The sequence below is a fragment of the Vibrio sp. B183 genome (assembly GCF_000740665.1).
Taxonomy (GTDB): Bacteria; Pseudomonadota; Gammaproteobacteria; order Enterobacterales; family Vibrionaceae; genus Vibrio; species Vibrio coralliilyticus.
On record NZ_JPQB01000018.1, the window covers coordinates 115,343 to 173,013 of the forward strand.

A 57,671-nucleotide genomic window follows, 5' to 3' on the forward strand; every position below is an offset into this window, starting at 1 on the left:
CGGTTGCACCGTACAAGCAGGTGTTGCCAATGATGGTGGCTTCATTACAGCGGAATGCTGTTCCCTGATGCGGTTTGATGACCAACTTGCCCCCAGCCATGCCTTTACCAACATAGTCATTGGCATCACCAGTGAGATACTGCTCTACGCCACCAGCATTCCAGACACCAAATGATTGCCCAGCGGTGCCATCAAGATGTAGCTTAATGGGTGTTGCTGCCAAGCCTTGGTTTCCATAACGTTTCGCAATTTCACCGGATAGGCGCGCACCAATCGAGCGATCGGTATTAATGACGTTGTAGAAGAAGCTAGCGGACTCGCGTGCCTCGACGGCTGAAAGGGCATCATCGATGATCTTCTGGTTCAACTCGGCCTTATCAAACGGTGTGTTAGGTTCTGTCCAAAATAGTGGATGACCTTCCGGTGATACAGGCGCTTCAAGAATATTGCTTAAGTCGAGCTTGGTTTGCTTGGCGGTCATGCCCTCTACTGTCTCAAGCAGTTCAGTACGACCGATGAGATCGGTGAGTTTTTCCACTTCCAGCTCTGCTAGCAAGGCGCGCACTTCATCAGCCAAACCTACAAAGTAATTCATCACTTGCTCAGGTAGACCTTTAAAGAATTCTTTGCGTAGCATTTCGTCTTGAGTGGCGACGCCAGTTGCGCAGTTATTGAGGTGACAAATGCGCAGGAACTTACAGCCCATCGCTACCATAGGGGCTGTTCCAAAGCCGAAGCTTTCAGCGCCGAGTATCGCGGCTTTTACAACGTCTAAACCTGTTTTTAGACCGCCATCCACTTGAAGGCGAATCTTGTGACGAAGCCCGTTAGCCACAAGTGCTTGTTGAGTTTCGGCAAGGCCTAGCTCCCAAGGGCAACCTGCGTATTTTACCGATGTCAGTGGGCTGGCAGCAGTCCCCCCGTCATAGCCTGAGATGGTGATCAGGTCTGCATACGCTTTTGCCACACCAGTGGCAATAGTGCCAACACCAGGTTCAGAAACCAGTTTGACTGATACTAAGGCGTTTGGGTTGACCTGTTTTAGGTCGAAGATCAGCTGAGCTAAATCTTCAATCGAATAGATATCGTGGTGCGGCGGCGGAGAGATCAGCGTGACGCCTTGTACCGAATAACGTAGCTTAGCGATTTCCGCTGTAACCTTATGCCCTGGAAGCTGACCACCTTCACCCGGTTTTGCACCCTGCGCGACCTTGATTTGCAGTACGTCGGCATTGGTTAGGTAATGCGGGGTCACACCAAATCGACCCGAGGCAATCTGTTTAATACGAGAGTTACGCTCTGTACCGAAGCGACGTGGATCTTCGCCACCTTCACCTGAATTTGAATAGCCACCGAGGCGGTTCATTGCAGTTGCCAAAGCTTCATGAGCTTCTGGGCTCAGAGCGCCAATGGACATTGCGGCAGAGTCAAAGCGTTTAAATAGTTCAGTGCTTGGTTCGACCTGTTCTAGTGGTAGCGGCTTCGCAGATTTTTTCAGCGTCATCAAGTCTCGCAACATCGCAACCGGACGTTGGTTTACTTGTTTGGCAAAACTTTGATAATCACCACTCTCACCGGATTTGACGGCCTGTTGCAATGTGCCAACGACATCCGGGTTATAGGCATGATACTCGCCGCCATGGACATATTTCAGTAAACCACCATGTTCAATGGCTTTACGTTTAGCCCAAGCTTTACGTGAAAGGTTAAACAAGTCTTGCTGGAAGTCGTCGAAGCTGGCGCCTTGGATACGAGTCGTGACCCCGCGGAAGCAAAGTTCGACGACATCTTCACTCAGACCCACCGCTTCAAACAGTTGTGAACAACGGTAAGAGGCAACAGTGGATATGCCCATTTTGGACATGATCTTGTAGAGGCCTTTGTTGATGCCATATTGATAGTTTTGCATCACATCGCGGTAGCTTTTTTCAAGCGCACCATCATCAATCAGTTTACCTAAGGCTTCATAAGCCAAATATGGGTAAACCGCTGTTGCACCAAATCCAAGTAGGACAGCAAACTGATGTGGATCGCGAGCAGTGGCTGTCTCGACAATAATGTTGGCATCACAACGAAGATTCTCTTCAATCAAACGTGTTTGCACCGCGCCTACTGCCATCGCCGCAGGAATCGGCAGCTTGCCTTTCACTAACGCGCGATCAGATAAAACCACCAATACAGTCCCTTCACGCACAACATCGACTGCTTGGTCACATAAGTCGTTGATCGCTTGTTTTAGGTCTTTTCTCTCAGGATCGTAATTGATATCTAAGATGGTGTTACGGTAGTGCGCATCAGCCAGTTCGAGCAGTTGCTGCATGTCTGAATAAAGCAGTACCGGCGAATCAAAAGTTACGCGATGAGCGTGCCCGTCGGTTTCGCAGAACACGTTCATTTCTTGGCCAACACTGGTCGCTAATGACATGACGTGTTTTTCACGCAACGGGTCAATCGGTGGGTTGGTGACCTGAGCAAATTTCTGACGGAAGTAGTCGGTAACTAGGCGCTCTTTAGAAGAAAGAACGGCCATCGGGGTATCATCTCCCATAGAGCCAACGGCTTCTTGACCCATATCACCAAGCACTCTAAGGACTTGATCGACTTCTTCGTTTGTCATAGCGAATTGCTTCTGATAGGTCTTGAGCAAATCGCTGTCAAAATTGCGCTCACCTACCTGATCTTCAGGCAATTGAGCAAATGGTGTGAGCTTATGGACGTTGTTGTCCATCCACTCTTTATATGGGTGGCGACCTTTTAGATCGTTATCAATTTCACTTGATTGCCACAATTTCCCGCGGCGTGTGTCAACGACCAACAATTCGCCCGGTCCAACACGGCCTTTTTCTGCCACTTCGTCGGGGGCGTAATCCCAGATACCCACTTCTGACGCCAGCGTGATGAGCTGATCTTTGGTGATCACATAACGAGCTGGGCGCAGGCCATTACGATCTAGGTTACACGCTGCATAACGACCATCAGACAATACGATGCCGGCAGGGCCATCCCATGGCTCCATGTGTTTAGAGTTGAAGTCATAGAACGCACGCAAGTCCGGATCCATATCCGGGTGGTTCTGCCATGCAGGCGGCACCAGCATTCTCATCGCGCGGAAGACGTCCATCCCCCCCGCGAGGAAAAGATCGAGCATATTGTCAAGACTGGAAGAATCAGAGCCCGTTTCGTTAACAAATGGAGCTGCCGTTTGCAGATCAGGCAGTAGTGGCGAAGCGAATTTGTATGCACGAGCGCGTGCCCACTGGCGGTTGCCTTCAATGGTGTTGATTTCACCATTGTGTGCCAGATAGCGAAACGGTTGAGCAAGCGGCCAACGTGGTTGGGTATTTGTTGAAAAACGCTGGTGGAACAAGCAAATAGCCGATTCCATGCGTAAATCTGCAAGATCGAGGTAAAAGCGTGGTAAGTCTGCAGGCATACACAGACCTTTATATACAATCACCTGTGTGGACAGGCTGCAGATATAAAAATCACTGTCTTGTGTGATTTGCTTTTCTATGCGACGGCGTGCGATATACAAACGACGCTCAATGTCGCGCTCACGCCAGCCTGCTGGAGCTGAAATGAACACTTGTTGAATGTTAGGTAACGAATCCAGTGCGATCGGGCCTAAAACATCTGAGTTGGTCGGCACGTCACGCCAACCCGAAACGGTTAGTGTTTCCTGAGCTAACTCTTTATTGATGATGTCTTTAGCGGATTGTGCTTTGACTGGGTCTTGGCTGAAAAACATCATACCTACAGCGTATTGCTTACCGAGGTTGAAGCCGTTTTCTTCAGCGATGAGGCGTAAATATGAGTCGGGCTTTTGTAATAGAAGACCACAACCATCACCGGTTTTACCATCAGCGGCGATACCGCCTCGGTGGGTCATGCGATCCAATGCCGAAATTGCTGTACGAACCAGTTTGTGACTTGGTTGTCCTTCCATGTGGGCGATCAAACCAAATCCACAGTTGTCTTTTTCAAGACTAGGATCATATAAAGCCATTGCAATTCTCCCTTTGCTTCTCTGTCTTCCAGACAGAACTACCAACATTAAAAGGGTTGGTATTTATGACTAACTATGCTTTCAAATTGTTAAATTCTGCATAAATATACACAAAATCTTTTGTTATTATTTTACAAAATAAGACGAAATCATTTTCATCGACTTCACAACGTATAGCTTATGATAGAAAAGGTCAAGTTTTTGGTGAAATATCACGTCAATGTTCGATTTACCAAGCAATAACCTAGAAAAGTACTTATATATCATATGTATAGGTTTTTGATTGTTACATTTTTGCAACAATTGAATTCGGTGGATATAAAAAAGACCAGCACAATGTGCTGGTCAAGATGGAAAGTTTGGAAGGATTGATTAGTTATTCGTTTGATACCCAGAATCATTCATTGTTGCCTGATTCTGGGGTTCATTCGGTTTACGCTGATAGCATCAATGAATCGGCTTTAGCTTCAAGATGAGTTCCACCCATTAGGTAAGCATCGATCGCACGCGCGCACTCTCGACCTTCATTGATACAGCGTACGACTAATGATTGGCCTGTACGCATATCACCAGCAGCAAATACGCCTTTTTGGTTAGTAGCAAAACCTTGAGTTGCTACGTTACCGCGATCATCCAGCGAGATATCCAGTTGTGCAAGCACACCAGTTGGTTCTGGGTGAAGGAAGCCCATCGCTAGAAATGCCATATCACACGGGATTACACGCTCGCTGCCTTCTACTTCATTGAAGTTTGGACGCTCACCTGGCTTCGCTTCTTGCCATACGATGTCTGCAATACGTAGACCCGTTACCTGACCTTGGTCGTTGCCGATGAATTCTTTGGTTAAGATATTCCAATGGCGATCGACACCTTCCTCGTGTGACGTCGAGGTGCGCATAATCATTGGGTATTGTGGCCAAGGCATGTTTGCTGGGCGCTTCTCCGGTGGAATCGGCATGATTTCAACTTGAGTGATGCTTGCTGCGCCATGACGGTTAGAAGTACCCACACAGTCAGAACCAGTATCACCGCCACCAATGACGACAACGTGTTTGCCTTTCGCGTGGATCTCTTCGGTCTTAAGATCCATGTCGTTGGCGCGACGGTTGTTTTGACCCAGGAATTCCATCGCGAAGTGAACACCTTTTAGATCACGGCCTGGAACAGGTAAATCACGTGGCACTGTCGAGCCACCTGTCAGTAGAACTACATCAAACTCTTGACGTAGTTGCTGGGCATTCACATCAACACCAACATGTTGGTTGACTTTGAATTCGATGCCAGCGTCTGCCATCAAGTTGATCTTACGATCAATCACGTCCATGCCCAGTTTGAAATCTGGGATACCAAAACGTAGCAGGCCACCGACTTTTTCATCACGTTCGAATACCGTCACGGAATGGCCAGCGCTGTTTAGCTGCTCAGCAGCGGCTAGACCAGAAGGACCTGAGCCGATGATTGCCACTGTTTTTCCAGTTCGAGAACGCGGTGTTTTTGGTTTAGCGTATCCTTCACGATACGCCGTTTCTACGATGGTTTTCTCGATATTACAGATAGTGATTGGGTCTTGGTTGATGCCAAGTACACAAGCACTTTCACATGGAGCAGGGCAAACACGACCAGTAAACTCTGGGAAGTTATTCGTCGAGCTTAGAATGTTCCATGCTTCTTCCCAGCTATCACGATAAACCGCGTCGTTAAACTCAGGGATGATGTTACCGATAGGGCAGCCGTTATGACAAAACGGCACACCACAATCCATACAACGAGAAGCTTGAGTATTGATCTTGTCACCAAACTCTTCGTTCAGAACAAACTCTTTGTTGTTCTTGATACGTTCCGCTGGGTCGATCTTCTGTGGCAGTTCACGACCATGCTCTAAAAATCCAGTAGGCTTACCCATTATACGGCCTCCACTTGAGTTTCGTTTCCTTGAGACTGTGCTTCAGCTTTACGCTTTTGAAGAACCGCTTTGTAGTCACGCGGCATTACCTTAACCATAGAGGCTAGGCTTGCTTCAAAGTTGTCTAGGAAAGACTGAGCGACTTCACTTCCTGTGAATTGAACATGCTTAGTTAGCATGTCGAGTAAGAGATCTCTGTCTTCTTGCTCGATTGGATCTAGGTCTACTAGCTCTGGGTTCAGCTTTGACTCAAAGTCACCTGATTTATCCCATACGTAAGCCACGCCGCCACTCATACCTGCGGCAAAGTTACGACCTGTTGAACCAAGGATAATTGCTGCACCGCCAGTCATGTATTCACAACCGTGGTCACCGACGCCTTCTACTACTACTTTCGCGCCTGAGTTACGAACACAGAAACGTTCACCAGCCATACCGCGAATGAAAGACTCACCCGAAGTTGCACCGTAGAAACACACGTTACCAACCACGATGTTGTCTTCCGCGACAATGCTTGATTTCGCATCTGGGTAAAGTACTAACGTACCGCCAGATAAGCCTTTACCCCAGTAGTCGTTCGCGTCGCCTTCTACTTCGAACTTCACGCCCTTAGCTAGGAATGCACCAAATGACTGACCCGCAGAACCTTTGAACTTCACGTTCATTGGCTGAGGTAGACCTGCATCTTTGTACACTTTCGAGATTTCGTTCGACAACATGGTACCTGCAGAGCGGTCTGTGTTGACGATAGGGAACTCGGCCTTCACCGCTTCGCCTTTCTCGAGTGCAGGAATCGCTGCGTGAATCAGCTTACGGTCTAGCACTTCTTCTAGGTTGTGGTTCTGTTGAGCTTGGTTGAATATACCATCAGCTTCACGTGGTCGCTCAACGTGGAGAACAGGAGACAGATCTAGGTTCTTGTATTTCCAGTGAGAAACGTCTTGGCGAATCTTCAGCTTCTGACCTTGACCGACCATCTCATCGATAGTGCGGAAACCAAGTTCAGCCATGATTTCACGCAGACCTTGTGCCATGTATTGGAAGAAGGTTACGACGTCTTCTACGCGACCATCAAAGCGCTCACGAAGCGTCTTGTTTTGAGTCGCGATACCGACAGGACAGGTGTTCTTATGACACTTACGCATCATGATACAACCTTCAACCACCAATGCTGCGGTTGCCACGCCCCATTCTTCTGCACCAAGTAGTGTTGCCACTGCAAGGTCGCGAGGTGTCTTCATCTGACCATCCGCTTGAACCACGATACGGTTACGCAGACCGTTCTTCAGTAGCGTTTGATGTGTTTCTGCCAAACCAAGTTCCCAAGGTAGACCTGTATGACGGATTGAAGACATTGGTGATGCACCAGTACCACCGTCGAAACCTGCGATTAGTACAACGTCCGCTTTCGCTTTCGCTACACCAGAAGCGATCGTACCTACGCCTGCTTCCGATACCAGTTTCACGTTTACGCGGCCAGCGCGGTTCGCGTTCTTCAAGTCGTAGATAAGCTGAGCCAAATCTTCGATTGAGTAGATATCGTGGTGTGGCGGTGGAGAGATAAGACCGACGCCCGGAGTTGAGTGACGCGTTGCACCGATCCAGTCGTCTACTTTATCGCCTGGTAGCTGACCACCTTCACCTGGTTTCGCACCTTGAGCCATCTTGATTTGTAGCTCATCAGCGTTGGTTAGGTAGTAAGAGGTTACGCCGAAACGACCTGAAGCCACCTGCTTGATTGCAGAGCGTTCCCAATCGCCGTTGTCTTTGCGCTCGAAACGCATTGGGTCTTCACCACCTTCACCAGAGTTCGATTTCGCGCCAAGGCGGTTCATCGCAACAGCCAGTGTGGAGTGTGCTTCGTAAGAAATAGAACCGAATGACATTGCACCCGTCGCGAAGCGTTTCACGATGCTTTCAATTGGCTCGACTTCGTCGATAGAGATAGAACCGGCTGGGTTCTTAATGAACTCAAGTTGGCTACGAAGGGTTACCGCGTTGTCGCCTTGCTTATCTACTGCTGTCGCGTACTGTTTGAACTGATCGTAGTTCTTGTTGCGCGTAGACTCTTGCAGTAGAGAAATGGTTTCTGGGTTGAATAGGTGCTTCTCACCACGCTGTTTCCATTGGTAAACACCACCAACATCCAGCATTTGAATTGGGATTTCACGTTGTGGGTAACCGATGCGGTGACGGATCAGCACTTCTTTGGCGATATCATCAAGGGTGAGACCTTGGATACGAGAAACCGTACCTGTGAAGTATTTGTCTACAACAGACTTATGGATACCCAAGGCTTCGAAGATTTGCGCACCATGGTACGACTGTAGCGTAGAAATACCCATCTTCGAGAAGATCTTCAGAAGACCGCCATTGATCGCTTTACGGTAGTTGTTGAACAGATCGCGAGGGTTCGCTTCTGGATCCAACTTCTTCGTACGTTGAAGTTCAATGATGGTTTCAATCACTAGGTAAGGGTTAACCGCATTCGCACCGTAACCAAGTAGCGTTGCAAAGTGGTGCGTTTCACGCGCGTCACCGGTTTCAACCACGATGTCACACTTCGCACGTAGGCCTTTACGGATCAAGTGATGGTGCACTGCACCAACTGCCAGCATTGCTGGGATCGCCGCATGGTTTGAGTTCACTGCACGGTCAGTTAGTAGGATGATTGAGTAACCATCGATAACCGCGTCTTCTGCGTATTGGCAGATACGTTTTAGTGCGCGCTCAAGCTTGCCTTGATCTTCATTGGCTTGGAACACGATATCCAGTGTCTTCGCTTGTAGGTGCTCGTTATCGATCGCACGCAATTTCTCAAGCTCAGAGTTCGCCAGAACAGGCGATTCCAATTCAACTTTCTGACAGTGAAGTGGTGTTTCAGTCAGAAGGTTTTGGTCTTTACCCAAGTAAGTGTTCAGCGACATAACCATGCGCTCACGGATCGGGTCGATCGGTGGGTTGGTTACCTGTGCGAACAGTTGCTTGAAGTAGTTTGAAAGGTGCTGAGACTGATGAGATAGAACCGCAAGAGGCCAGTCGGCACCCATTGCTGATAATGGTTCTTTCGCGTCATTCGCCATTGGAACGATGATTTCGTTCACTTCTTCAGTGCTCACACCGAAAGCTTGCTGACGATGCAGCAAACGCTCTGGAGAAGGTTGGCTGAACTGGTTGCTCGCATCTGGCAGCTTCTTCAAGCTCAGTAGGTTTTCTTCTACCCACTTCTCGTAAGGCTGTGCCGTTGCAATGGTGTCTTTCACTTCTTCATCAGAGATGATGCGACCTTGCTCTAGGTCTGCAACGAAGATACGACCTGGTTGTAGACGACCACGGAACTCTACGTTCTCTGGTTCAATATCTACAACACCAGATTCAGATGCCATCACTAGGAAGTTATCTTTGGTCACTGTGTAGCGAGAAGGGCGCAGACCGTTACGGTCTAGTGTCGCACCAACTTGAACACCATCAGTAAAACATACTGAAGCAGGACCATCCCATGGTTCCATGATGTTCGCGTGGTACTGATAGAACGCGCGACGTTTAGGATCCATGTTTTTGTTTTCTTTCCATGCTTCCGGGATCATCATCATCAATGCGTGTGGCAGGCTACGACCAGAAAGAACTAGGAGCTCAAGTGCCATGTCAAAGTTAGATGAATCCGAGCTGCCTTCCTGACAGATTGGAAGAAGCATGTCGATTTCAGCCTGAGTAAACAGGTCTGATTCTAGGATTGCTTCACGAGCTTTCATCCAGTTCAAGTTTCCGCGAACTGTATTGATTTCACCGTTGTGTGCGATGTAACGGAAAGGCTGTGCAAGACGCCATTTCGGGAAGGTGTTGGTGGAGAAACGAGAGTGCACAAGTGCTAGTGCAGTCACCATGGTCGGGTTTTGCAGATCAAGGAAGTACTGAGGTACTTGCTCGGTCGTTAACTGACCTTTGTACACCAATGTCTTGTAAGACATGGAGTTAATGTAGAAGTCGTCACCAATGTTCGAAACGCTTTCTAGGCAAACACGCACAGTGTAGTTACGAAGCACGTACAGTTTACGTTCAAGCTCTTCAGGTGTGATGCCAGGGCCACCAGAGATAAACACATGCTCAAACTGAGGTTCTGTGCTTAGTGGGTCTGCACCGATCATAGAGTTATCGGTTGGCAATACGCGGTAGCCGATAACTTCAAGATCTAGACGTTGTGCGTTACGTTCTAGAATGTCACGGCATTGTTCGCGTTTGTACTCGTCTTTCGGGAAAAGAACGACACCAACACCATACTTTTCAAACGAAGGCAGTTTAATGCCTAACTTAACGGCTTCTTCTAATAGGAATTCATGAGGTTTTTGTAGCAAGATACCCGCACCATCACCGCTGCATGGGTCACAACCTTGACCACCACGGTGTTCCATTCGTGCCAGCATATCCAATGCTTGAGTTACTACTTCGTGCGATTTACGGTTTTTGAGGTGAGCAACAAAACCGATACCACAAGCGTCATGCTCCAGTTCAGGAGTATACAGACCCTGTGAACTTTGCTCTCTATCTACCATAGATACATCCTTCCAGTTCAGTAGACGCAAATGTACTAGCCGATACTAGTTTTGCGTCCAGTCCTTTATTTTTATGATTCGCAGCCTGCCTAGGTTGGCGACTTTGATTCCATTCCGTATCTCGCAGGAAAAATATTGCGAGAAAAACAATCCTTGGTGAAATCCATGTTTTTTGTATCACAATCTAGTGATTTATATAGGTGGGAGCTGGAAAACACCGATGTTTTAGCAACTAAATATGTAATTTATTACACAAATAAAACTAAAATCTGAAATTATCCTACAATTTTGTCAGGATGAATTGCAATCAAAATTCGAGTTAGCAGAGTACTTTTTTAGCCGTTGTTATAGGTATTATGTTTAACTTTTGCTTAACAATTGAGTTTTGTTCTCCATTTTGTGCATGTTTATTGACTTTGAATAACTTCCTTTCTGTTTTAAATCGCTAGATTTTCACCTCCAAATTTTTCATTGCTGTAATTTAATTACATTAATGGAAATGATATTCATTATTGTTTGTGTTGTGAAAAAACTATGCAGTTACATGAGCTGGTTAATACGATTGGACAAGATCTTCAGCGTCGTTATGGCGAGAGAGTCCACAAACTGACGTTACATGGCGGTTTTAGCTGCCCAAATAGAGATGGCACCATAGGTCGAGGGGGATGTACTTTCTGTAATGTTGCATCGTTTGCAGACGAAGAAACTCAGACAAAGAGTATTCTTGAACAACTTAAAGATCGTGCAGGGGAAGTACATAGGGCTAAGAAGTATTTAGCTTACTTTCAAGCATATACCAGTACGTATGCTGAAGTTCAGACTCTGAAGAGTATGTACGAGCAGGCAATAAAAACGGCCGATATTGTGGGCCTGTGTGTTGGTACACGGCCAGATTGTGTGCCTGATGCTGTATTGGAGTTGCTGTCTGGTTATGTACGAGAAGGTTTCGAGATCTGGCTAGAGCTCGGTCTTCAGACTGCGAACAATGATACCCTGAAGCGTATAAATCGCGGCCATGATTTTAATTGTTATGCTAGCATCGCCAAACGAGCGAGAGCTTTAGGTATTAAAGTCTGTACCCACTTGATAGTTGGCCTACCGAAAGAAACTCACCAAGATAACATTGATACGATGCGTAAAGTTATTGATGTTGGAACTGATGGGATCAAACTTCACAGTTTGCACATTGTTGAAGGTAGTACCATGGCTAAAGCTTGGAAGGCAGGCAAGCTTAATGCTCCCTCTCTGCAGCAATATGTGGATACTGCTAGCGCAATGATCCGCATGACACCACCCGAGATTGTGTTTCATCGGGTTTCATCGGCAGCCCGGCGCCCAACTCTGCTTGCCCCTTTATGGTGTGAAAATCGTTGGTTAGCAATGACGAAAATTGGCGATGCGCTTAAGCATGAAGGTGCACAAGGTTCATCCATTGGTCATCCTTTTGTGTATGTAAAACCAACAATAAATACAGAAAACTCATCAATAAGCTGATATCTTTTGTAACCTTAGTATTAGGTTAATAGATATAGAGCATTAGAATGGAGCAGGTGTTTTACTGGTTATGGGATACATCCCATGGACATGGTTTTGACCTTGTAGTCATTTTACTCTTTGTCGTGCTGTCTGCGCTTGTTTACTCACAATTGCAAAAACACATAGAGTTGTTGGTTCAAGATGCACCTACAGCTTTGATTCTGGTTGAAGCGCAGTCCGGGAAACTCCTTCTTTCTAACAAGAACGCAATGCAGTTGTTGGCTATCCGACGAGTAGGTAAGTCCTTTCTTTTGCCAGATACGGTTTCGCGAGAGTTTTTGTTGTCCACTATTAGTCAGTTTGCAGGGGAAGGGTTCAATCGTTTCCCGATAGAGTGGAGCATCTCTAAAAATACCCGAATAAAAGTGGATATTAGTGGGCGTAAAACCGTTTATCGAGGGCGCATTTCCTGGCTACTGTATGTTTCCTCTCACCAAGCATCTCACGATGAAATGGTACGTGAAATTCAATCACTCTCTGTAGTTCGCAGTGCTTTGGATAACTTAGCTGAGCTGGTTTTCATCAAAAATAATGAAGGTGAACTGATTTCGACAAACCGAGCCTTCGAACGCTTTTGGGGGGAGCGTGCGCAAGAGGGGAGTGCCGATATCAAAGGTGTTGTGAAAGGACGGGCAAACAAACGCCGTTGGACAACGGATGCCGATGGCCGTAGCTGCTTACTTGAAACCTATCAGAATATATTGATTTCCTCTACCGGGGAAACTATGGGTAGTATCGGCATCAGTCATGATGTGACGGATTGGCACAACATGCAGCAAAACTTGCGCGATGAAATGGAAAAGCGCCGTGATACTGAAGTCGCTTTGGCTCAGCGTGATACTATTTTGCAGAATATCCTCGAGTCGAGCCCTGATTCTATCGGTATCTTCAATGAAAACATGGTGTATCAAGCGTGTAATCAGCCTTTTGTCCGAGCGCTCGGTATTTCCGATGTTGATGAGCTTATTGGTAAACGACTGCAAGATGTCATCCCCGATGATGTATATAGCCGTTTGTCGGAAACGGATCAAAAGGTGCTATACGAAGGAAAGTCATTGCGCTATATCGATAAAGCAATTAACAGCAATGGCGAATTTACTTGGTATGACGTTGTTAAATCTCCTTTCCGCGATCCTGCTTCAGGAACTAATGGTGTGTTAATTATGGCGAGGGATGTCTCTGAACGTTATCTTGCCGCACAAAAACTGGAAGAGGCAAACCTAGAGCTAGAGCGCCTGAGCTTTATTGACAGCTTGACACAAATTTCTAATCGGCGCCGTTTTGACGAACAACTCTCTACTCTGTGGCCTTTGCATGTCCGTGAACGTCAGCCTCTGAGTATTATGCTCTGCGATATCGATTACTTTAAAGGTTTCAATGACTTCTATGGTCATCAGGAGGGTGATGAAGCGTTGATGAAAGTCGCAGGTGTCTTTAAAGCGGTCTTATCACGCACCAGTGACTGCGTCGCTCGGTATGGCGGCGAAGAGTTTGGTTTTATTTTGCCGAACACAACGGCAGAAGGCGCACAGCAAGTGGCGGATAAGATTCATGATGAAATCGCTAGTTTGGCTCTGGAGCACAAAGCTTCTGAAGTCTCAACGGTGTTAACCGTGAGTATTGGTCTAGTGACCATGATCCCGCAGCCTTATGACAATAGTGAGAGTCTCATTGCTCTAGCCGACAGTGCGTTGTATCAAGCTAAGGCCAATGGGCGCAATCAGACTTGTGTTCATCACACATCCGAGAATTAACCCGCCAAGACTTTCGGTTCTCTTAGCCGCGCGTATCGAAAACAGGTAATATTTACCTATTCTTATCGCACGGAGCGCCTAATGAAACCTATAAAAAACCTCGCTCAGTATTATGTCGATCTTTTGGTCAAGCTTGGCATTTTGCGTTTCTCTATTCTTCTTGCTTTGGCTCTTGTCGCATTGGCCGTTGTAGTTCAGGTTGGCATTACCTTGGTGCTAAGTGGACATGTCGATGACATAGACATTGTTCGCTCAGTGTTTTTCGGTCTATTGATTACGCCATGGGCTGTTTACTTCCTTTCTGTCGTGGTTGATCAGCTTGAGGAATCCCGCCAGCGATTATCCAAGTTAGTCTCTAAGCTCAAAGATATGCGCTCACGAGATCAAGAGCTGAACCATAAACTGCAGCAGAACATCTCAAAGCTGAACCAAGAGATTGAAGAAAGGATTAAGGCAGAAGAAGCCCGTGAAGAAGCGATGAAAGATCTCGAGAATGAGGTTTATCAGCGTGAGCGAACTCAGCTAGAGTTAGCTGAGCGAACGGCTTTACTACGATCTTTCATTGATGCCTCTCCGGATCTTATTTATTACCGTAACGCAGATGGCGTTTTCTCAGGCTGTAACCGCGCAATGGAAGAGTTGACTGGTAAAAAAGAGAACCAGCTTGTCGGTCTGACACCATGGGATGTTTACAGTAAAGAAGTCGCTCAACAGATTGTCGATACGGATGAAAAAGTCTTTGCCGATAATCAAGCATTAACATACGAACAGTGGCTTGAATATCCAGATGGGCACAAAAATTATTTTGAGTTACGCAAAGTGCCTTTCTATAGCAAAGATGGCCGCCACCTTGGACTGGTGGGCTTCGGCCGCGATATCACTGAGCGCAAACGCCACGAAGAATCGTTGAAAAAAGCCAGTCGCGATAAGACCACCTTTATTTCAACCATTAGCCACGAACTGCGCACACCGCTTAATGGAATTGTCGGATTGAGCCGCATGCTGTTGGATACTCAGATGACGGATGAGCAGCGCAATCACATGCAAACTATTAATGTCAGCGCGATTACCCTAGGTAATATCTTCAACGATATTATTGATATGGATAAGTTTGATCGCCGCAAACTGGAGCTGTTCCCTTCTTCGCTGAATTTTGAAGAGTTTGTAGCGGAAATGGAAAGTATCTCTGCCTTGATGGCTTCTCAGAAGGGGCTGCGATTTGATCTGGAGCGATTAAGCGATCTGCCTACTGCTATCGATGTCGATGCAACAAGGCTACGTCAGGTGTTGTGGAATCTGATCAGTAATGCGATGAAGTTCACCAAAGAAGGTGGCGTCGTAATGACCGTAGAAGCTGAAGTCGACGAAGAGTATGCCAACATCACGATGGAAATCGAAGACAGTGGTATTGGGATCCCTGAAGCGGAATTAGACAAGATCTTTGCGATGTATTATCAGGTCAAATCGGGTAAAGATAATCTACATGCCGTTGGTACTGGGATTGGTCTTGCGGTGTCTAAGCAGTTGATCAAGATGATGGATGGGGATATTACGGTCAGTAGTGAAGAAGGCTTTGGTAGTACCTTTACGGTGACCATTCATGTCCCACTCTCTGTGGTCGAAGAAGAGCCTGAAGTGTTTCCGGCTGAGCGTAAGGAACTCAATATCTTCATGGTTGAAGATATTGAGCTGAATATTACTGTCGCTCGCTCGTTACTTGAGAGTATGGGGCATGAAGTTAGCGTGGCAATGACGGGGCAAGATGCTATCGAAATGTTTGATCCGGAGATCTATGATCTGGCTTTCCTCGATATACAGCTTCCGGATATGACAGGTTTTGATGTTGCTGAATTTTATCGTAAAACTTATAAAGATTTGCCGCCTTTGGTCGCCCTTACAGCCAATGTACTGAAGAATAAAAATGAGTATCTTGAAAAAGGCATGGACGATGCGATTAGCAAACCACTATCGGTGACCGCGGTTCAGGAAGTGATTGCCAAGTTTACTTCGGATGAAGATTATCAACAGCCAGAGCCTGTCACTGTGGTGGAAAGTTCAGAAGGCAATGACTTGTTTAGTCGAGTTCTAGATCTGGATATGTTGGAGTCCTACGTAGGGATCGTCGGCTCACAGCCTGTGCTGGATAGCATTGAAATGTTTGAAAATATGATGCCTGAATACGTCGAAGTGCTGAATTCCAATATGACGGCAAAACATCAAGAAGGCATTGTTTCTGAAGCGCACAAGATTAAAGGTGCAGCGGGTTCTATTGGCCTTAAGCACATTCAGAAAGTTGCTCAGAAAGCACAGTCACCGGATTTACCCGCTTGGTGGGAAAACATCGATGACTGGGTTGAAGAAATAAAGAATGAATATCAGAATGATATTCAGACTCTGAAAGAGTGGTTGGCTCAAAGGTGATAACAATGAAAAAAATAGCATTAGTAGCGCTGGGCGCAGCGCTTTTAGCTGGGTGTTCAACCGCGCCAGTCGGTTGGGAGCAAGACAACCAGACCGAGGTTGAAGACGCGACGGTTAGTTTAAAGAGTAATCTTTGGCTGAATAAAATGCCGACCTTAGGTGAAGTGCAAGATCAAACGCTTCATGGTGCCCTGTATCTGCAGTCAGACAAAGTGTTGCCAGCGACTCTGGAAGTGGAGAGCATCTCAATTAAGCAGGGAGAAGATAGCTGGATTATTGATGGTGATTTACTCGACTTACGCACTCATAATCAAAGCCATTGGGAAGTTGCCTTTGTGTGGCAATTCGCGGTGGATGCAGACAAGCCAGTCGATGTCGCATTGATGCTTAAGAACGGCGACAAAGTAGAGTGGCTAGTAGAAAAAGATGTGGTGATAGACACCGTATACTAGTTACTGAGTTAGCCAAGAATGAAAAAAGGTTGATGCGAAAGCATCAACCTTTTTACTTTTCAGTGTTAGCTGTTAGCTGTTAGCTGTTAGCTGGGGCTTCTTTGAGGCCTGCGTTGATATCTAGGATATCTTGCTCACTCAACGTGCCGACAGCTTGACGAAGCTGCAACACACTTAGGATGTAATCGTAACGTGCGTTAGATAGGTTCTTGTTTGCATCGTACAAGTTACGAGTAGAGTCAAGAACGTCGACGATAGTACGGGTACCTACATCGAAGCCTGCTTCTGTTGCTTCTAAAGCAGATTTAGCCGAAACCACAGTTTGCTCATAAGCGCGTAGTGCACCAATCGAAGCACTGATGTTGTTGTTAAAGGCGCGCACGTCTTTAACGACACTACGGTAAGTAGCTTCTAAATCTTGGCTTGCAGCAACATAGTCAAACTCTGCTTGTTTAGTCAGGGAGGTTGTTGAACCACCTGTGTAAAGAGGCACCGAAAGGTTTAGGCCGACATTGAAGCCGTCTGAATCAAAATCCCCAGAGCTAGGTGTACTATTCATTTGCTCTGCGAGCGTATAGTTGCCATCTAAGGTCAATGAAGGTAGGTGCCCTGAGCTCTGCAGAGAAATATTATCTTTAGCAATATCCTGCGCGATGCGTGATGAAAGTAAGCTTAAGTTCTTCTGTTGTGCTTCTTCCACCAAAGCGTCAACAGGGGCATCTGTCTTGCTCGCTGAGAAACGTGCAATATCTAATATATTCAGATTCGTGTGCTCTAAGCCTGTAATTTCACGCAAGCCTTCGTAGCTGTTGATCAAATCATTCTGTGCTAGTACTTCATCTGCTAACACTGAGTCGTACTGTGCTTGTGCATCATGTACGTCAGTGATTGCTGACAAACCAACTTCAAAACGTTGCTTAGTTTGCTCTAATTGGCGGCCTACCGCGGCTTTTTCTGCCTGAACAAACACTAGGTTATCCTGGGCCTTTAGTACATCAAAGTAGGCTGTCGCTACTCGCAAGATAAGAGCTTGCTGTGCTGCTGCATAAGTGGCGTCAGCTCTACGAGCGGTTTTTTCTGCTGTATCTAGCGTTATCCAACTGGAACGTTTATATAGCTCTTGGGTAAAGCCAACAGCCGCATTCCACGCGTCAGAATCGTTTGTCTCGCTGTTACGCTCACCTCGGTTTATGTCATAAGCTGCGGTTAAGCTGATTTGAGGTAGCAAGGTGGCACGGCTAGAAGTCACCGCTTCAAATGCAGAATCGCGGGTAGCTGCTGCGCTAAGTAATGTTGGGTCGTTTTCTTTTGCTTGGTTATAAATTTCCGTCAGTGTGTCAGCAAAAGCGTTGGTGCTTAAGCTGCCTAATGCTGCACTGATAAATAGTGGAAGCAGTTTTTTCATAGGTCCTATTCCTGCCAAAATATGAAAAAGGTGACTCATCGAGAGTTTAACTCATACTGATGCTAATTCACGCAAAACTTTGCAAATTTTTACACTTAACTATCCACTTGTGCAATATATTTTATTCATCAATTTAACTCAGAATACAAAATTTGTATAAAAAGTTGAGCCATGTCCTTGGAAGTTAAGCTTTTGTCTGAGTAAACTATAAGATTCACTCACTGAGGTGCCAAATGCAACTATCTGACAATCAACAAAGTGAATTTACTCCACAAGATGTAGAAATTATCTCAAAAGAAATTCTATTTAAGGGCTTTTTTAGGATGATTAAGTATCGCTTCCGACATAAATTGTTCGAAGGCGGTTGGAGTGAGGTGATTGAGCGGGAGATGTTTGAGCGTGGTCATGCTGCTGCGTTGCTACCGTATGACCCGGTGAGTGATCAGGTCGTGCTGATTGAGCAAATCCGTGTCGGTGCTTTGGAGCACGCCCATCCATGGCAGCTGGAAATCGTTGCGGGCATTATTGATACCGATGAATCACCAGAGCAAGTAGTGCGCCGTGAAGCCTCTGAAGAGGCAGGGATCTCGGTTGAGGAGTTAACTAAAGTCACATCTTATTATCCGTCCTCAGGTGGGTGCTCAGAAAAGCTGGATGTATACGTGGGAAAAGTGGATGCTTCAACCGCTCACGGAATTCATGGTTTAGACTATGAAGGTGAGGATATTCGAGTTCATGTGGTGAGCCGTGAGACGGCTTATCAATGGGTTGTTGAAGGTAAATTTGAAAATGGCGCTTCGATTATTGCACTGCAATGGTTGCAGCTAAACCACCAATCGTTAAGAGAACAATGGCACAAGTAGCAGTAAAAAAGCCGTATCATGTTGATTTATCAGATTTGATGCGGACTTATGAAACCAATTACGCCAAGCTCAATGCTTTGCTTCCTCATCGGGCAAAGGTGGGCGACGTGCGCTGCTATCAGGCCGCCAATATGACCTATCAAATTCAAGTGGGCGAAGTCACAAAGTACACAACTTTGGTCGATATTTGTCAAAGTGATGATATCCCGGTATTTCCATTACCAAAAATGTCTGTCAGGCTCTACCACGATGCTCGCGTTGCAGAAGTGTGTGAATGTGAGCACCTAAAAAGAGTCAACGCTCGATACGAGTACCCCAATGACAAGATGGTTCAACAAGATGAAAAAGTGCAACTGAACCGCTTTTTAGGGGATTGGTTATCTTTTTGTTTAAGGCATGGTATCAGCCGGACGCCGATCAATATTTAGGTTTTTAGTTTTGAAAGTAACGTCATGCTCATCCGATGGCAGCATTAGACTGCTACAGATTACAGATACGCACCTGTTTGAAGCAACAGATGGCAGCTTGTTGAGTGTAAATACTGCTGACAGCTTTAATGCGGTGGTTGACGCTATTGTCGAAGAGAGCCCCGCTTATGATGCAGTGTTGGCAACGGGGGATATCTCCCAAGATCATAGCGAAGTGTCCTACCAGCGTTTCGAGCAGGGCATCGTACCTCTTAAGAAAAAATGCTTCTGGTTACCAGGTAATCATGATTTTAAACCGAGTATGAATTCGGTGATCCCTTCTCAGCAAATTCAGCAAATTGACCATGTCTTATTGGGTGATACATGGCAAATGATCATGTTGGACTCCCAAGTTGTGGGCGTCCCGCATGGCAGGTTAAGTGATAAGCAGCTGAACTTACTGGAAGAAAAATTATCGCAGTACCCTGAGCGATATACCTTGATTTTGTTGCATCACCATCCGTTGCTGGTAGGTAGTGCATGGTTGGATCAGCATACCTTGAAAGATTCAGATGATTTTTGGCAGGTGGTTGACCAGCATAATAATGTTAAAGCGGTGCTGTGTGGTCACGTGCACCAAGACATGAATGTCATGAGAAATGACGTACGTGTGATGGCGACACCTTCTACTTGCGTGCAGTTCAAACCTAACTCTGATGATTTTGCGCTAGATTATCAGTCACCAGGTTGGCGTGAGTTGCTGCTAAGAGATAACGGAGAGGTAGAGACACAGGTAAAACGCTTACCGGCTGGTTGTTTCCAACCAGACTTTAACTCTGCGGGTTATTGATTTCGAATTCACCTACATTAAGGACTGCTATGCGACCTTCTTTGCTTCTTTATATCCATGGCTTTAACAGCTCCCCCTTGTCTCACAAAGCCAATGTTATGAAAGAGTACTGCCAACAGCATAGGCCGGATATCAAAGTTGTAGTCCCACAACTTCCCTGTTTTCCACAGCAAGCCGCTGAATATTTGCTCAACATAATCGAACAACATAAAGATGACTATCAAATTGGCTTGATAGGCAGCTCTTTAGGCGGCTATTTGTCAATGTGGCTCAATAGGCAATTTGGTTTTAAAGCGGTTGTGGTCAACCCTGCAGTTAAGCCATATGAGTTGTTAGCTGATTATCTAGGTGAGCAGGAAAACCCTTATACACACCAGCGCTATGTGCTGGAAAGCGTCCATATTGATGAGCTGAAAGCGTTAGATACACCCATCATTAAACAAGCTAAAGACTTTTGGCTGTTGCAACAAACTGAAGATGAAGTACTGGACTACCGTCAGGCGGTTGAGAAATTCTTAGGTGCTAAGCAGACTGTTGAAGAGGGAGGCGACCATAGTTTTGTTAACTTCGAACGTTACCCTCAACAAATTATCAAATTCCTTCAGCTCTAGTATTCATTGAGGGAAGAGTCATAATTTTAGCGGTTACTTAGTTATCTCGCTTGACATCATTCCTTCTCTTCCAGACTATGTTTCACCTGTACTGAGCTGGATTCAGAACGACGAGAGTTTGGTCGTTTTTGCTACTTTTTAGACTAATTAATAAAAAGAACAAAAGCTTGCCGGCTCAGTAACCCATTTATTCTATATAACGATATTCCGTATTATGACTGAACAATATAATGCTGGGGCCATTGAGGTTCTTAATGGTTTGGAGCCAGTACGTCGCCGACCAGGGATGTATACGGATACAGCGCGTCCTAACCACTTGGGACAAGAAGTCATCGATAACAGTGTCGATGAAGCGCTAGCCGGACACGCTTCAAAAGTTCAAGTAATTCTGCATGCCGATCAATCTCTGGAAGTGATCGATGATGGTCGAGGTATGCCTGTTGATATTCACCCGGAAGAGAAAGTCTCCGGTGTTGAACTTATTCTTTGTAAACTCCACGCCGGTGGTAAGTTTTCCAATAAAAACTACCAATTCTCTGGTGGTCTTCACGGTGTAGGTATTTCGGTTGTAAACGCCTTATCAAAACGTGTTGAAGTAACGGTGCGCCGAGATGGTCAGGTATATGAAATTGCCTTTGAGCATGGCGACAAGGTATCTGACTTAACGGTGACGGGCACTTGTGGGCGTCGTAACAAAGGTACCAGCGTCCATTTTTGGCCTGATGCTAAGTATTTTGATTCGGCCAATTTCTCAGTAACCCGTCTGATCAACAACCTTCGTGCTAAAGCTGTACTTTGCCCAGGGTTGGAAATCACCTTTTCTGATAAGGTCAATGGTAACGAGCACAAATGGCTGTACGAAGATGGTCTTAAAGACTATCTTGCAGAAGGCGTGAAAGGCTATACCGTCTTACCTGAAGAACCGTTTACGGGCGAATTTTCTGCTGAAACAGAAGCGGCAAACTGGGCCGTGATTTGGCAGCCTGAAGGTGGTGAGATGATCACTGAAAGCTACGTTAACCTCATTCCTACTGCACAGGGCGGTACGCACGTGAATGGTCTGCGTCAGGGCCTGCTTGATGCAATGCGTGAGTTCTGTGAGTTCCGTAACCTGCTGCCTCGTGGTGTTAAGCTGACTGGCGACGATGTTTTCGATCGCTGTTCTTACGTTTTGTCGGTAAAGATGCAAGATCCTCAATTTGCAGGTCAGACTAAAGAGCGCCTTTCTTCTCGCCAAACAGCTGCGTTTGTTTCTGGTGTAGTGAAAGACGCATTCAGCCTATGGTTGAATGAGAAACCCCAGCTTGCTGAACTCCTAGCGGAAGTGTGTATTGCCAATGCACACCGCCGCATGCGTGCCAGCAAAAAAGTGGTGCGTAAGAAAGTGGCTTCAGGCCCAGCACTGCCAGGTAAGCTGACGGACTGCTCGGTGCAAGATCTGAATCGTACCGAAATCTTCTTCGTCGAGGGTGACTCGGCAGGTGGCTCGGCAAAACAGGCCCGTGATCGCGAGTTTCAGGCCGTAATGCCACTGCGTGGTAAGATCCTTAACACTTGGGAAGTGTCTGCAGATCAGGTGCTTGCGTCCCAAGAAGTTCATGATATTTCCGTTGCTTTGGGTATTGACCCTGACAGCGACAATCTGGAGAGCCTGCGCTACGGCAAGATCTGTATCTTAGCCGATGCGGACTCGGATGGTTTGCACATTGCGACACTCCTGTGTGCGCTGTTTACTCGTCATTTTAAAGCGTTAGTCGAAGCAGGCCATATCTACGTGGCGATGCCACCTCTGTATCGAATCGATTGCGGAAAAGAAGTTTTTTACGCGCTTGATGATGATGAGAAAGAGGGCGTTCTAGAGCGCTTATCGAAGAAGAAAGCCAAGATCAACGTTCAGCGATTTAAAGGTCTGGGTGAAATGAACCCACTTCAGCTGCGTGAAACCACGATGGATCCGAACACACGTCGGTTGGTTCAGTTAACCATTGACGATTCTCAAGCGACCATGGAAATGATGGATATGCTGCTCGGTAAGAAACGTGCGGATGACCGACGCTCGTGGTTACAGAACAACGGTGATTTGGCAGAGGTTTAACGAATGTCTACGGAAATTACATACGATGGCGTTGAACAGTTGCCAATGCGCAAGTTCACTGAAGACGCTTATCTTAATTACTCAATGTACGTCATCATGGACCGCGCCTTGCCATACATTGGCGATGGCTTAAAACCGGTTCAGCGACGAATCATTTATGCGATGTCGGAGCTTGGTCTTTCGGCAGCAGCAAAGTACAAAAAATCGGCACGTACGGTTGGTGATGTGTTGGGTAAATACCACCCACATGGAGACTCGGCGTGTTACGAGGCTATGGTGTTAATGGCTCAGCCGTTCTCTTATCGTTACCCATTGGTTGACGGTCAGGGTAACTGGGGTGCGCCGGACGACCCTAAGTCTTTCGCAGCGATGCGTTATACCGAAGCGAAACTGTCCAAGTTTGCAGAAGTTCTGCTTGGTGAACTTGGTCAGGGCACGGTTGAATGGCAGCCGAACTTTGATGGCACAATGAAAGAGCCTCAAATGCTGCCTGCTCGCCTTCCTCACATTTTACTTAACGGTGTGACGGGTATTGCGGTTGGTATGGCGACTGATATTCCACCACACAATGTGCGTGAAATAGCTGAGGCAACCATTCATCTTATCGACAATCCAAAGTCAGAATTAGCCGATGTGATGAACTTTGTTCAGGGGCCAGATTACCCGACAGAAGCAGAGATTATCTCGCCGAAAGCTGAGCTGGAGAAGATCTATCGCACGGGGCGTGGCAGTATTAAAATGCGCGCGGTCTGGCATAAAGAGGGCGGTGATATTGTTATCACGGCACTACCGCATCAAGTTTCGGGTGCTAAACTGCTCGAGCAGATTGCCAGCCAGATGCGAGCGAAGAAACTGCCAATGGTCGATGACTTACGTGATGAATCGGATCACGAAAACCCGACGCGTATTGTTGTTGTTCCTCGTTCAAATCGTATCGATTGCGATCAGTTGATGAACCACCTGTTTGCTTCGACAGATCTGGAGAAAAACTTCCGCGTTAATCTCAACATGATCGGTCTCGATAACCGTCCACAGGTGAAAGGTCTGGTTCAGATCTTATCAGAGTGGATTGAGTTCCGTCGCGCAACTGTGCGCCGCCGTTTGCAGCATCGTTTAGATAAAGTCCTTGCGCGTCTGCATATTCTTGAAGGTTTGTTGGTTGCTTACCTCAACTTGGATGAAGTGATTGAGATCATCCGCACTGAAGACGATCCAAAAGCCGTACTGATGGCTCGTTTCGGCATTACGGATATTCAGGCTGACGCGATTCTTGACACCAAACTTCGTCATCTTGCCAAGTTGGAAGAGATGAAAATCCGTGGTGAGCAGGAAGAGCTAGAAAAAGAGCGTGAAAAGCTTGAACAGTTACTGGGCTCTGAGCGCCGTCTGAATACGCTATTGAAGAAAGAAATCAAAGCGGATGCAGAGAAATACGGTGATGATCGCCGCTCTCCTCTTGTTGAGCGTGCTGAAGCGAAAGCCTTGACTGAACGAGACCTTGTCCCGAGTGAACCAATTACCGTTGTGCTTTCAGACAAAGGCTGGATTCGTCACGCTAAAGGTCATGATGTTGACGCTGAAGGACTTAACTATAAGTCTGGTGATAAATATCTGGCCCATGCTCGCGGTAAGAGTAATCAGCAAGCAGTATTCCTCGGTAGTGATGGTCGAAGTTACTCGCTTGAGTCGCATTCTTTGCCGTCTGCGCGTAGTCAGGGGGAGCCGATCACTGGACGTCTGAACATTAATGCAGGGACTAACATTCGTCATGTGGTAATGGGCGAAGAAGATCAATTATGGCTAGTGGGTTCTGACGCGGGCTATGGTTTCGTTTGTAAAGGCAGTGATCTTTTATCGAAAAACCGCAGTGGTAAAGCATTGGTCACACTCCCACAAAATTCGGAAGTGATGACTCCTGACACCATTAGTAACCTAGATAATGATGAAATCTTAGCGATTACCAACCAAGGCCGAATGCTGCTGTTCCCGATTAAGGATCTTCCTCAATTGGGTAAAGGTAAGGGTAATAAGATTATCAATATCCCAGCAGCCAAAGCGAAAGAACGCGAAGAAGTGGTATCACATCTGATGTCGTTGCCTCAGGGGGCTTCAGTAACCCTTTATGCAGGTAAGCGTAAGCTAGGTTTGAAACCGGCAGATCTGGACAATTTCCGTGGTGAGCGTGGCCGTCGAGGCAGTTTACTACCGAGAGGGTTGCAGCGAGTGACGCGTATAGAAATAGAAAGCTCTGCGACAGAGCAAGAAAGCGAATAAAACAAAAATCCCATGCCAAAGAGCATGGGATTTTTTTATCATTCAGTGGTTAAATTTCTCGGGTATCTTCTGCGATCGTGACGCTAAGGGTTTGTTCTTTGCCCTTACGTAGGATGAGCACATCGACGGTTGTTCCCGGTCTCAATTCAGTGACAATATCCATTACACTTTGACGACCATTGATTTTTTGCCCATCAATTTTAAGAATAATATCCTGGGCCTGAAATCCTGCTTCAGCACCCGGTCCGTTAGGATCAACGCCCAGTACAACAATGCCGCCTAAATGCTCATTACCCAATAAACGAGAAGTTACCGAATTAATATCTTGACCGTCGATACCTATATAGCCTCGGATAACACGACCGTCGGCAATGATCTTCTGCATGATTTTATTGGCGAGAGTGTAAGGGATCGCGAAAGAAATACCGTAAGTTTCAAGCTCGGTTGCTTGCTGAAAAGACGCAGTGTTGATGCCAACCAGTTCACCTCGTGTATTCACCAAGGCTCCGCCAGAGTTTCCCTCATTGATGGCAGCATCTGTCTGAATAAAGGCTTGTCGGCCACCGGCGCTGATTGAAGAGCGACCCGTTGCGGACACGATACCAAACGTGGTTGTTTGACCTAAATTATATGGGTTGCCGATCGCCAGTACTACATCACCGACAGTTGGTGAATAGTTCGGATTGAGTGGGATAACAGGAAGGTTGTTGCCTTCAACACGCAGAATAGCGATATCCGTACGTCTGTCTGTCCCAACTAATTGCGCTGCGGCGACGCGACCATCCTGCAGTGCGACGACAATTTGATCGGCCTGAGCGACAACGTGGTAGTTGGTAATGATATAGCCTTTATCACTGACGATGACACCTGAGCCTAATCCTTGAGTCAGTAGCTTTGAACGGTCATCTTCTGTGTACTTTCGACTGTAAATGTTCACTACCGCAGGGGCGGCTTTACGGACGGCACTATTAAATGAGATTTCTTGTGCGGAAGTAATGTTGATTTCGTCGCGGAAATTCTGAGGAAGAATAGTGGAACGCAGAGAGGGGATAGCTAATAGCAACAACGCAGCTGTCGCCAACCCTAAACCTATTGAACGCAATAAGAATTGCAGCATATCTTCCTAACCACTTCAAAATTCAGACAAGTGGCGAAAGAATAGCATTAGATGAGAAAATAACAAAAGGACGGCAGGAGATCCTACCATCCTTTGACATTGACCTCGCGTTTTTAACGCACGACTAGATAAATGGTACGCTCACCACGTTGAATATTCAGAGCCAGTACGCCAGGTTGTTTTTCTAGCACTTTTCTAAACTCTGCAAGGTTCTTGACTCGCTTGCGGTTCACACCAATGATGATATCGCCTTTCGCCAGTTGATAAGCTTCGGCTTTCGACCCTTTCTCAACGGAAGCGACTTTCACGCCTTGTACGGAATCACTTGAAGTGGTGTTGGTCAGCTCTGCACCCGCTAGACCTTCATGCAGTTTATCTGCTGACGCTTTCACGTTTTGCTGCTCACCTAAAGTGACATCAAAGCTCTCTTTCTTACCATCACGGATAATGCCGAGTGAGACCTTTTTGCCAGCACCAAGTGTCGCCACCTTAGCACGCAGCTCACTGAACGAGTGAATATCTTTGCCGTTAACTGATACAATCACGTCACCAGCTTTAAGACCAGCTTTGTCTGCCGCACTGTCCGGAACCACTTGGCTAACAAAAGCCCCTTTACTTGACTCATAGCCAAGCGCCTCTGCAAGCTCAGAAGTGATTTCACCGCCTTGCACACCCAGCATGCCACGTTTAACTTCACCAAACTCTAAGATTTGTGCGGTTAGGTTAGTCATCATATTGGATGGAATAGCGAAACCGATGCCAACGTTACCGCCATTTGGCCCTAGAATCGCAGTATTAATACCAATCAGTTCACCTTTTAGGTTAACTAGAGCACCGCCCGAGTTACCGCTGTTAATCGCAGCGTCAGTCTGGATAAAGTTCTCGAAGTTTTCGATATTCAAACCACTTCGACCTAATGCAGAGACAATACCTGAAGTGACAGTCTGGCCTAAACCGAATGGGTTACCAATCGCGACAGCAAAATCACCGACACGTAATGCATCAGAATCTGCAATCTTAATTTCCGTTAAGTTTTTGGCTTTCTCCAGCTTCAACAGAGCCACATCCGACATCTGGTCTCCGCCAACTAGCTCAGCATCATACTCTCGGCCATCATGTAGTTTCACGCGAATTTTTTCCGCGCCATTGATGACGTGATAGTTAGTGACTATATAGCCTTTATCAGCATTGACGATGACGCCAGAACCGAGGCCTCTGAATGGACGTTCTTGTAGCTGTTCGGTCGGAAATTCAGGACCGAAGAAGAAACGAAACTGCTCAGGAATACGTTGCTTTGATACCTGAGTGCCTTCTACAGAAATACTCACTACCGCAGGTGTGACTTTTTCTAGCATAGGGGCGAGGCTAGGCAACTGCTCTCCGTTTACAGACAGAGGAAGAGCCGCTGTGGCTTGTATGGGGGTGATGATTGAACTTAAGCTTAAAGACAGGACGGTTAAAGCAAGCAAAGGTTTTTTCATCTGATAACTCCTAGTTAAGTTAAGGCCTGAGATTCAATATTTGTTTGAAAAATAAGAAATCAATCGACGCTTATGGGAGTTATGACTCAAAAACCTTTGCAAAGTTCACCAAGAGGTAAAATAGAGTTACGACGCTTTAGCAGTCACCGCTTGAGCTGAGTTGAGCACTTCCTTTTTCTCTTCGACTAGCATGCCAGTTGCACCTGACGCGTAATCTTTAGGCGCTTCGCTTAGCACCGCTGATGGTTGTTCAGTCTCAGCAGGCTCTTCTGTTTGAGATTGCTCAGCGACTTTTTTATTGAACGGATTGTCTTGTTCAGGAATGTTTGGCAACAATTCTGCAGACGTTTTCGTCATGTGTTGGTAAAGCTTAGTGTATTCCTTACCCAGTGAATCTAACATTTCGGCTGTCTGAGCAAAATGATCAGCAAGATCTTGTTTTTGTTGCTCAAGCTCGAATTTGGCGGTTTCCAAGTCTTTCTGGATGGTCTTCTGTTTTTTATATCCCGGAGTGGTAATGCGCGAGATGATGATTCCTAAAACAGCGCCAACAAGCAAACCTACGAGGGCATAAATCCAAGGCATATTCGCTCCTTATCATTGTTATTTAACATGTTTTTTACCGGTCGGTTACACATGCTCATCGGACATGTTACTATGAGAATTCGAGACGATAAAGAAAAATGCGTGTGCTCTGCATAGCAGTTTCAATCCTTCTATAGCACGTGAGTGAAGTGATGACACCCTTAGAGATCTATACAAAAGATGTAAAAGAACATGGCTTTCAACAAGATGAAGCGCAGCTTCAAGCGGTGAAAGCCTTGGATAATCTCTACCATGAATTTATTCAATACATAAACACCTCGGTCGAGCCTGTCACCGGGTGGAAGAGTTGGTTTGGTAAAAAAGCCTCGTTGCCCGCTGCGCCCAAAGGGTTGTACTTTTGGGGCGGGGTAGGGCGTGGAAAAACGTATTTAATGGATACCTTTTTTGAAGCCTTGCCCAGCGACAAAAAGATGCGCGTACACTTCCATCGATTTATGTATCGGGTGCATGATGAATTGAATGCGCTGGGGGATGTGAATGATCCGCTTGAGTTAGTGGCGGATAAATTTAAATCTGAAGCGGAAATTATCTGCTTTGATGAGTTTTTTGTATCAGATATCACTGATGCGATGATTTTAGGCACCTTGTTCCAAGCGTTGTTCAAGCGTGGCGTGGTGTTGGTTGCTACGTCTAATATCCCACCTCAAGATCTTTACCGAAATGGTTTACAAAGAGCGCGCTTTCTTCCTGCTATTGAGTTAATTAACGCAAATTGCCTGATATTGAATGTCGATAGCGGAATCGATTACCGACTCAGAACGTTGGAACAAGCAGAAATTTACCATTTTCCTCTGGATAAGCAGGCTAATACCAATTTGTGTCACTACTTCGAACAACTGGTCGGTGAAAACAAACAAGGTGAAAAAAGCATTGAAATTAATCATCGCCAGGTAGAGGTCGTCAATTCTTACGAAGGGGTATTACACGCCACCTTTGCACAGTTATGCCAATCTGCCAGAAGTCAGAATGACTATATAGAGCTATCACGGATCTACAATACGGTGTTGCTTGCAGACGTCCAGCAAATGGGGCGGACAATCGATGATGCGGCTCGTCGTTTTATTGCGCTGGTGGATGAATTCTATGAGCGAAACGTCAAATTAATTATCTCAGCGGAAGTAGCGCTAGAAGAGTTGTACACACAAGGACAGCTTGAGTTTGAATTTAAACGTTGTCAGTCTCGATTGATAGAAATGCAAAGCCATGATTATCTGGCGAAAGAGCATTTGGCATAAGGGTTTGGGTGTTTCTATGAGGAGTGAAAAAAAATTAAACTTTTTACCCAAAAAGAGGTGATTTTTTCAACTGACTTCTCTATAATCCTGCGACCCACCGTTACTGCAGACCAAATCCATAGCGGATCTAGGGTCGAGAGTGCCAACCACTCGAAGGGGTGATGACTGGGCTCTTAGTCAGTGGGAGCAATGCTCCTGAAGTGTAAATTTAAATTAACGGGTTATTATTAGCATGAAAACTTTCGTTGCTAAACCAGAAACTGTAAAACGCGACTGGTACGTTGTAGACGCTGAAGGTAAAACTCTTGGTCGTCTAGCAAGTGAAATTGCATCTCGCCTACGTGGCAAACATAAAGCTGAGTACACTCCACACGTTGACACTGGTGATTACATCATCGTTGTAAACGCGGAGAAAGTTACTGTAACTGGTAACAAAGCTAAAGGTAAGATTTACTACCGTCACACTGAATTCCCTGGCGGCCTAAAATCAATCAGCTTCGAGAAGCTAATTGATCGTAAGCCAGAGATGGCGCTTGAGCTAGCAGTTAAAGGTATGCTACCACGTGGTCCTCTAGGCCGTGCTATGTACCGTAAGCTGAAAGTTTACGCTGGTGCTGAGCACAACCATGTTGCTCAACAACCACAAGTACTAGACATCTAATCGGGGATTTCGAAAATGGCAGAGAATCAATACTACGGCACTGGCCGTCGCAAAAGCTCAGCTGCACGTGTTTTCATCAAACCAGGCAGCGGCAACATTGTAATCAACAAGCGTAGCCTTGATGAGTACTTCGGTCGTCCAACTTCTCGTATGGTTGTTAAACAGCCTCTAGAGCTAGTTGAACTAACTGAGAAACTAGACCTATACGTTACTGTTAAAGGTGGCGGTATTTCTGGTCAAGCTGGTGCTATCCGTCACGGTATCACTCGCGCTCTAATGGAATACGATGAGTCTCTACGTCCTACTCTACGTGCAGCTGGTTACGTTACTCGTGACGCTCGTTGCGTTGAACGTAAGAAAGTTGGTCTACGTAAAGCACGTCGTCGTCCACAGTTCTCTAAGCGTTAATCTTTTTTCGAAAAGATTGGCCTTCGGTGTTTTCACCGGAATGTGGTCCCAAAAGCCTGGCTTCATGCCAGGCTTTTTGTTTTTCTAAGCAAAAAAATCCCTTCTCCCAGACCAGTTTCGCGAACTTTTATATTACTTATTCCCCTTTTGTGACCTCATAGGCGATTTACTTCACGATTGTTACAAAAAGGTAGCTTTATCTTGTCAAAAAGTAGGGTTTTATTTATCATTTGCCATCAAATAAATACAACTAAATTCGTATTTTGTTAGCCATGCTCTTTAAGCGGAATAACAATAATCCAAAAGGAGCAAATGGGAGAATGTTTGGATGAGCAATGCGCCTTTAAATAACGGTCGCAGACGTTTCTTGACAGCTACAACTGCGGTTGTGGGTGGTCTCGGAGCAGCTGCTGTCGCCGTTCCTTTTATTAAATCTTGGAACCCAAGTGAGAAAGCAAAAGCTGCGGGTGCCCCTGTTGAAGTTGACATCGGTAAACTTGAAGAAGGGCAGATGGTTCGTGTCGAATGGCGTGGTAAACCTGTATGGGTTGTCCGTCGTGCACAATCGATCGTAGACGCGCTGAAAAATATCGACGGTCAGCTTCGTGACCCAGCATCAGGCGAAGAGCAGCAACCAGCATATGCTCAAAATGCCTACCGTTCCATCAAGCCTGAGTACTTTGTTGCTGTAGGTATCTGTACCCACCTTGGTTGTTCACCGACTTATTTACCAGACAGTTTTAGTGAACAGGTTCAGGGTGTTAAATCAGGTTTCTTCTGTCCTTGTCACGGCTCTAAGTTTGATATGGCTGGTCGTGTGTTCCAAGGTGTACCTGCTCCACTAAACCTGGTTGTTCCAAAGCACATGTATCTCAGTGATACTAAGATTATCATCGGTGTTGACGAAGAAGGGGAGGCATAATGCAAGCTCTACTTGATTGGGTAGAAAAACGCATACCCGCAATGAATGCGTACAAGAAGCACCTTTCTGAATATCCGATGCCGAAGAACTTTAACTTTTGGTATCTGTTTGGCTCACTAGCAATGCTTGTGTTGGTTAACCAGATTCTGACAGGTATCTGGCTGACAATGAACTACGTTCCATCTGGCGATGGCGCGTTTGCTTCAATCGAATACATCATGCGCGACGTAGAGTACGGTTGGCTACTCCGTTATATGCACTCAACGGGCGCGTCTGCGTTCTTCGTTGTGGTTTACCTGCACATGTTCCGTGGCTTGATCTACGGCTCTTATCAGAAGCCTCGTGAGCTGCTGTGGATCTTTGGTATGCTTATCTTCCTTGTGTTGATGGCTGAAGCTTTCATGGGCTACCTACTTCCATGGGGTCAGATGTCTTACTGGGGTGCACAGGTAATCATTTCATTGTTTGGTGCAATTCCTGTTATTGGTGATGACCTAACGCTATGGATTCGTGGTGACTACGTGATCTCAGGCGCTACCCTGAACCGTTTCTTTGCACTGCACGTTATCGCACTTCCTATCGTACTTCTGCTGCTTATCGTTTTGCACGTCTTGGCACTGCATGAAGTAGGTTCTAACAACCCAGACGGTATCGAAACTAAGCTACCTAAAGGTTCGATGGGCGACGACTACAAAACTCAGTTCCCATTCCACAAGGATTACACTAAGAAGTACGACATCATTGATTCTATTCCTTTCCACCCTTACGGTACGGTGAAGGATATGGTTGGTGTAGCAGGTTTCCTATTCCTGTTCTGTTATGTGTTGTTCTTCAACCCAGAAATGGGTGGATACTTCCTTGAGCCGCCTAACTTTGAAGCTGCTAACCCACTGAAAACACCAGAGCACATTGCTCCAGTATGGTACTTCACACCGTTCTACGCGATTCTGCGTGCGGTTCCAGATAAGTTACTAGGTGTTATCGCGATGGGCGCGTCTATTGTCGTGTTGTTTGTTCTACCATGGCTAGACCGTTGTAAGGTCCGTTCTTACCGCTACCGCAGTAAGTTCCATTTATTCAATATCATCCAGTTTACGATCAGCTTTATTGCGCTAGGTGTTCTTGGTGCGCTTCCAGCGACGCCAACATATACGCTATTAGCTCAGATCTTCAGCTTAGCTTACTTCATGTTCTTCGTACTTCTGTACTTCTACAGCAAGAACGAAGCGACTAAGCCACTACCAGAAAGGGTGACATTCAAATGAAAAAATGGATTGTAATTTTGTTTGCAATGCTGCCTTCTCTGGCAATGGCAGCGGGCGCAAATGTACCGCTTGATAAAGCAAACAACGACCTAAGTGACCAAGCTTCACTGCAAAATGGTGCCAAGCTGTTCATGAACTACTGTTTCGGCTGTCACTCAGCGCAGTACCAACGTTACGAGCGTGTTGCTCGTGATATCGGTATTCCAGTTGAGTTGCTAAAAGAAAACCTGATTTTCGATCCTAATGCGAAAGTTGGTGATCTGATGGAAAATGCCATCCCAGATAAATCAGCAGCGAAATGGTTTGGTGCAACACCACCAGATCTAACACTAGTTGCCCGTGTTCGTGGTTCTGACTGGCTATACACATACTTGCGTTCTTTCTATGAGGATCCGTCTCGTCCGTTTGGAGTGAACAATGTTGTTTTCCCAAGTGTGGGTATGCCGCACGTATTGGAAGAACTTCAGGGCATTCCTAAGCCGGTTTACGAGACTCAAATCGTAGAAGGCGAAGAGCATAAAGTTGTGGTTGGTGTTGAAAGTGATGGCACTGGTGAGTTGAACCAAGAAGAGTACGACGATGCAGTTCGTGACTTGGTAAACTTCCTAGAATACTCGGGTGACCCAGTGAAACTAGAGCGTCATGCACTAGGTTGGTGGGTAATGGCATTCCTCGTTATCTTCACTATCGTGGTTGTTCTGCTCAAGAAAGAGTATTGGCGTGATGTGCACTAATTGTGCTATCATGCTGTGCTAATTCCCAATTTTATTGTTGATAATGGAGGCTTAGCCTCCATTATTTTTTATATCTGTAAGTGTGCTGGAGGGCTCCATGGCTGTAGCTGCCAATAAACGTTCTGTGATGACTCTATTTTCAAGTGCATCTGATATGTATAGCCATCAGGTACGTATTGTTCTGGCTGAGAAAGGCGTAAGTGTTGAAGTTGAATTGGTCGACGAAGCAAATCTTCCTGCTGAACTGATTGAACTGAACCCATATAAATCAGTACCTACTTTGGTAGATCGTGAGCTTGCCCTTTACGACTCAAAAATTATCATGGAATACTTGGATGAGCGTTTCCCACATCCACCTTTGATGCCTGTATACCCAGTTGCTCGTGGTAACAGCCGTCTGATGATTTACCGTATTGAGAAAAACTGGTATTCACTGGCAGAGAAAGTTGTCAAAGGCAATGCTGAAGAAGCAGAAGCTGCACGCAACAAGTTACGCAACGACCTTCTTACTCTAGGTCCGGTTTTTGCTGAATTTGAATACTTCATGAGCGAAGAATTCAGTCTGATCGACTGTTATTTAGCTCCGCTATTGTGGCGTTTGCCTCAGCTAGGTATCGAGCTTGTCGGTCCTGGTTCTAAAGAGCTGAAGGTTTACATGAACCGCGTATTCGAGCGTGATTCTTTCCTAGCCTCTTTGACAGAAGCTGAACGTGAAATGCGTCTGAGTCGCTAATTGGAAGCGAAATGGACATAGAAAAAATGACACCACGCCGACCATACATGCTTCGTGCTTTTTATGATTGGCTGGTGGACAACGACTTAACTCCGCATTTAGTCGTAGCTGCTACTCTTCCTGGTGTTCGCGTACCGGTTGAGTTTGTTCAGGATGGCCAGATCATTCTGAATATTGCTCCTCGAGCGGTGGGGAATTTAGAGTTGGGCAATGAAGCGATTACATTTAGTGCTCGCTTCTCAGGTCGTCCTCACTCTGTCATTGTTCCATTATATGCCGTGCAAGCCATCTACGCCCGTGAGAACGGTGCAGGTACGATGTTTGAGCCAGAAGATGCTTACATGAATGACTTCGAAGAAGAAGACATGACGGATGTTGAAGAGTTGGTTGAAGAAGAATCTGGCCTGTCATTGGCGACAGAGTCCGATGATGACGAATCGACTCCAGATGATGAGCCGCCAAGGCCGAAAGGTCGCCCAAGTTTGCGAGTAGTCAAATAAACAAAAAGCAGCAAATTCGCTGCTTTTTTTGTGCCTTGAGAAGTGACTAGCTTCCAGTTTGGAATGCTTTGATGACTTGTTTGACTCCGGATATGTTACGTGCAACATCCACGGCAATATCCGCTTGTTCGGGAGATACATAGCCCAGCAAGAAGACTTCTTTGTCTTCTGTAATCACTTTCACTTTAATGCCATTAAGCTCACCATTTGTCAGTAAGGCGGATTTCACTTTGGTTGTGATCCAGCTGTCATGACTGATTTGGCCAACAGAAAGTGGAGCTTTAATACGGACTTGGTTATGAATTTTCTCTACGCCTTTCAGCTCTTTGGTTTTAGCGACAAACTGGTTGAGCAGATCCTGATTACTTGCTTGGCCCATTAGTACCACGGTGCCGTCGTAGGAACTGGCGGTAATTCTGACCTCCCGCTGAAAAGGTGGCTTATTCGCTAAGCCTGCCACTTCAAACTCGATATTGTTGTCATCCCACATCTCTTGTGTCGTGCGGGTGTCGGTGACAACATTGACGGTCGTTGCTGCGCCAGCAACAAACAAACCTGCACAGCCAGTTGTGCTGAGTAGCATACAGGTTATGACAAAAGCTTTAAGGTGTTTCATAACTTACTCTTCGTGAGCTGGGAACAATACTTGATCGATAAGATCGCATAAGCAGTGTAGAGTCACCATATGCACTTCATGAATTCTCGCCGTTCTGTGAGATGGTATCCGAATTTCCACATCGTTTTCTCCCAGTAAACCCGCCATCTCACCGCCATCCTTACCTGTGAAGGCAATGATCGTCATATCGCGCGTTACTGCTGCTTCCATGGCTTTGATGATGTTTTTACTGTTACCACTAGTCGATATAGCCAGCAAAATATCTCCGGTTTGGCCAAAAGCTCTGACCTGTTTTGAGAAGATTTCCTCATAATGGTAATCATTGGCTACCGCAGTAAGGGTGGTATTGTCGGCCGTTAACGCCATTGCAGGTAGGCTTGGGCGTTCGGTTTCAAAGCGGTTGAGCAGACACGAGACAAACTGTTGTGCATTAGAGGAAGAGCCACCGTTACCGCAGCATAAGATCTTATTCCCATTGAGTAGACTGGCGACCATGGCCTGCGCTGCGTGGGTAATCGCATCTGGCAGAGCTTCTGCGGCGGCAATTTGAATCTGAATACTTTCTGTAAAGCTGTCTTTAATGCTGTCTAGCATTGATTATCCTTGAGTTATTGCGTTTTTTATCCACTCGATTTGCTTACCTTGCTGATGCAAGGCCACCAAGTCAAATCGAAAATCGGTTGTGTGTGCGGACTTACCCTGTTTCATCAACCAGACGTTGGCTGTTTTGATGAGCTTGTGCATTTTGCTCTGGGTAACCGTTTCTGCAGCGTGGCCATAGTGTTGGTTTGAGCGGTAACGTACTTCAACAAACACTATGGTCGTGCCTTCCTGCATTATAAGATCGAGTTCACCACCTTTGGAATGGAAGTTTCGCTCAATCGATGACAGGCCTTGGCGGATGAGGTATTGCTCCGCCAAAGTTTCGTAGTGTTCACCACTTTGGCGTTTACTTAGCCACACCATGTTCAGCCCAGCTGATTTCTCGTTGTACTACGCAGTCTTCGTTGATGCTCAGTACACCGGTATTGCCCTGCAAAGTATGGCCTTGAACAACTTTCATTTGTGGCAATTGTTCCATTAGCAGGTATGCATCCATACCAAGCGCTTGAAGGCGTTTCTCTGCATTAGAATCTTTCGGCCACAATTGCTCCATTTGCGCTTCCAATGCTGCATTTGGCTGTATTAATAGCGGGATGTCACTGTACATCACGCCTGTGAGGTCTTCATATTGCTGGCGGCCACTGTTACTGCGTGAGTTTGAAAACAGTTTAGGTGGTGCGGTATCTGGGTTCACCGCCACTTCTATAAATGGCTTGATCAGTGTTAGCTCTGAACTGCCTGCTACTATGTATACCGCATCAATATCACGACGGCTGCGTGGTTGGCTTTCGAGAGGTATATCAAGTAGTGATTCCATCTGGGCGATATGCTGCTGGCTTTCTTGTAAGCCAAAGACTTTATTGATATCACGTTGAAGCTGGCGTTTGTCGCCAAATAGATTCACCGCGACTTTATCTTTACTGTATTTTTTCCATTCCCCTTCGAAGGCTTCGACAACACGAGTACCAAGCCTGCCTTGAGGGGCGAGAATTAACGGGTAGCGATATCCTTGAGCAAATAGGTGTTTTGCCGCTTGAGCGACTTCTTGCTCTGGTGAGAGTGCCAAATAGCAAGTGTTATTGCCCGCTTCTAGGTCATCTGGAATGTTTAGCGCTAAGGTAGGTAGTGGGCGCGAAAAGCTGGCTTGTGCTTGCTGTAGCTTTTCAATGTTGCTTTTAATCAGTGGACCAACAACAAAGTCGATGTTTTTCTCTACTAAAGTCTGTTCTAACTGCTCTGGTGTCACAGTGTTGGTATCGATCACAGTCAGGTTGGCATTCTCATCACGCTGCGTATCGTTCATCATTTCTAAGATGAAGCCGTCACGAATCAACTGAGCTTGTTTGGCGAACTTACCAGATAAAGGCAGGAGTAAAGCCGTACTGACGGGTTTGACAATTTCGAGAGCGAGAATATCGTTGATCGCTTGCGGAGTATAAGCCGCAGCCGGGTGTTCTGGATTTTCTTCTAGCCACTTCTCTAGGGTGTTTTTCAGCTGAGGAATGTTGCTGGATAAGGTTTTAGTGTATATCGCTAGTTGCAACCAACCGTCAAGGATGGCTTCATTCGGCTTAGCTGAAAATTGGGTAATCTGGTACTGACTGTATTGATTGAGGTTGCTCCACACGCCCTGGGCGATAACCTCTTGTTCCGCTTGGTCAACATACTCTGATGACTTAGTCAGTTCGCGAGCTGCTTCGAAATACTGGCCTTGTTGAGTCAGGAGTTTTGCTCGTGTTTGGTGGTAGTCTTTCCACTGTTCATCGGCCAAATTCCAAGATGGCTTGAAGTTAAGTTTGCTGAGCGCCTCTTCGTATTTCTCTTGCTTCATCAACACATCAGCACGCGCCAGTTGCCATTCTGCCTGCTGCAGTTGGGTTAAGTTTTGTCGGCCGAGACGCTTTATTAACAATTCAGCCTGAGTGATATCGTTTGATTCAATGGCAGCTTTTAAAGCCATGATTAACCAATCACTCTGAATACTGCCTTCACTGCTGTCTGCACGCATTAGGTAAGTCTGCATGGACTGGTTAGGGTCAAGCGTAATATCAACATAAGTCGGTGTTGAAGGTGCAGTAGAACAGGCCGCCAGTGTGACAGCAAGGGCTACAGGAGTCAGTAAGCGTGTTACACTGAGTCGCTTTTGGTTTTTCATGGCCATGAGTTATTAACTAATTCCGTATAAAATTGTGTCTATATTAATCGTTGAAGTGATGGTAAACAAATGACAGATAACAAAACCTTACCAACTGAGGTCCCAACTCTCTATATTGTCCCGACTCCAATTGGCAATTTAGGTGATATCACTCAACGTGCGCTCGACGTTTTAACAAATGTTGATCTGATAGCTGCCGAAGATACGCGTCATACTGGCAAATTGCTGTCTCATTTTGGTATTCCGACCAAAACTTTTGCACTACATGATCATAATGAGCAGCAAAAAGCGCAAGTTTTGGTTGAGAAACTGTTAGCTGGGCACTCAATTGCCCTAGTTTCGGATGCAGGAACGCCATTAATCAGTGACCCAGGGTATCATCTGGTCACAAAATGTCGTCAGGCTGGGGTTAAAGTTGTGCCACTTCCTGGCGCGTGTGCTGTGATTACTGCGTTAAGTGCGTCTGGTTTGCCTTCTGACCGATTCAGCTTTGAAGGGTTTCTGCCAGCGAAAAGTAAGGGTCGAAAAGATAAATTTCTTGAGATTGCAAAAGCAGAACGTACTTGTATCTTTTATGAATCTCCACATCGTATCGTCGACTCTCTCGAGGATATGCTGGATATTCTCGGCCCAGAGCGTGAGGTTGTACTCGCTCGTGAGCTGACGAAAACCTTTGAAACCATTCAGGGCTTACCGCTTGGCGAATTGATAGAGTGGGTAAAAGCAGACGAAAATCAGCAAAGAGGTGAAATGGCATTGCTGATTCATGGTTACCGCGCGGCAGCAATAGACACTCTACCTGAAGAAGCGACTCGCACGCTGGCTATTTTGACGAAAGAGTTACCATTAAAGAAAGCCGCTGCCATGGCTGCTGAAATCTACAACCTCAAAAAAAATGCACTGTATAAATGGGGACTAGATAACCTCGATTAAGTAGGTGAATCTAGATGACAGAGTCGGGAGAAAGTAACCTCGACTCTGTGTTTTGTTGCTCTTCTGTATATTTCTTCACCACTCAGTCTCTCGTTTACAGCAAATCTGTGATCTCGCTAGACACTTTGATTCAATCTCTATACAATCCGCCTCGGAGTTGACTGGGTAGTCGCTGCTTCATTGATGTCCTTTAGCCTTGTGCTGGGGAGACTGATGAAGGGGAGGAAAGTCCGGGCTCCATAGAGCAGGGTGCCAGGTAACGCCTGGGGGGCGCAAGCCTACGACAAGTGCAGCAGAGAGAAGACCGCCGATGGCTCGTAAGAGCACAGGTAAGGGTGAAAGGGTGCGGTAAGAGCGCACCGGACGACTGGCAACAGTTCGTTGCAGGGTAAACTCCACCCGGAGCAAGACCAAATAGGCTTCCACATTGCGTTGCTCGCGTAAGGAAGCGGGTAGGTTGCTCGAGCCAGTGAGCGATTGCTGGCCTAGACGAATGGCTACCACCGCACAAGCGGAACAGAACCCGGCTTACATGTCGGCTCCACCTATTCGAGACCCATCGTAACCTCAGCGTTATGATGGGTTTTTTGCTTTTTATTGACGAAATTAATTCTGCAAGCACTAAACTTAGCGCAATATCACGTGTTCCAGTTCTCTATGGGTGGCGATCACCTTCTAAATCAGTACACTGGAGAGTTTGAGCGCGTCGGTGCGAGAGCGAGATAAAAAATCATGACCGAAGAATTTAAGCACATTTCTGTATTACTGCATGAGTCTATCGATGGCTTAGCGATTAAGCCTGATGGTACCTACATTGACGGAACCTTTGGTCGTGGTGGTCACAGTCGCCAAATTCTTTCCCAGTTAGGTGAGCAGGGTCGTCTTTTTAGTATTGATCGCGACCCGCAAGCCATTGCCGAAGCTCAAACGATCGATGATCCTAGATTTACCATTATTCATGGTCCTTTCTCAGGTATGGCTAAGTATGCAGAAGAAAGAGGTTTAGTCGGCCAAGTAGATGGTGTCTTGCTTGATCTTGGTGTTTCCTCACCTCAGCTTGATGATGCTGAACGCGGCTTCAGTTTTATGAAAGATGGTCCACTGGATATGCGTATGGATCCGACATCGGGTATTCCTGTCTCACAGTGGTTGATGGAAGCCGATCTTGATGACATCACTTGGGTTATTCGTGAGTTCGGTGAAGATAAACATGCTCGTCGCATTGCTAAAGCGATTGTTGCTTACCGTGAGAATGAAGAAAACGAACCGCTGACGCGTACAGGTCAGCTTGCTAAACTTATTTCTGACGCGGCGCCAAAGAGTTTTAAAGAGAAAAAGCACCCAGCCACTCGTTCATTCCAGGCGTTCCGCATTTACATCAACAGTGAGCTGGAAGAAATTGACACCGCGTTAAAAGGCGCAGCCAGTATTTTGGCTCCGGAAGGTCGTTTGTCCGTGATCAGTTTCCACTCCCTTGAAGATCGCATGGTGAAGCGTTTTATTCGCAAAGAGAGCAAAGGCCCTGAAGTGCCTCATGGTATTCCAATGACGGAAGCGCAAATTAAAGCACTGGGCAGCGCCAAATTAAAACCGATCGGTAAAGCGATTAAGCCTTCCAAGCAAGAAGTTGATATCAATACTCGCTCTCGCAGCTCTGTGCTACGTATTGCGGAAAAACTTTAATAGTAATGAGCAAACCCACTCCTAATCTCGCCAAATTGATCGCTCTCGACCTACTTACTGTGGGGCGAGTGCCTTTGCTGGTGCTGATTTTGATCTTTGCATCAGCCATGGGAGTGGTTTTCACCACACACCACACGCGACAGGCCATTACCGAGAAAGATCAAGCCTTGCAGGAGCGAGAAAGGCTGGATAATGAGTGGCGCAATTTGCTGATTGAGGAAACGGCATTAGCTGAGCACAGCCGAGTGCAAGAAATTGCCAAAGACGAGCTGCAAATGAAACGTCCGGACTCAGATAAAGAAGTGGTGATTGATCTCCCATGAGTAAAAATAAAGCCTCCTCTGCGCCTAAGAAAAAAGCGGTTGTTGAGCCGCCGAGTTTGATCCGCTGGCGTTTTTACCTGGTGTTATTTTTTGTCTTTAGTGCCTTCGCTGCGCTGGTCACCCGCATTGCTTACATCCAGATTGTTGAGCCCGATAATCTAATCCAGCAGGGGGATTTGCGCTCAGTTCGTGCCAAAACCATTCACTCTGCACGAGGTATTGTTTCCGATCGCAATGGTGAGCCGTTGGCGGTCAGTGTACCTGTTGAAGCGGTGTGGGCAGACCCTGCGACCATCTTTAAACGCAACGGCTTTGCCAATATGGATCGCTGGTATGCGCTGGCTGATGTGCTTGGCCTCGACCGTAAAGAAATGGTCGACAAAATACGCAGCAATAAATCCCGCCGTTTTGTCTATCTTCAGCGTCAAGTTAGCCCTGCAATGGCCAACTATATCCGTGAGCTTAAGCTCGCAGGTGTGGGGCTGAAAGCGGAATCTCGCCGCTATTACCCGACAGGTGAGGTTAGTGCTCACTTAGTCGGTGTGACAGGGATTGATGGGCATGGATTAGAAGGTGTTGAGCGTAGCTATGATAAATGGCTGACAGGGGAAGCGGGTAAACGCATCATTCGTAAAGACAGATATGGCAGGGTAGTTGAAAACATTTCATTGGAAGAGCGAGAAGAAGGCAAACCACTAGAACTGACAATTGATCAGCGTATTCAGGCCATTGCCTATCGTTCTATCAAGCAAGCCGTGGCGGATTACCGAGCCACCTCGGGCACTGCTGTAATATTGGATGTGAAAACCGGCGCCGTGCTAGCTATGGTTAACGCACCGTCTTACAACCCAAATAACCGTTCTGACCTTCAATCGGCAAAAATGAGAAACCGAGCCATCACCGATGCGTTTGAACCTGGCTCAACGGTGAAACCTTTTGTTGTCTTAGCTGCACTGGATAATGGTGTCGCTGATAAAGACACCGTCATTGATACTGGCAACGGCATTATGCCAATCGGTGGTCAGAGAGTGCGTGATACATCCAAAGTAGGGAAAGCGGATCTGACTACGATTTTGAAGAAATCGAGTAACATCGGTGTCGCTAAGCTGGCGCTCGACATGCCTTTAGAAGCCCTGCTTGGTATGTATAGTTCGGTCGGGTTCGGTGAAATGTCTGGGCTTAACCTAGTGGGTGAAACTCCGGGGATATTTCCCAACCGACGTCGCTGGTCTAAGTTTGAGATTGCGACCTTAGCGTTCGGTTATGGTCTGACAATTACGCCTCTTCAACTGGCACATGCTTATGCGACGCTAGGCAACTACGGTAAATACCAACCGATTCACATTATCGAAAACAATCAGCAAGACTTGTCACGTCAGGTGATTGACGAAAATAATGCCCATATGGTGCTGAACATGTTGGAAACCGTGACCCAACCCGGAGGCACTGCGACCAAGGCCGCCGTTCCCGGTTATCGTGTGGCGGCAAAAACCGGTACATCTCGTAAAGCAATTGCGGGTGGCTATGGCGACGAATACTTCGCCTATACAGCGGGAGTTGCTCCTGTGAGTAATCCGCGAGTTGCTGTCGTGGTGGTAGTCAACGAGCCACAGGGGGATAACTATTACGGTGGTTCGGTTGCTGGCCCTGTGTTTTCCGAGATTTTAAAAGGCACACTACAGATATTGAATGTAGCGCCTGATGAAAACCGATTTAAAGAAGAATAAGTGAGACGTTAAATGTCCAAAGAACTCACACTGACTCATCTGCTTGCACCTTGGGTATCTCTTTCACACCAAGTCGGCAATGATGTTGCTATTCAAAGGCTAGAGCTCGACAGCCGTAAAATAAAGACGGGCTCGACGTTTGTTGCGATTAAAGGCCATACGGTAGATGGTCGACAATTTATTCATGCTGCAATTCAGCAAGGTGCGAACGCAATTATCGCTGAAGCAGATGAACAAAATACTCATGGAAAAGTTGAGCAGTTAGGCGGTGTTCCTGTGGTTTACATTGCCGATCTGAACCGGAACTTGTCTCAACTGGCAAGTCGCTTGCAACCACTCAGCCATAACCAGTTAATCGCAGTGACTGGAACCAATGGCAAAACCACCATCACACAGCTAATTGCTCAGTGGTTGGAGTTATCCGGCCAGCGTGCAGCAGTATTAGGTACAACAGGCAATGGCTTTCTTGAGTCGTTGACGCCTGCATTGAACACCACAGGTAATGCGCTTGAAATTCAGCAAACCTTGTCTGAATTAGAAGACCAAGGCGCACAATACACGGCGATGGAAATTTCCTCTCATGGCCTCGTGCAAAATAGAGTCAAGGCTCTCAGCTTTTCGGTAGGGGTGTTCTCAAACCTGAGTCGTGATCATCTTGATTATCATGGCACGATGGAAGAATACGCCCGAGCTAAACTGTCGCTGTTTACTGCGCATGATTGCGCTAAAGCGGTGATCAATATTGATGATACGGTCGGCGCGTCGTGGGTAGAACTGCTTGATGACTGTATTCCTGTTTCTTTGTCCCCGATTCAAACGGGCAAAGGGGTCTTCGCTACACAAGTTCAATATTCTGAAGCGGGTATTACCCTGAATTTTTCTGGTCAGTATGGTGATGGTCGCTTTACTGTTCCTTTGATCGGAGAGTTCAACGCTAGCAATGTGCTGGTGGCTTTTGCTGCCTTGTTGTCACTGGGTATCGATAAGCAGATATTGATTGAAAGTGCTAACCAACTTAAACCTGTTTTAGGTCGTATGGAATTGTTTCATGCACAAGGTAAAGCCAAGGTCGTGGTGGATTATGCCCATACACCAGATGCATTGGAAAAAGCACTGTTAGCTCTGAAAGTACATTGTAATGGACGACTTTGGGTCATATTTGGTTGCGGTGGGGACAGAGATACAGGCAAGCGCCCTATGATGGCTTCTATCGGCGAAAGGTTAGCTGATGTGGTGATCTTGACCGATGACAACCCACGCAGCGAATCGCCGTCAGCGATAGTAAAGGATATGCTGGTGGGTATGGCTTCACCTGAAAATGCCATTGTTGAACATGACCGCTATAAAGCTTTGGCACATGCACTAAAGCACAGTAGTGGTGACGATATTATTTTGCTCGCTGGTAAAGGCCATGAAGATTACCAAGTACTGGCTAATGAAACAGTCCACTATTCTGATCGAGAGTCCGCTCAACGACTTCTGGAGCTAACATTATGATTACTCTGATGCTGTCTCAGCTTGTTGATGTACTTGATGCCCAACTCATCGGTGATGATACCGCTATTGAATCTGTCTCAACGGATACGAGAACGATTGAGTCGGGGTCTCTGTTTGTTGCATTGGTGGGTGAGCGATTTGATGCCCATGACTTTGCAGGACAGGCTGCCGCGGCTGGAGCGAGCGCTTTGCTGGTCAGCAAAGCAGTTGACGTTCAGGTGCCTCAGCTATTAGTCGAAGACACCAAAGTCGCACTGGGCAAGCTGAGCCAGTTCGTTCATCAAGTGTGTCAAACACCAACTGTTGCGATTACGGGGAGCTGTGGCAAAACCACAGTCAAAGAGATGGTCGCTAGTATTATGACTCAGAAAGGCCAAGTGCTGTATACCGCTGGCAACTTTAACAATGATATCGGTGTTCCACTGACTCTGTTGCGTTCTCAACCGGAAGATGACTTTGCAGTTATTGAGCTCGGCGCCAATCATGTTGGAGAGATCGCTTATACGACGCAACTGGTTAGGCCGGATGTCGCAATGGTTAATAACGTTGCAGCAGCGCACTTGGAAGGCTTCGGCTCAATGGATGGAGTAAAACGTGCTAAAGGTGAAATTTATCAGGGGCTTAAACCTGGTTCTGTCGCGATTGTAAACCTAGATAGCAATGGTGGAGAACACTGGCGAGAAGTTCTGTCTGACAAAACGGTGAAGACATTTTCACTGTCTGATAACAGTGCGGAATATAAAGCGCGTAATGTAACAATGAACGTGAATGGTGAAGCTTCTTTTACCATTCAGACACCAGAGACGTCTTTCGATGTCAAACTTGGCATTATTGGTCAACATAATGTATCGAATGCATTGGCAGCGACGGCGTTGTCACTGGAATTGGGTGCAACAACAGAAATGATCGCCTCTGGCCTTGCCAACTTATCAAAAGTGAAAGGTCGAGTTGAAACTGTCGATCTAACCGATAGCATTAGACTGATTGATGACAGTTATAATGCCAGTGTTCCTGCTATGAAAGCGGCTGCAAATCTGCTGAATAGTTTTGATGGAGTGCGCTGGCTTGTTTTAGGCAATATGGCTGAGTTGGGGGAAGAAAGTCTTGCACTTCATCGCCAAGTCGGTGAACATGCTGCCCCATTTAAATTTGAACATGTGCTTACCTTTGGCGCTGATACCAAAGCGATCAGCGACGTTTGTCAAGGAATGCACTTTGATACTCATGACCATATGATTGAGTTTATTGAGCAGCAGCTCAGCCAGCAAACTGGCCCTCATACATTACTTGTAAAAGGGGCGAACAGTGCAGGAATGAGCAAGATCGCCGCTGCTTTGAAGGAGATGTATACATGATCATTTGGCTTGCAGAGCTTCTACAGCCATACTTTTCATTCTTCCGTTTGTTCGAGTACCTATCGTTTCGTGCCATCGTAAGTGTTTTGACCGCATTAGGCATATCTTTATGGATGGGGCCACGCATGATCCGTCGTTTGCAGATGCTGCAAATCGGTCAGGTCGTACGTAACGAAGGTCCAGAGTCACACTTTAGTAAACGTGGTACCCCGACAATGGGGGGGATCATGATCCTGACTGCAATTGTGACGACCGTTTTACTTTGGACCGATCTTTCCAATCCTTACGTTTGGGCGGTGCTTGCGGTCCTGATCGGCTATGGTGCTGTGGGCTTTGTTGATGATTATCGAAAAGTCGTGCGCAAAAATACCGATGGCCTGATCGCGCGATGGAAGTACTTCTGGCAATCGGCGATCGCTCTGGTTGTGGCCTTTGCTTTGTATGCACATGGTAAAGACACCTCGGCAACTCAGCTGGTTGTGCCTTTCTTTAAAGACATCATGCCTCAGCTTGGTCTGATGTACATCGTATTGACTTACTTTGTTATTGTCGGTACCAGTAATGCGGTTAACTTGACCGATGGTCTTGATGGCTTGGCCATTATGCCAACAGTCTTGGTGGCGGCAGGCTTTGCAGCGATTGCTTGGGCAACAGGTAATGTTAACTTCGCCAACTACCTGCACATTCCTTATGTTCCTCATGCTTCCGAGCTGGTGGTCGTCTGTACGGCAATAGTCGGTGCGGGTTTAGGATTCTTATGGTTTAACACCTATCCAGCCCAAGTCTTTATGGGCGATGTTGGTTCACTTGCACTAGGAGGCGCACTGGGCACAATTGCAGTTCTTGTTCGTCAAGAGTTTGTGTTGGTGATCATGGGCGGTGTATTTGTGATGGAAACCCTGTCGGTGATTCTTCAGGTTGGTTCCTACAAGCTACGTGGTCAACGTATTTTCCGTATGGCGCCTATTCACCACCACTACGAGCTGAAAGGTTGGCCTGAACCTCGTGTGATTGTGCGTTTTTGGATCATTTCTATTGTTCTGGTTTTAGTTGGTTTAGCAACACTGAAAGTACGTTAAGGAAAACGGAATTTGACTATGGATCGTTGGCAGAACATAGAGAGTGTTGTCGTTGTAGGGCTCGGTATTACCGGGCTCTCAGTCGTTAAATACTTAGCAAAATTGCCTTACAACCTCACCATTCGCGTCATCGATACCCGTGAAAATCCACCGGGAAGCGAAGCTCTCCCTCAAAGTGTTGAGTTACATGCTGGTGGCTGGAACAGCGACTGGTTGCTAAATGCGGATTTAGTGGTGGCGAACCCAGGCATCGCGCTTGCTACTACTGAAATTCAACAGGCGCTGAACGCAGGCGTACAAGTGGTTGGAGACATAGAGCTGTTTGCTTGGCAGGTGGATAAGCCAGTTGTGGCCATTACTGGTTCAAATGGGAAAAGCACTGTTACGGACTTGACGGGTGTCGTCGCCAATGCTGCTGGCGTGAAGACAGCGATTGGCGGCAATATCGGAGTGCCTGCGTTGGATCTGCTGGAGCAAGATGCTGACTTATACGTACTTGAACTCTCCAGCTTCCAATTAGAAACCACTTCTAGCCTCTCTCTAAAAGCCGCGGCATTCCTGAATTTATCGGAAGATCATATGGATCGTTATGACGATATGGAAGGATACCGTCAGGCAAAGCTTCGCATTTTAGAGCAAGCACAGACGTGCATTGTCAATGCAGATGATCCTGCGACCTACCCAGATAAGAAAGATGCCCCTCTAGTCGAATTTAGCCTTGAAAAACGTTGCGAGTTCCATGTCAAAGTAGTGGAAGGAAGAGAGTATTTGTGTCACCAAGATGCAAAAATACTGGCGTCTGACGAGCTAAGCCTAGTAGGAAGACATAATGTTGCTAATGCGCTGGTCGTACTTGCCCTACTCGAACAAGCAGGTGTTGATATTTCTCATGGAATAGATGCACTTAAGTCTTACAACGGTCTGACACATCGATGTCAGGTCGTTGCGGATAATAACGGCGTTAAATGGGTCAATGACTCGAAAGCAACCAATGTTGCGAGCACTTTAGCTGCGCTGTCAGGCTTATCACTCTCTGGTAAACTCTACTTGTTGGTTGGCGGAGATGGTAAAGGCGCTGATTTTTCAGAGTTACAGCCCGCTTTGGACCAATTGGATGTCCAGCTATGCTGCTTTGGCGCTGATGGCGACAAGTTTCTTCCTCTGCATCGCGATGCAAAACGTTTTGAGACTATGGAAGACATAGTGAAATGGGCTAGCCCAAGAATGGAAGCCGGTGACATGATTATGTTATCTCCAGCTTGTGCCAGCTTTGACCAATTTAAGAACTTTATGGTGCGCGGCGATGCTTTTACTGCGCTAGCCAAACATTATGCGTAGATAAGCCAACGGGAATGCAGATACGACACTTGCTAGCGAATACTAAACACTGGATGACCACTTCGTCACCAGAGGCTTTATTCGACCGTCAACTGGTGTGGATCTCTTTAGGGTTGATGTTGACGGGCCTAGTTATGGTGACATCGGCTTCGTTCCCAATCAGTTCACGCTTAACCGATCAACCTTTCCACTTTATGTTCCGCCACGCGATATTTTTAGTGTTAGCGTTATCGACGGCAAGTGTGATCCTCCAGGTACCACTGAAGAAATGGTCGCAGTACAGTACTTTATTGCTTGGGCTGTCGTTTTTCCTGCTTGTCGTGGTACTTGTTGCGGGTAAATCGGTGAACGGTGCTTCGCGCTGGATACCTCTAGGGCTATTTAACCTTCAGCCTGCTGAAGTCGCCAAACTGTCACTATTCATTTTCATGTCGGGCTATTTAGTACGTAAGCATGAAGAAGTGCGCTCTAGCTTCTTTGGCGGTTTTATTAAGCCCATTATTGTATTTGGAACCTTAGCAAGTTTGCTACTGCTTCAACCCGATCTAGGTACTGTCATCGTTATGTTGGTGACCTTATTCGGTATGTTGTTTATTGCTGGGGCCAAGCTCACCCAATTCTTGGCATTGATGGTGGTCGGGATTACCTCGGTTGTCGGCCTTATCTTGGTCGAACCTTACCGAATGCGCCGTGTGACGTCATTTCTTGATCCTTGGGAAGACCCGTTTGGTAGTGGTTACCAGTTAACTCAGTCACTGATGGCTTTTGGTCGCGGTGAGTGGTTTGGTCAGGGGCTGGGTAACTCCATTCAAAAACTAGAATACTTGCCGGAAGCGCATACAGACTTCGTTTTTGCCGTATTAGCTGAAGAGCTTGGCTTTGTCGGCGTGATATTGGTGTTAATACTGATATTTAGTCTGGTGGTTAAAGCGATTTTGATTGGGCGAAAAGCGTTTGATCATGATTTGTTGTTCGGTGGGTACCTGGCATTTGGCATTGGTATTTGGTTTGCTTTTCAGACCTTGGTCAACGTAGGCGCGGCGGCCGGTATGGTGCCGACAAAAGGCCTAACGTTACCTTTGATTAGCTACGGTGGTTCGAGTCTGATTATAATGTCGACCGCCGTTGCGATATTGCTCCGGATCGATCATGAATGTCGATTGATCGCATCGCATAGTGAGCTGCAACAGAAAGATGAAGATGAAAAAGAATAAGAGATTAATGGTGATGGCCGGAGGTACCGGTGGTCACGTATTTCCGGGTTTGGCGGTTGCCAAGAAGCTTCAGCAACAAGGATGGGAAATCCGTTGGCTAGGTACTGCTGATCGTATGGAAGCGGAACTGGTACCTAAGCATGGTATCGACATTGACTTTATTAAAGTCAAAGGATTACGTGGTCAAGGGCTAAGTCGCCTTATCAAAGCACCGTTTCAAATTGCGAATGCTATACTGCAAGCAAAGAAACATATGCAGAAATGGCAACCTGATGCCGTACTCGGTATGGGCGGGTACGTTAGTGGCCCTGGTGGTATCGCGGCTAAGGTGCTGGGGATTCCGGTTGTTCTGCATGAGCAGAATGCGGTGGCAGGATTAACCAACCAGTGGCTATCCCGTATCGCATCGAAGGTTTTTCAAGCGTTTCCTGGTGCTTTTCCCAACGCAGAGGTGGTCGGAAATCCTGTTCGTGAAGATGTCGTCGCTTTGCCTGAACCAGAACAAAGAATGGTCGAGCGCAAAGATACAATCCGCATCCTAGTGATGGGGGGGAGTCAAGGCGCGCAAATTCTCAACCGCACTATGCCAGAAGCAGTATCGAAACTTGGTGAAGGTTACGAAGTACGCCATCAGGCAGGTAAAAATAATCAGATTGACGTGTCAGCGGCATATCAAACGGCTGGTGTAGATAAGGCTGACACAACAGAGTTTATCGATAATGTCGCAGAGGCTTACGCTTGGGCAGATCTCATCGTTTGTCGTTCCGGTGCTTTAACCGTCTCTGAAGTGTCTGCGGCAGGTATCGGTGCGGTATTTATTCCCTTTATGCACAAAGACAGGCAGCAAGCGTTGAACGCTGATCATTTAGTGGAGTGCGGAGCAGCGAAAATGATCGAGCAGCCAGACTTGACCGTCGATAAGTTGGTGGATCAGATTCAGCAATTAGATCGAACTAAGCTGCTCGAAATGGCGAACAAAGCAAGAGCAGCAGCAAAATTAGACGCAGATACTAAAGTGGCTGATGCCATCATAGCGCTAACGAATTAACGAGATAGATTCATGACAATTCAACATACTCAAGACTTAGCGCAAATTCGCGCCATGGTGCCAGAAATGCGCCGTGTTAAATGTATCCATTTCATCGGTATCGGTGGCGCAGGAATGAGTGGGATTGCCGAGGTCCTACTTAATGAAGGTTACCAAATTACCGGTTCTGACTTAGCTGAAAACCCTGTCACAGAGCGGTTAGCTAAAAAAGGCGCGACCATCTTTATTGGCCATGCCGAAAGCAATGTGCATCAAGCCAGTGTTGTGGTTGTCTCGACGGCCATCAATGAAGAAAACCCTGAGATTAAAGCGGCAAGAGCGGCGCGAGTTCCTGTTGTCCGCCGAGCAGAAATGTTGGCGGAGCTGATGCGTTTCAGGCATGGGATTGCTGTAGCGGGAACACATGGCAAAACCACTACTACGGCCCTTGTGACACAGATATACTCAGAAGCGGAGCTTGACCCAACGTTTGTCAATGGTGGTCTAGTTAAAAGCGCAGGAACTAATGCTCGCTTAGGCTCTAGCCGTATTCTGATTGCTGAAGCAGATGAAAGTGATGCTTCTTTCCTTCACTTACAGCCGATGGTTAGCATTGTGACCAACATCGAAGCGGATCATATGGATACCTATGGTGGTGACTTTGAAACGCTGAAGCAAACCTTTATCGATTTTCTGCATAACTTGCCGTTCTATGGACAGGCGATTGTATGTATTGACGACCCGGTGGTTCGTGAGCTCATTCCTCGTATCAGCCGCCAAGTGATTACTTATGGCTTTGCTGAAGATGCTGATGTGCGAATTGAAAATTATTGCCAAGAGGGGCAGCAAGGCAAATTTACTGTGGTACGTCAGGGGCGTGCGAATCTCGATATCACCTTGAATATCCCTGGCCGACACAACGCGCTGAATGCAGCTGCAGCCATTGCGGTTGCGACAGAAGACGATATTGACGATGAGTCGATCTTACGTGCGATGGCAGGCACGCAAGGCACAGGACGTCGTTTTGAGCACCTAGGCGAGTTTGATACCGGTAATGGCAGTGCCATGTTGGTCGATGACTACGGTCATCATCCTACCGAAGTGGATGTGACCATTCATGCTGCTCGCAACGGATGGCAAGACAAACGACTCGTTATGATCTTTCAGCCACACCGCTACAGCCGAACTCGTGATTTATACGATGATTTTGCCAATGTACTAGAGCAAGTGGATGTGTTGTTAATGCTCGATGTCTACTCCGCGGGTGAAAAGCCAATAGCTGGTGCTGATGGACGGGCACTATGCCGAACGATTCGTAGTCGAGGCAAAATTGATCCTATTTTTGTTTCAGATAGCACGACCTTACCCTCTGTTTTAGCGAATGTTTTGCAAGATGGTGACTTAGTTCTAACTCAAGGTGCTGGTGATATTGGCAAAGTAGCAAAACAATTGGCGGCTTTTGAGTTAAATGTCGATAAGATGCATAAGGCGTGACTGAAAACGTGAGATTTCGATTATTTGAACGAATTAATGCAATTAAAGTGCGATTTCTCAATTTCAGTGTTTGATACTTTCAATGACGCCAGTATAATCCGAAGGTTAAAGTAATTGCTTTTGCCTTTTTTACGAAAAATGAGATAGGGATTAGAGTTGCGAGCGACTAGCAGGGACAACGGACTTGATTGAAAGCGCATTAAATGAAAGCCGTCGTTTGACTGATTCACCACTAGTTAAAAAGCATACCTTGGGTGGTGCATTTTTGCTGGTGGTTTTGCTGTTAATAGGCTCAATCCTTCACTCTACTTTATCTTGGATGTGGGATGATCAGCGTTTACCGCTTTCTAAAATCGTCCTTGAAGGAGAGTTGAAGTACGTTTCAGCTCTGGATGTGCAACGTGCCTTTGCTAAATTGCAGCATGTTGGGACCTTTATGTCTCAGGATGTAAAGGTACTCCAAGATACAGTCGAAGCGATCCCTTGGGTTTCTCATGCTTCAATTCGCAAGCAATGGCCCGATACTGTGAAAGTATTTCTGACTGAATATAAAGCTGTCGCTATCTGGAATGGAAACGAGCTGCTTAATAGTCAGGGACAAGTGTTTAACGGTGATATTGGCAAGTTGGCAGAAGAGCGTGTAAAGCTCTATGGCCCTGCTGAAACAAGTAAGGAAGTACTGGCGGTTTGGCGAAAAATTAGCCCGGAGTTTGCGGCGCTGAATCTGAAAATTTCCTCGCTGCTGCTGAATGATCGCCGTGCTTGGCAAATCATTCTTGATAACGGTATCCGACTTGAGCTGGGCAAAGAATCTTTAGAAGAGAGGGTGGAAAGATTCCTCTCTTTATACAAAAACTTAGGTAGTGACTCGCAAAGAGTCAGCTATATTGACCTCAGGTATGATACGGGAGCCTCAGTTGGTTGGTTCCCTGAGCAAGAGTTAGAACAAGAGAGTACAGATGACTAAGACCGCTGATGACAACATTATTGTTGGTCTTGATATAGGCACTGCAACCGTATCGGCTCTGGTTGGAGAAGTATTGCCTGATGGTCAGATAAATATTATTGGCGCTGGAAGTAGTCCTTCTCGTGGCATGGACAAAGGCGGTGTTAACGACCTTGAATCGGTAGTGAAATCGGTCCAACGAGCCGTTGACCAAGCCGAACTGATGGCAGAGTGTCAAATCAGTAATGTATTTATTTCTATCTCTGGTAGACATATTGCTAGCCGTATAGAAAAAGGCATGGGAACTATTTCTGACGAAGAAGTTTCTCAAGAAGATATGGACCGTGCGATTCATACTGCTAAATCTATCAAAATAGGTGACGAACAGCGCATTCTGCATGTAATTCCACAAGAATTTACGATTGATTACCAAGAAGGGATTAAAAATCCGCTAGGTTTATCAGGAGTAAGGATGGAAGTTAGCGTGCATTTGATCTCCTGCCACAATGACATGGCAAGAAACATTATCAAAGCTGTTGAACGTTGCGGTTTGAAAGTTGAGCATCTGGTTTATTCTGGTTTAGCAGCGAGTAATGCTGTGATCACTGAAGATGAACGTGAACTGGGTGTTTGCGTTGTCGATATCGGTGCTGGCACTATGGATGTATCGATTTGGACTGGTGGTGCACTGAGGCATACGGAAGTCTTTTCCTATGCAGGCAATGCTGTAACAAGCGATATTGCCTTTGCTTTTGGTACGCCAGTCAGTGATGCTGAAGAAATAAAAGTTAAATACGGCTGTGCTCTCAGTGAGCTAGTCAGCAAGGATGACACGGTTAACGTTCCTAGTGTGGGAGGTCGACCATCGCGCAGTTTACAAAGACAAACTTTGTCTGAGGTGATTGAACCTCGTTATACTGAGTTGATGGGACTAGTTAACCAAACTATCGATACCGTTCAGGGAAAGTTGCGTGAAGAAGGGATTAAACATCACCTTGCAGCTGGTGTGGTACTGACTGGTGGTGCTGCACAGATTGAAGGGTTGGTAGAGTGTGCGGAACGCGTATTCCGCAATCAAGTGCGAGTCGGCAAGCCTCTTGAGGTTAGTGGGCTAACAGATTATGTAAAAGAGCCGTATCACTCGACGGCGGTGGGTTTACTTCATTATGCAAGAGACAGCCAAATCAATGACGATGCAGAATACAATGAGCCGAAACGCCAATCTGTAACGACATTATTTGGACGCTTGCGTAACTGGATACAAAAAGAATTTTAACCTGAGCAGCAGGATAAACGGAGATAACACATGTTTGAACCGATGATGGAAATGTCTGACGACGCAGTAATTAAAGTCGTTGGGGTTGGTGGCGGTGGTGGTAATGCCGTTGAACACATGGTACGTGAATCCATCGAAGGCGTGGAGTTCATTAGCATCAACACTGATGCGCAAGCGCTTCGTAAAACAAGCGTTAATAGCGTAATCCAGATTGGTGGTGACATGACCAAAGGTCTGGGTGCAGGCGCTAACCCTCAGGTTGGGCGTGACGCTGCTCTCGAAGATCGAGATAGAATTAAAGAAGAGCTCGATGGTGCCGATATGGTATTTATCGCAGCTGGCATGGGTGGCGGTACAGGTACAGGAGCTGCTCCAGTTATTGCAGAAGTAGCAAAAGAGCTGGGCATTCTTACTGTCGCTGTTGTCACTAAGCCATTTAGCTTTGAAGGCAAAAAGCGTTTGGCTTTTGCTGAGCAAGGAATTGAAGAGCTGTCTAAACATGTAGACTCATTAATTACAATTCCAAACGAAAAGCTACTGAAAGTACTGGGTCGTGGTATCACTCTACTTGAAGCTTTTGCTAGCGCGAATGACGTACTTAAGAATGCAGTACAAGGTATTGCAGAGCTTATTACTCGTCCTGGCATGATTAATGTCGACTTTGCGGATGTTCGTACCGTGATGTCGGAAATGGGTCATGCAATGATGGGTAGCGGCGTTGCCAAAGGCGAAGACCGTGCTGAAGAAGCAGCTGAGATGGCTATCTCAAGCCCACTTCTAGAAGATATCGATCTCGCTGGTGCTCGTGGTGTTCTGGTTAACATTACAGCTGGTCTTGATATGCGTCTGGATGAGTTTGAAACAGTCGGCAACACAGTGAAAGCATTTGCTTCAGATAATGCTACAGTTGTTATTGGTACTTCGTTAGACCCTGATATGGCTGATGAAATTCGTGTGACTGTTGTTGCTACTGGTATTGGTACAGAGAAGAAACCTGACATCACATTGGTGGCTGGTGGAAAAACGAAAGTTGCCTCTGTTGCTCAGCCACAAACTCAGCCAGCAGCACCTACTCAGCAGCCAGCTGTCAATAAAGTGGAAGAAAAACCGGCACCAAGTTTGCAAGAGAAACCTCAGGTGACTCCTCAGCCGACAAGTTCTGCTCCTTCGAGCTCCGGTGCTGGTCAACAAAGTGCTGCACCGAAAGCTGATAAGGACACTGGGTATCTGGATATTCCAGCATTCTTACGTCGTCAGGCTGACTAAAATTAAATCATAATTTGACACTGTTCAAAATTATGGTACGATTCGCGGTCAATATTGCTTATTGACCGTGTTTTGTAGCAATTAGTACTGAGGCAAGCAGATGATCAGACAACGTACTCTGAAAGAAATGGTGAAAACAACTGGTGTGGGTCTCCACTCTGGTCGTAAAGTTACACTTACTCTTCGCCCAGCGGCTGCAAACACAGGTATTATTTACCGCCGTACGGATGTAAATCCACCTGTCGACTTTCCAGCAGATCCTGAATCCGTTCGTGACACTATGCTTTGTACCGCATTGGTTAACGACGAAGGTGTGCGTATTTCAACGGTTGAACACTTAAATGCCGCACTTGCTGGTATGGGGGTGGACAACATTATTGTTGAAGTAGACGCCCCTGAAATTCCAATCATGGATGGTAGTGCTAGCCCTTTTGTGTTCCTTCTGCAACAAGCAGGAATTGAAGAGCAAAACGCGCCGAAGCGATTTATTCGTATCAAAAAGCCTGTACGTTTTGAAGACGACGATAAGTGGGCGGAGTTTGTTCCATTCAACGGCTTCCGTATGGACTTTGAAATCGAATTCAATCACCCAGCGATTGATTCTGATGAGCAGCATTTATTGTTTGACTTCTCTTCGCAAGGCTTTGTGAAGGAAATATCCCGAGCTCGTACCTTTGGCTTTATGCGTGATATCGAATATCTACAATCGCAGAATTTGGTGTTAGGCGGTAGTTTTGATAACGCTATCGTGTTGGATGAATACCGTATTCTTAATGAAGAAGGTTTGAGATTCGAAAACGAATTTGTGACTCATAAAGTATTGGATGCTATTGGTGACCTTTACATGTGTGGGCACCCAATAATTGGTGAGTTCCGTGCGTTTAAATCTGGCCATGGTTTAAACAACCAATTGCTGCGTTCTGTTCTAGCAGATCAAGAAGCGTGGGAGTGGGTTACGTTTGAAGAAGAAGCGGTTTCACCGGTCGCTTTCGCAGAACCAAGTATGGTTGTAGCGTAAAAAGCATAAGATTTGAAAAGCCAGGCGAAAGCCTGGTTTTTTTGTTTTCGGCGTTTGCCGCGTGGCAAAGATCTGCCCAGAGCGCTTCAAAAGATCTTGCCGATCAAAGTGAGTTTTTAGGTCCAGTCGACAAATATATTCGGTTTGGCGGGTATATTTTTATTCTCAGCGGATAAACATCCATCATATAACGAACAAAAATAAAGAATGCTTCAAACAAATCACCTTGTTATTGGTCGTTAGAGGCAAAATTCCTTAAACTAACCGCCACTTAAGCCTTGAAATCTATAGTTCTCATCGCAATATCTGAGTAAAGTGATTTATCTCAGTATTCTTAGTTCAAAACTGTTAGAGACTGAAGGCATAGAATGTAGATCGGGCCCGATCTAAGTAAAGAGAGATGCATAGCAAATGATAACTAAGCTACTGACAAAGGTAATTGGCAGTCGCAACGACCGCACGTTACGTCGCCTTAGAAAAATTGTAAAAGAAATTAATAATTATGAGCCAACCTTCGAAGCGCTTTCTGATGAAGAATTGAAAGCCAAAACGGTTGAGTTCCGCCAGCGTCTTGAACAGGGTGAAACCTTAGATAAACTGTTACCAGAAGCGTTTGCGACAGTACGTGAAGCATCAAAGCGTGTTTATGGTATGCGTCACTTCGATGTCCAGCTTATTGGTGGTATGGTGCTCAACGCAGGTCAGATTGCTGAAATGCGTACTGGTGAAGGTAAGACTCTGACAGCGACGCTGCCCGCTTATCTTAATGCTCTAGCAGGAAAGGGCGTACATGTTGTTACCGTGAACGACTACCTAGCAAAGCGTGACGCTGAGACAAACCGTCCTCTTTTCGAATTCCTTGGCATGACAGTTGGCGTAAACGTGCCAAATATGCCGCCACCAGAAAAGAAACAAGCTTATCTAGCGGATATTCTATACGGAACCAACAATGAGTTTGGTTTTGATTACCTTCGCGACAATATGGCCTTCCGTGCTGAGGATCGTGTACAGCGTGCTCGCTTCTTTGCGGTAGTGGATGAAGTTGACTCGATTCTTATCGATGAAGCACGTACACCTTTGATTATCTCAGGTCCAGCAGAAGACAGTTCTGAACTATACACGCGCATCAATACCCTTATTCCACATCTTCAGAAACAAGATCAGGAAGACTCAGAAGAGTATCGTGGTGATGGTCATTACACGGTTGATGAGAAGTCGAAACAGGTCCACCTGACAGAGACTGGTCAAGAATTTGTTGAAGAGCTGATGATCAAGAATGGTCTAATGGAAGAAGGGGATACGCTATACTCTCCGGCAAACATTAGCCTGTTA

At 46.3% G+C, this 57,671-nt stretch carries 45 protein-coding genes and 1 other RNA gene (2 of these 46 running past the window's edge); 35 read left to right on the forward strand and 11 right to left on the reverse strand.

Going from position 1 to position 57,671, the window contains the following annotated elements; all coding sequences use genetic code 11:
* The 3 genes from gltB (IX95_RS19880) to gltB (IX95_RS19890) all read right to left on the reverse strand — a co-directional run.
* A protein-coding gene (gltB, locus tag IX95_RS19880) for a glutamate synthase large subunit (protein WP_038163437.1) crosses the window boundary here: on the reverse strand, positions 1–4,006 show its 5' portion. 458 nt of this gene lie to the left of the window's left edge; only the first 4,006 of its 4,464 coding nucleotides appear in the window; the start codon lies at positions 4,004–4,006; its stop codon lies off the left edge, out of view.
* A gap of 433 nt (positions 4,007–4,439) precedes the next feature.
* Positions 4,440–5,909, reverse strand: a complete 1,470-nt coding sequence (locus tag IX95_RS19885; protein WP_038163438.1) for a glutamate synthase subunit beta — start codon at positions 5,907–5,909, stop codon at positions 4,440–4,442.
* The gene (gene gltB, locus IX95_RS19890) at positions 5,909–10,459 is read right to left on the reverse strand and encodes a glutamate synthase large subunit (RefSeq protein WP_038163440.1); all 4,551 of its coding nucleotides are present in this window, start codon (positions 10,457–10,459) and stop codon (positions 5,909–5,911) included. Before gltB (IX95_RS19890) ends, IX95_RS19885 begins: the two co-directional genes overlap by 1 nt.
* Before the next feature lie 534 nt (positions 10,460–10,993).
* On the opposite strand from gltB (IX95_RS19890), the gene IX95_RS19895 reads away from it, so the two are divergent.
* The 4 genes from IX95_RS19895 (at position 10,994) to IX95_RS19910 (ending at position 16,622) form a co-directional block, all read left to right on the forward strand.
* Positions 10,994–11,953 (forward strand): TIGR01212 family radical SAM protein, encoded by a 960-nt coding sequence (locus IX95_RS19895; protein WP_038163442.1) that lies wholly within the window; start codon positions 10,994–10,996, stop codon positions 11,951–11,953.
* 47 nt (positions 11,954–12,000) lie between these two features.
* On the forward strand, positions 12,001–13,749 hold the full coding sequence (locus tag IX95_RS19900; protein ID WP_006958039.1) for a sensor domain-containing diguanylate cyclase: 1,749 nt from the start codon (positions 12,001–12,003) through the stop codon (positions 13,747–13,749).
* A gap of 81 nt (positions 13,750–13,830) precedes the next feature.
* A complete protein-coding gene (arcB, locus tag IX95_RS19905; RefSeq protein ID WP_038163446.1) occupies positions 13,831–16,170 on the forward strand; it encodes an aerobic respiration two-component sensor histidine kinase ArcB in 2,340 nt (779 codons plus the stop codon).
* Positions 16,171–16,175: 5 nt separating this feature from the next.
* Positions 16,176–16,622 carry a hypothetical protein gene (locus tag IX95_RS19910; RefSeq protein WP_038163449.1) on the forward strand — a complete coding sequence of 149 codons (447 nt, stop codon included), beginning with the start codon at positions 16,176–16,178 and terminating at the stop codon, positions 16,620–16,622.
* A gap of 79 nt (positions 16,623–16,701) precedes the next feature.
* Here IX95_RS19910 and tolC read toward each other — a convergent pair whose 3' ends face one another.
* Entirely contained in the window at positions 16,702–18,027 is a 1,326-nt protein-coding gene (tolC, locus tag IX95_RS19915) for an outer membrane channel protein TolC (protein WP_019274478.1), read from the reverse strand.
* A 233-nt stretch (positions 18,028–18,260) separates the two neighbouring features.
* Between tolC and nudF the strand changes: the two genes are divergently transcribed.
* The 6 genes from nudF to parC all read left to right on the forward strand — a co-directional run bounded on the left by nudF (position 18,261) and on the right by parC (position 25,127).
* The gene (nudF, locus tag IX95_RS19920) at positions 18,261–18,890 is read left to right on the forward strand and encodes an ADP-ribose diphosphatase (protein WP_038163451.1); all 630 of its coding nucleotides are present in this window, start codon (positions 18,261–18,263) and stop codon (positions 18,888–18,890) included.
* A complete protein-coding gene (locus tag IX95_RS19925) occupies positions 18,878–19,318 on the forward strand; it encodes a DUF1249 family protein (RefSeq protein WP_038163453.1) in 441 nt (146 codons plus the stop codon). The genes nudF and IX95_RS19925 overlap by 13 nt, the downstream gene beginning before the upstream one ends.
* 10 nt (positions 19,319–19,328) lie before the next feature.
* A complete protein-coding gene (gene cpdA, locus IX95_RS19930) occupies positions 19,329–20,147 on the forward strand; it encodes a 3',5'-cyclic-AMP phosphodiesterase (protein WP_021457949.1) in 819 nt (272 codons plus the stop codon).
* 29 nt (positions 20,148–20,176) lie between these two features.
* The gene (gene yqiA / locus IX95_RS19935) at positions 20,177–20,758 is read left to right on the forward strand and encodes an esterase YqiA (RefSeq protein WP_006958032.1); all 582 of its coding nucleotides are present in this window, start codon (positions 20,177–20,179) and stop codon (positions 20,756–20,758) included.
* 214 nt (positions 20,759–20,972) lie between these two features.
* The gene (gene parE, locus IX95_RS19940) at positions 20,973–22,853 is read left to right on the forward strand and encodes a DNA topoisomerase IV subunit B (protein ID WP_006958031.1); all 1,881 of its coding nucleotides are present in this window, start codon (positions 20,973–20,975) and stop codon (positions 22,851–22,853) included.
* A 3-nt stretch (positions 22,854–22,856) separates the two neighbouring features.
* Positions 22,857–25,127, forward strand: coding sequence for a DNA topoisomerase IV subunit A (parC, locus tag IX95_RS19945; protein WP_021457947.1), 2,271 nt, complete (start codon positions 22,857–22,859; stop codon positions 25,125–25,127).
* A gap of 49 nt (positions 25,128–25,176) precedes the next feature.
* On the opposite strand, the gene degS is transcribed toward parC, so the two are convergent.
* The 3 genes from degS to zapG form a co-directional block, all read right to left on the reverse strand.
* Positions 25,177–26,244, reverse strand: coding sequence for an outer membrane-stress sensor serine endopeptidase DegS (gene degS / locus IX95_RS19950; RefSeq protein WP_038163458.1), 1,068 nt, complete (start codon positions 26,242–26,244; stop codon positions 25,177–25,179).
* Between the two features lie 113 nt (positions 26,245–26,357).
* The gene (locus tag IX95_RS19955) at positions 26,358–27,725 is read right to left on the reverse strand and encodes a DegQ family serine endoprotease (RefSeq protein ID WP_019274483.1); all 1,368 of its coding nucleotides are present in this window, start codon (positions 27,723–27,725) and stop codon (positions 26,358–26,360) included.
* Positions 27,726–27,851: 126 nt separating this feature from the next.
* Positions 27,852–28,310: a Z-ring associated protein ZapG gene (gene zapG / locus IX95_RS19960; RefSeq protein ID WP_019274484.1), complete on the reverse strand. Its 459-nt coding sequence runs from the start codon at positions 28,308–28,310 to the stop codon at positions 27,852–27,854.
* A gap of 152 nt (positions 28,311–28,462) precedes the next feature.
* Here zapG and zapE point away from each other — a divergent pair, with 152 nt between their 5' ends.
* The 8 genes from zapE (at position 28,463) to sspB (ending at position 34,789) form a co-directional block, all read left to right on the forward strand.
* Positions 28,463–29,566, forward strand: coding sequence for a cell division protein ZapE (gene zapE, locus IX95_RS19965; protein WP_038163461.1), 1,104 nt, complete (start codon positions 28,463–28,465; stop codon positions 29,564–29,566).
* Positions 29,567–29,798: 232 nt separating this feature from the next.
* Complete coding sequence (gene rplM / locus IX95_RS19970; RefSeq protein WP_006877363.1) at positions 29,799–30,227, forward strand: 50S ribosomal protein L13; 429 nt, start codon at positions 29,799–29,801, stop codon at positions 30,225–30,227.
* Between the two features lie 15 nt (positions 30,228–30,242).
* Positions 30,243–30,635, forward strand: coding sequence for a 30S ribosomal protein S9 (gene rpsI / locus IX95_RS19975; protein ID WP_005436094.1), 393 nt, complete (start codon positions 30,243–30,245; stop codon positions 30,633–30,635).
* A gap of 328 nt (positions 30,636–30,963) precedes the next feature.
* Positions 30,964–31,557: a ubiquinol-cytochrome c reductase iron-sulfur subunit gene (gene petA, locus IX95_RS19980; RefSeq protein ID WP_006958025.1), complete on the forward strand. Its 594-nt coding sequence runs from the start codon at positions 30,964–30,966 to the stop codon at positions 31,555–31,557.
* Complete coding sequence (locus IX95_RS19985) at positions 31,557–32,822, forward strand: cytochrome b (protein WP_006958024.1); 1,266 nt, start codon at positions 31,557–31,559, stop codon at positions 32,820–32,822. The genes petA and IX95_RS19985 overlap by 1 nt, the downstream gene beginning before the upstream one ends.
* On the forward strand, positions 32,819–33,556 hold the full coding sequence (locus tag IX95_RS19990) for a cytochrome c1 (RefSeq protein ID WP_019274487.1): 738 nt from the start codon (positions 32,819–32,821) through the stop codon (positions 33,554–33,556). Before IX95_RS19985 ends, IX95_RS19990 begins: the two co-directional genes overlap by 4 nt.
* Before the next feature lie 97 nt (positions 33,557–33,653).
* Complete coding sequence (sspA, locus tag IX95_RS19995) at positions 33,654–34,289, forward strand: stringent starvation protein SspA (RefSeq protein WP_006958022.1); 636 nt, start codon at positions 33,654–33,656, stop codon at positions 34,287–34,289.
* Between the two features lie 11 nt (positions 34,290–34,300).
* Entirely contained in the window at positions 34,301–34,789 is a 489-nt protein-coding gene (sspB, locus tag IX95_RS20000; RefSeq protein WP_038163466.1) for a ClpXP protease specificity-enhancing factor, read from the forward strand.
* A 46-nt stretch (positions 34,790–34,835) separates the two neighbouring features.
* On the opposite strand, the gene IX95_RS20005 is transcribed toward sspB, so the two are convergent.
* From IX95_RS20005 to IX95_RS20020, 4 genes are read right to left on the reverse strand one after another with little or no spacing between them, the layout of a single operon-like run.
* Complete coding sequence (locus IX95_RS20005) at positions 34,836–35,405, reverse strand: BON domain-containing protein (RefSeq protein ID WP_021457942.1); 570 nt, start codon at positions 35,403–35,405, stop codon at positions 34,836–34,838.
* Positions 35,406–35,408: 3 nt separating this feature from the next.
* Positions 35,409–35,999, reverse strand: a complete 591-nt coding sequence (locus IX95_RS20010) for a phosphoheptose isomerase (protein WP_006958019.1) — start codon at positions 35,997–35,999, stop codon at positions 35,409–35,411.
* A gap of 3 nt (positions 36,000–36,002) precedes the next feature.
* The gene (locus IX95_RS20015) at positions 36,003–36,371 is read right to left on the reverse strand and encodes a YraN family protein (protein ID WP_006958018.1); all 369 of its coding nucleotides are present in this window, start codon (positions 36,369–36,371) and stop codon (positions 36,003–36,005) included.
* Positions 36,355–38,169 carry a penicillin-binding protein activator gene (locus IX95_RS20020; RefSeq protein ID WP_038163468.1) on the reverse strand — a complete coding sequence of 605 codons (1,815 nt, stop codon included), beginning with the start codon at positions 38,167–38,169 and terminating at the stop codon, positions 36,355–36,357. The genes IX95_RS20015 and IX95_RS20020 overlap by 17 nt, the downstream gene beginning before the upstream one ends.
* A gap of 63 nt (positions 38,170–38,232) precedes the next feature.
* On the opposite strand from IX95_RS20020, the gene rsmI reads away from it, so the two are divergent.
* The 17 genes from rsmI to secA all read left to right on the forward strand — a co-directional run.
* The gene (gene rsmI / locus IX95_RS20025) at positions 38,233–39,096 is read left to right on the forward strand and encodes a 16S rRNA (cytidine(1402)-2'-O)-methyltransferase (RefSeq protein ID WP_019274492.1); all 864 of its coding nucleotides are present in this window, start codon (positions 38,233–38,235) and stop codon (positions 39,094–39,096) included.
* 153 nt (positions 39,097–39,249) lie between these two features.
* Positions 39,250–39,643, forward strand: an RNA gene (gene rnpB, locus IX95_RS25715) — RNase P RNA component class A.
* Positions 39,644–39,828: 185 nt separating this feature from the next.
* A complete protein-coding gene (gene rsmH, locus IX95_RS20030) occupies positions 39,829–40,779 on the forward strand; it encodes a 16S rRNA (cytosine(1402)-N(4))-methyltransferase RsmH (RefSeq protein ID WP_038163470.1) in 951 nt (316 codons plus the stop codon).
* Positions 40,780–40,784: 5 nt separating this feature from the next.
* On the forward strand, positions 40,785–41,102 hold the full coding sequence (gene ftsL, locus IX95_RS20035) for a cell division protein FtsL (RefSeq protein ID WP_006958010.1): 318 nt from the start codon (positions 40,785–40,787) through the stop codon (positions 41,100–41,102).
* On the forward strand, positions 41,099–42,829 hold the full coding sequence (locus IX95_RS20040) for a penicillin-binding transpeptidase domain-containing protein (RefSeq protein WP_021457939.1): 1,731 nt from the start codon (positions 41,099–41,101) through the stop codon (positions 42,827–42,829). The genes ftsL and IX95_RS20040 overlap by 4 nt, the downstream gene beginning before the upstream one ends.
* Before the next feature lie 12 nt (positions 42,830–42,841).
* Complete coding sequence (gene murE, locus IX95_RS20045; RefSeq protein WP_038163471.1) at positions 42,842–44,326, forward strand: UDP-N-acetylmuramoyl-L-alanyl-D-glutamate--2,6-diaminopimelate ligase; 1,485 nt, start codon at positions 42,842–42,844, stop codon at positions 44,324–44,326.
* Positions 44,323–45,681, forward strand: coding sequence for a UDP-N-acetylmuramoyl-tripeptide--D-alanyl-D-alanine ligase (locus tag IX95_RS20050; RefSeq protein WP_038163474.1), 1,359 nt, complete (start codon positions 44,323–44,325; stop codon positions 45,679–45,681). Before murE ends, IX95_RS20050 begins: the two co-directional genes overlap by 4 nt.
* Complete coding sequence (gene mraY, locus IX95_RS20055) at positions 45,678–46,760, forward strand: phospho-N-acetylmuramoyl-pentapeptide-transferase (RefSeq protein ID WP_006958000.1); 1,083 nt, start codon at positions 45,678–45,680, stop codon at positions 46,758–46,760. Before IX95_RS20050 ends, mraY begins: the two co-directional genes overlap by 4 nt.
* An 18-nt stretch (positions 46,761–46,778) precedes the next feature.
* A complete protein-coding gene (gene murD, locus IX95_RS20060; RefSeq protein WP_038163476.1) occupies positions 46,779–48,098 on the forward strand; it encodes a UDP-N-acetylmuramoyl-L-alanine--D-glutamate ligase in 1,320 nt (439 codons plus the stop codon).
* A gap of 14 nt (positions 48,099–48,112) precedes the next feature.
* Positions 48,113–49,312 carry a cell division protein FtsW gene (ftsW, locus tag IX95_RS20065; RefSeq protein WP_038163479.1) on the forward strand — a complete coding sequence of 400 codons (1,200 nt, stop codon included), beginning with the start codon at positions 48,113–48,115 and terminating at the stop codon, positions 49,310–49,312.
* On the forward strand, positions 49,299–50,360 hold the full coding sequence (gene murG / locus IX95_RS20070; protein ID WP_038163481.1) for an undecaprenyldiphospho-muramoylpentapeptide beta-N-acetylglucosaminyltransferase: 1,062 nt from the start codon (positions 49,299–49,301) through the stop codon (positions 50,358–50,360). The genes ftsW and murG overlap by 14 nt, the downstream gene beginning before the upstream one ends.
* A 12-nt stretch (positions 50,361–50,372) precedes the next feature.
* A complete protein-coding gene (murC, locus tag IX95_RS20075; RefSeq protein ID WP_038163484.1) occupies positions 50,373–51,833 on the forward strand; it encodes a UDP-N-acetylmuramate--L-alanine ligase in 1,461 nt (486 codons plus the stop codon).
* 184 nt (positions 51,834–52,017) lie between these two features.
* Positions 52,018–52,800 carry a cell division protein FtsQ/DivIB gene (locus IX95_RS20080; RefSeq protein ID WP_038163487.1) on the forward strand — a complete coding sequence of 261 codons (783 nt, stop codon included), beginning with the start codon at positions 52,018–52,020 and terminating at the stop codon, positions 52,798–52,800.
* Positions 52,793–54,055 carry a cell division protein FtsA gene (ftsA, locus tag IX95_RS20085; RefSeq protein WP_006957993.1) on the forward strand — a complete coding sequence of 421 codons (1,263 nt, stop codon included), beginning with the start codon at positions 52,793–52,795 and terminating at the stop codon, positions 54,053–54,055. Before IX95_RS20080 ends, ftsA begins: the two co-directional genes overlap by 8 nt.
* Positions 54,056–54,085: 30 nt before the next feature.
* Complete coding sequence (ftsZ, locus tag IX95_RS20090) at positions 54,086–55,321, forward strand: cell division protein FtsZ (RefSeq protein ID WP_006957992.1); 1,236 nt, start codon at positions 54,086–54,088, stop codon at positions 55,319–55,321.
* Positions 55,322–55,421: 100 nt separating this feature from the next.
* Positions 55,422–56,339, forward strand: a complete 918-nt coding sequence (lpxC, locus tag IX95_RS20095) for a UDP-3-O-acyl-N-acetylglucosamine deacetylase (RefSeq protein WP_006957991.1) — start codon at positions 55,422–55,424, stop codon at positions 56,337–56,339.
* Between the two features lie 411 nt (positions 56,340–56,750).
* Positions 56,751–57,671: the 5' end (the start) of a preprotein translocase subunit SecA gene (gene secA, locus IX95_RS20100; protein WP_038163490.1), read on the forward strand. It continues 1,809 nt past the right edge of the window; the window shows 921 of its 2,730 coding nt (coding positions 1–921); its start codon is at positions 56,751–56,753; its stop codon lies beyond the right edge, outside the window.

Bases quoted from the DNA above. Each gene is read 5' to 3' on its own strand.
- IX95_RS19885 (WP_038163438.1), bottom strand. From the start codon at position 5,909: ATGGGTAAGCCTACTGGATTTTTAGAGCATGGTCGTGAACTGCCACAG.
- gltB (WP_038163440.1), bottom strand. From the start codon at position 10,459: ATGGTAGATAGAGAGCAAAGTTCACAGGGTCTGTATACTCCTGAACTG.
- IX95_RS19895 (WP_038163442.1), top strand. From the start codon at position 10,994: ATGCAGTTACATGAGCTGGTTAATACGATTGGACAAGATCTTCAGCGT.
- IX95_RS19900 (WP_006958039.1), top strand. From the start codon at position 12,001: ATGGAGCAGGTGTTTTACTGGTTATGGGATACATCCCATGGACATGGT.
- arcB (WP_038163446.1), top strand. From the start codon at position 13,831: ATGAAACCTATAAAAAACCTCGCTCAGTATTATGTCGATCTTTTGGTC.
- IX95_RS19910 (WP_038163449.1), top strand. From the start codon at position 16,176: ATGAAAAAAATAGCATTAGTAGCGCTGGGCGCAGCGCTTTTAGCTGGG.
- tolC (WP_019274478.1), bottom strand. From the start codon at position 18,027: ATGAAAAAACTGCTTCCACTATTTATCAGTGCAGCATTAGGCAGCTTA.
- nudF (WP_038163451.1), top strand. From the start codon at position 18,261: ATGCAACTATCTGACAATCAACAAAGTGAATTTACTCCACAAGATGTA.
- IX95_RS19925 (WP_038163453.1), top strand. From the start codon at position 18,878: ATGGCACAAGTAGCAGTAAAAAAGCCGTATCATGTTGATTTATCAGAT.
- yqiA (WP_006958032.1), top strand. From the start codon at position 20,177: ATGCGACCTTCTTTGCTTCTTTATATCCATGGCTTTAACAGCTCCCCC.
- parE (WP_006958031.1), top strand. From the start codon at position 20,973: ATGACTGAACAATATAATGCTGGGGCCATTGAGGTTCTTAATGGTTTG.
- parC (WP_021457947.1), top strand. From the start codon at position 22,857: ATGTCTACGGAAATTACATACGATGGCGTTGAACAGTTGCCAATGCGC.
- degS (WP_038163458.1), bottom strand. From the start codon at position 26,244: ATGCTGCAATTCTTATTGCGTTCAATAGGTTTAGGGTTGGCGACAGCT.
- IX95_RS19955 (WP_019274483.1), bottom strand. From the start codon at position 27,725: ATGAAAAAACCTTTGCTTGCTTTAACCGTCCTGTCTTTAAGCTTAAGT.
- zapG (WP_019274484.1), bottom strand. From the start codon at position 28,310: ATGCCTTGGATTTATGCCCTCGTAGGTTTGCTTGTTGGCGCTGTTTTA.
- zapE (WP_038163461.1), top strand. From the start codon at position 28,463: ATGACACCCTTAGAGATCTATACAAAAGATGTAAAAGAACATGGCTTT.
- rplM (WP_006877363.1), top strand. From the start codon at position 29,799: ATGAAAACTTTCGTTGCTAAACCAGAAACTGTAAAACGCGACTGGTAC.
- rpsI (WP_005436094.1), top strand. From the start codon at position 30,243: ATGGCAGAGAATCAATACTACGGCACTGGCCGTCGCAAAAGCTCAGCT.
- petA (WP_006958025.1), top strand. From the start codon at position 30,964: ATGAGCAATGCGCCTTTAAATAACGGTCGCAGACGTTTCTTGACAGCT.
- IX95_RS19985 (WP_006958024.1), top strand. From the start codon at position 31,557: ATGCAAGCTCTACTTGATTGGGTAGAAAAACGCATACCCGCAATGAAT.
- IX95_RS19990 (WP_019274487.1), top strand. From the start codon at position 32,819: ATGAAAAAATGGATTGTAATTTTGTTTGCAATGCTGCCTTCTCTGGCA.
- sspA (WP_006958022.1), top strand. From the start codon at position 33,654: ATGGCTGTAGCTGCCAATAAACGTTCTGTGATGACTCTATTTTCAAGT.
- sspB (WP_038163466.1), top strand. From the start codon at position 34,301: ATGGACATAGAAAAAATGACACCACGCCGACCATACATGCTTCGTGCT.
- IX95_RS20005 (WP_021457942.1), bottom strand. From the start codon at position 35,405: ATGAAACACCTTAAAGCTTTTGTCATAACCTGTATGCTACTCAGCACA.
- IX95_RS20010 (WP_006958019.1), bottom strand. From the start codon at position 35,999: ATGCTAGACAGCATTAAAGACAGCTTTACAGAAAGTATTCAGATTCAA.
- IX95_RS20015 (WP_006958018.1), bottom strand. From the start codon at position 36,371: ATGGTGTGGCTAAGTAAACGCCAAAGTGGTGAACACTACGAAACTTTG.
- IX95_RS20020 (WP_038163468.1), bottom strand. From the start codon at position 38,169: ATGGCCATGAAAAACCAAAAGCGACTCAGTGTAACACGCTTACTGACT.
- rsmI (WP_019274492.1), top strand. From the start codon at position 38,233: ATGACAGATAACAAAACCTTACCAACTGAGGTCCCAACTCTCTATATT.
- rsmH (WP_038163470.1), top strand. From the start codon at position 39,829: ATGACCGAAGAATTTAAGCACATTTCTGTATTACTGCATGAGTCTATC.
- ftsL (WP_006958010.1), top strand. From the start codon at position 40,785: ATGAGCAAACCCACTCCTAATCTCGCCAAATTGATCGCTCTCGACCTA.
- IX95_RS20040 (WP_021457939.1), top strand. From the start codon at position 41,099: ATGAGTAAAAATAAAGCCTCCTCTGCGCCTAAGAAAAAAGCGGTTGTT.
- murE (WP_038163471.1), top strand. From the start codon at position 42,842: ATGTCCAAAGAACTCACACTGACTCATCTGCTTGCACCTTGGGTATCT.
- IX95_RS20050 (WP_038163474.1), top strand. From the start codon at position 44,323: ATGATTACTCTGATGCTGTCTCAGCTTGTTGATGTACTTGATGCCCAA.
- mraY (WP_006958000.1), top strand. From the start codon at position 45,678: ATGATCATTTGGCTTGCAGAGCTTCTACAGCCATACTTTTCATTCTTC.
- murD (WP_038163476.1), top strand. From the start codon at position 46,779: ATGGATCGTTGGCAGAACATAGAGAGTGTTGTCGTTGTAGGGCTCGGT.
- ftsW (WP_038163479.1), top strand. From the start codon at position 48,113: ATGCAGATACGACACTTGCTAGCGAATACTAAACACTGGATGACCACT.
- murG (WP_038163481.1), top strand. From the start codon at position 49,299: ATGAAAAAGAATAAGAGATTAATGGTGATGGCCGGAGGTACCGGTGGT.
- murC (WP_038163484.1), top strand. From the start codon at position 50,373: ATGACAATTCAACATACTCAAGACTTAGCGCAAATTCGCGCCATGGTG.
- ftsA (WP_006957993.1), top strand. From the start codon at position 52,793: ATGACTAAGACCGCTGATGACAACATTATTGTTGGTCTTGATATAGGC.
- ftsZ (WP_006957992.1), top strand. From the start codon at position 54,086: ATGTTTGAACCGATGATGGAAATGTCTGACGACGCAGTAATTAAAGTC.
- lpxC (WP_006957991.1), top strand. From the start codon at position 55,422: ATGATCAGACAACGTACTCTGAAAGAAATGGTGAAAACAACTGGTGTG.